This window comes from Mycobacterium sp. Panama NTM2, assembly GCF_054355555.1.
The window spans coordinates 113,171-160,416 of sequence record NZ_JBTHXC010000005.1; the positions used below are offsets into that span (position 1 = coordinate 113,171).

The 47,246-nt window shown below is 64.7% G+C and carries 44 protein-coding genes and 3 pseudogenes (1 of these 47 cut by a window edge); 20 read left to right on the plus strand and 27 right to left on the minus strand.

Annotated elements, in window-relative coordinates:
• The 4 genes from ACXYX3_RS28290 to ctaD all read right to left on the minus strand — a co-directional run.
• On the minus strand, window positions 1-1,685 hold the 5' portion of the coding sequence (locus ACXYX3_RS28290; protein WP_241204954.1) for an acyltransferase family protein. 502 nt of this gene lie to the left of the window's left edge; only the first 1,685 of its 2,187 coding nucleotides appear in the window; the start codon lies at window positions 1,683-1,685; the stop codon falls past the left edge of the window.
• Window positions 1,686-1,788: 103 nt separating this feature from the next.
• Complete coding sequence (ccsB, locus tag ACXYX3_RS28295) at window positions 1,789-2,769, minus strand: c-type cytochrome biogenesis protein CcsB (RefSeq protein ID WP_043416028.1); 981 nt, start codon at window positions 2,767-2,769, stop codon at window positions 1,789-1,791.
• Between the two features lie 169 nt (window positions 2,770-2,938).
• Complete coding sequence (locus ACXYX3_RS28300; protein WP_043416277.1) at window positions 2,939-3,433, minus strand: hypothetical protein; 495 nt, start codon at window positions 3,431-3,433, stop codon at window positions 2,939-2,941.
• Between the two features lie 148 nt (window positions 3,434-3,581).
• On the minus strand, window positions 3,582-5,327 hold the full coding sequence (ctaD, locus tag ACXYX3_RS28305; protein ID WP_011893698.1) for an aa3-type cytochrome oxidase subunit I: 1,746 nt from the start codon (window positions 5,325-5,327) through the stop codon (window positions 3,582-3,584).
• Between the two features lie 510 nt (window positions 5,328-5,837).
• On the opposite strand from ctaD, the gene ACXYX3_RS28310 reads away from it, so the two are divergent.
• From ACXYX3_RS28310 to ACXYX3_RS28320, 3 genes are all read left to right on the plus strand, one after another.
• Window positions 5,838-6,857: a M23 family metallopeptidase gene (locus tag ACXYX3_RS28310; RefSeq protein WP_043416029.1), complete on the plus strand. Its 1,020-nt coding sequence runs from the start codon at window positions 5,838-5,840 to the stop codon at window positions 6,855-6,857.
• 284 nt (window positions 6,858-7,141) lie between these two features.
• Window positions 7,142-7,528 carry a BlaI/MecI/CopY family transcriptional regulator gene (locus ACXYX3_RS28315; RefSeq protein WP_011893696.1) on the plus strand — a complete coding sequence of 129 codons (387 nt, stop codon included), beginning with the start codon at window positions 7,142-7,144 and terminating at the stop codon, window positions 7,526-7,528.
• Entirely contained in the window at window positions 7,525-8,469 is a 945-nt protein-coding gene (locus ACXYX3_RS28320) for a M56 family metallopeptidase (protein ID WP_043416033.1), read from the plus strand. The genes ACXYX3_RS28315 and ACXYX3_RS28320 overlap by 4 nt, the downstream gene beginning before the upstream one ends.
• A gap of 118 nt (window positions 8,470-8,587) precedes the next feature.
• On the opposite strand, the gene ACXYX3_RS28325 is transcribed toward ACXYX3_RS28320, so the two are convergent.
• Window positions 8,588-8,791, minus strand: coding sequence for a hypothetical protein (locus tag ACXYX3_RS28325; protein WP_131705500.1), 204 nt, complete (start codon window positions 8,789-8,791; stop codon window positions 8,588-8,590).
• Window positions 8,792-8,956: 165 nt separating this feature from the next.
• Here ACXYX3_RS28325 and ACXYX3_RS28330 point away from each other — a divergent pair, with 165 nt between their 5' ends.
• Window positions 8,957-9,595, plus strand: a complete 639-nt coding sequence (locus ACXYX3_RS28330) for a DUF305 domain-containing protein (protein ID WP_241204955.1) — start codon at window positions 8,957-8,959, stop codon at window positions 9,593-9,595.
• Window positions 9,596-9,657: 62 nt separating this feature from the next.
• Here ACXYX3_RS28330 and ACXYX3_RS28335 read toward each other — a convergent pair whose 3' ends face one another.
• Together ACXYX3_RS28335 and ACXYX3_RS28340 are read right to left on the minus strand one after the other, a co-directional pair.
• Window positions 9,658-10,653, minus strand: a complete 996-nt coding sequence (locus ACXYX3_RS28335) for a cytochrome c oxidase assembly protein (RefSeq protein ID WP_241204956.1) — start codon at window positions 10,651-10,653, stop codon at window positions 9,658-9,660.
• Window positions 10,654-10,723: 70 nt separating this feature from the next.
• Window positions 10,724-11,446, minus strand: coding sequence for a TlpA family protein disulfide reductase (locus tag ACXYX3_RS28340; RefSeq protein ID WP_239736386.1), 723 nt, complete (start codon window positions 11,444-11,446; stop codon window positions 10,724-10,726).
• A gap of 347 nt (window positions 11,447-11,793) precedes the next feature.
• Here ACXYX3_RS28340 and ACXYX3_RS28345 point away from each other — a divergent pair, with 347 nt between their 5' ends.
• The gene (locus ACXYX3_RS28345; RefSeq protein WP_241204957.1) at window positions 11,794-11,967 is read left to right on the plus strand and encodes a hypothetical protein; all 174 of its coding nucleotides are present in this window, start codon (window positions 11,794-11,796) and stop codon (window positions 11,965-11,967) included.
• A gap of 154 nt (window positions 11,968-12,121) precedes the next feature.
• On the opposite strand, the gene ACXYX3_RS28350 is transcribed toward ACXYX3_RS28345, so the two are convergent.
• Together ACXYX3_RS28350 and ctaE are read right to left on the minus strand one after the other, a co-directional pair.
• Window positions 12,122-12,481, minus strand: coding sequence for a hypothetical protein (locus ACXYX3_RS28350; RefSeq protein WP_239736384.1), 360 nt, complete (start codon window positions 12,479-12,481; stop codon window positions 12,122-12,124).
• The gene (gene ctaE, locus ACXYX3_RS28355) at window positions 12,478-13,071 is read right to left on the minus strand and encodes an aa3-type cytochrome oxidase subunit III (RefSeq protein WP_043416037.1); all 594 of its coding nucleotides are present in this window, start codon (window positions 13,069-13,071) and stop codon (window positions 12,478-12,480) included. The genes ACXYX3_RS28350 and ctaE overlap by 4 nt, the downstream gene beginning before the upstream one ends.
• Before the next feature lie 293 nt (window positions 13,072-13,364).
• On the opposite strand from ctaE, the gene ripC reads away from it, so the two are divergent.
• The 5 genes from ripC (at window position 13,365) to ACXYX3_RS28380 (ending at window position 18,797) form a co-directional block, all read left to right on the plus strand.
• Window positions 13,365-14,462, plus strand: a complete 1,098-nt coding sequence (ripC, locus tag ACXYX3_RS28360) for a peptidoglycan hydrolase RipC (RefSeq protein ID WP_239736383.1) — start codon at window positions 13,365-13,367, stop codon at window positions 14,460-14,462.
• A 256-nt stretch (window positions 14,463-14,718) separates the two neighbouring features.
• A complete protein-coding gene (locus ACXYX3_RS28365) occupies window positions 14,719-15,360 on the plus strand; it encodes a copper resistance CopC family protein (RefSeq protein ID WP_239736382.1) in 642 nt (213 codons plus the stop codon).
• A 367-nt stretch (window positions 15,361-15,727) separates the two neighbouring features.
• Entirely contained in the window at window positions 15,728-16,531 is an 804-nt protein-coding gene (locus tag ACXYX3_RS28370) for a CPBP family intramembrane glutamic endopeptidase (protein ID WP_239736380.1), read from the plus strand.
• 624 nt (window positions 16,532-17,155) lie between these two features.
• The gene (locus ACXYX3_RS28375; protein WP_255730384.1) at window positions 17,156-17,830 is read left to right on the plus strand and encodes a lytic transglycosylase domain-containing protein; all 675 of its coding nucleotides are present in this window, start codon (window positions 17,156-17,158) and stop codon (window positions 17,828-17,830) included.
• A gap of 205 nt (window positions 17,831-18,035) precedes the next feature.
• Window positions 18,036-18,797 carry a fused MFS/spermidine synthase gene (locus ACXYX3_RS28380; RefSeq protein ID WP_255730385.1) on the plus strand — a complete coding sequence of 254 codons (762 nt, stop codon included), beginning with the start codon at window positions 18,036-18,038 and terminating at the stop codon, window positions 18,795-18,797.
• A gap of 196 nt (window positions 18,798-18,993) precedes the next feature.
• Here the strand turns inward: ACXYX3_RS28380 and ACXYX3_RS28385 are convergent, their stop codons facing one another.
• From ACXYX3_RS28385 to ACXYX3_RS28450, 14 genes and pseudogenes are all read right to left on the minus strand, one after another.
• A complete protein-coding gene (locus ACXYX3_RS28385) occupies window positions 18,994-20,265 on the minus strand; it encodes a L,D-transpeptidase (protein WP_255730353.1) in 1,272 nt (423 codons plus the stop codon).
• 457 nt (window positions 20,266-20,722) lie between these two features.
• On the minus strand, window positions 20,723-22,084 hold the full coding sequence (locus ACXYX3_RS28390) for a hypothetical protein (protein ID WP_043416044.1): 1,362 nt from the start codon (window positions 22,082-22,084) through the stop codon (window positions 20,723-20,725).
• Window positions 22,081-22,530, minus strand: a complete 450-nt coding sequence (locus ACXYX3_RS28395) for a hypothetical protein (protein WP_043416046.1) — start codon at window positions 22,528-22,530, stop codon at window positions 22,081-22,083. The genes ACXYX3_RS28390 and ACXYX3_RS28395 overlap by 4 nt, the downstream gene beginning before the upstream one ends.
• Before the next feature lie 388 nt (window positions 22,531-22,918).
• Window positions 22,919-23,692, minus strand: a complete 774-nt coding sequence (locus ACXYX3_RS28400; RefSeq protein WP_046362071.1) for a helix-turn-helix transcriptional regulator — start codon at window positions 23,690-23,692, stop codon at window positions 22,919-22,921.
• Between the two features lie 16 nt (window positions 23,693-23,708).
• Entirely contained in the window at window positions 23,709-24,647 is a 939-nt protein-coding gene (locus ACXYX3_RS28405) for a sterol desaturase family protein (RefSeq protein ID WP_046362091.1), read from the minus strand.
• A gap of 53 nt (window positions 24,648-24,700) precedes the next feature.
• On the minus strand, window positions 24,701-25,408 hold the full coding sequence (locus tag ACXYX3_RS28410) for a PIN-like domain-containing protein (RefSeq protein ID WP_458612351.1): 708 nt from the start codon (window positions 25,406-25,408) through the stop codon (window positions 24,701-24,703).
• Entirely contained in the window at window positions 25,341-26,024 is a 684-nt protein-coding gene (locus tag ACXYX3_RS28415) for a DUF433 domain-containing protein (RefSeq protein ID WP_260753024.1), read from the minus strand. Before ACXYX3_RS28415 ends, ACXYX3_RS28410 begins: the two co-directional genes overlap by 68 nt.
• Before the next feature lie 313 nt (window positions 26,025-26,337).
• A pseudogene (locus ACXYX3_RS28420) lies at window positions 26,338-27,042 on the minus strand (FAD-dependent oxidoreductase); the annotation flags it as partial.
• Window positions 27,043-27,082: 40 nt separating this feature from the next.
• On the minus strand, window positions 27,083-28,366 hold the full coding sequence (locus tag ACXYX3_RS28425) for an IS256 family transposase (RefSeq protein ID WP_434085903.1): 1,284 nt from the start codon (window positions 28,364-28,366) through the stop codon (window positions 27,083-27,085).
• Between the two features lie 65 nt (window positions 28,367-28,431).
• Window positions 28,432-29,172 (minus strand): annotated as a pseudogene (locus ACXYX3_RS28430) (NAD(P)/FAD-dependent oxidoreductase); the annotation flags it as partial.
• 72 nt (window positions 29,173-29,244) lie between these two features.
• Complete coding sequence (locus ACXYX3_RS28435) at window positions 29,245-29,664, minus strand: arsenate-mycothiol transferase ArsC (protein WP_043416050.1); 420 nt, start codon at window positions 29,662-29,664, stop codon at window positions 29,245-29,247.
• A gap of 15 nt (window positions 29,665-29,679) precedes the next feature.
• Complete coding sequence (locus tag ACXYX3_RS28440; RefSeq protein ID WP_043416052.1) at window positions 29,680-30,351, minus strand: arsenate reductase ArsC; 672 nt, start codon at window positions 30,349-30,351, stop codon at window positions 29,680-29,682.
• 28 nt (window positions 30,352-30,379) lie between these two features.
• Window positions 30,380-31,474: pseudogene (gene arsB, locus ACXYX3_RS28445) on the minus strand (ACR3 family arsenite efflux transporter); the annotation flags it as partial.
• A complete protein-coding gene (locus tag ACXYX3_RS28450) occupies window positions 31,471-31,845 on the minus strand; it encodes an ArsR/SmtB family transcription factor (protein WP_043416056.1) in 375 nt (124 codons plus the stop codon). The pseudogene arsB and the gene ACXYX3_RS28450, both read right to left, overlap by 4 nt.
• A gap of 261 nt (window positions 31,846-32,106) precedes the next feature.
• Between ACXYX3_RS28450 and ACXYX3_RS28455 the strand changes: the two genes are divergently transcribed.
• The gene (locus tag ACXYX3_RS28455) at window positions 32,107-32,298 is read left to right on the plus strand and encodes a hypothetical protein (protein WP_043416057.1); all 192 of its coding nucleotides are present in this window, start codon (window positions 32,107-32,109) and stop codon (window positions 32,296-32,298) included.
• A 25-nt stretch (window positions 32,299-32,323) separates the two neighbouring features.
• Window positions 32,324-33,100, plus strand: a complete 777-nt coding sequence (locus ACXYX3_RS28460; RefSeq protein ID WP_241204961.1) for a hypothetical protein — start codon at window positions 32,324-32,326, stop codon at window positions 33,098-33,100.
• 127 nt (window positions 33,101-33,227) lie between these two features.
• On the opposite strand, the gene ACXYX3_RS28465 is transcribed toward ACXYX3_RS28460, so the two are convergent.
• Together ACXYX3_RS28465 and ACXYX3_RS28470 are read right to left on the minus strand one after the other, a co-directional pair.
• Window positions 33,228-33,425 carry a hypothetical protein gene (locus ACXYX3_RS28465; RefSeq protein ID WP_239736461.1) on the minus strand — a complete coding sequence of 66 codons (198 nt, stop codon included), beginning with the start codon at window positions 33,423-33,425 and terminating at the stop codon, window positions 33,228-33,230.
• Window positions 33,426-34,061: 636 nt separating this feature from the next.
• Window positions 34,062-34,532: a hypothetical protein gene (locus tag ACXYX3_RS28470; RefSeq protein WP_052429180.1), complete on the minus strand. Its 471-nt coding sequence runs from the start codon at window positions 34,530-34,532 to the stop codon at window positions 34,062-34,064.
• Between the two features lie 287 nt (window positions 34,533-34,819).
• Here ACXYX3_RS28470 and ACXYX3_RS28475 point away from each other — a divergent pair, with 287 nt between their 5' ends.
• The 8 genes from ACXYX3_RS28475 (at window position 34,820) to ACXYX3_RS28510 (ending at window position 44,031) form a co-directional block, all read left to right on the plus strand.
• Window positions 34,820-35,854, plus strand: coding sequence for a tyrosine-type recombinase/integrase (locus ACXYX3_RS28475; RefSeq protein WP_241204962.1), 1,035 nt, complete (start codon window positions 34,820-34,822; stop codon window positions 35,852-35,854).
• A 733-nt stretch (window positions 35,855-36,587) separates the two neighbouring features.
• A complete protein-coding gene (locus ACXYX3_RS28480; protein WP_255730354.1) occupies window positions 36,588-37,748 on the plus strand; it encodes a PIN domain-containing protein in 1,161 nt (386 codons plus the stop codon).
• Between the two features lie 154 nt (window positions 37,749-37,902).
• The gene (locus ACXYX3_RS28485) at window positions 37,903-38,565 is read left to right on the plus strand and encodes a hypothetical protein (RefSeq protein ID WP_241204964.1); all 663 of its coding nucleotides are present in this window, start codon (window positions 37,903-37,905) and stop codon (window positions 38,563-38,565) included.
• A gap of 76 nt (window positions 38,566-38,641) precedes the next feature.
• Window positions 38,642-39,058, plus strand: a complete 417-nt coding sequence (locus ACXYX3_RS28490; protein ID WP_241204965.1) for a hypothetical protein — start codon at window positions 38,642-38,644, stop codon at window positions 39,056-39,058.
• Window positions 39,059-39,382: 324 nt separating this feature from the next.
• Window positions 39,383-40,357: an AAA family ATPase gene (locus tag ACXYX3_RS28495; protein WP_241204966.1), complete on the plus strand. Its 975-nt coding sequence runs from the start codon at window positions 39,383-39,385 to the stop codon at window positions 40,355-40,357.
• 174 nt (window positions 40,358-40,531) lie between these two features.
• Window positions 40,532-42,700 carry a S8 family serine peptidase gene (locus ACXYX3_RS28500; protein ID WP_241204967.1) on the plus strand — a complete coding sequence of 723 codons (2,169 nt, stop codon included), beginning with the start codon at window positions 40,532-40,534 and terminating at the stop codon, window positions 42,698-42,700.
• A 456-nt stretch (window positions 42,701-43,156) separates the two neighbouring features.
• On the plus strand, window positions 43,157-43,474 hold the full coding sequence (locus ACXYX3_RS28505) for a hypothetical protein (protein WP_241204968.1): 318 nt from the start codon (window positions 43,157-43,159) through the stop codon (window positions 43,472-43,474).
• Window positions 43,471-44,031, plus strand: coding sequence for a thermonuclease family protein (locus ACXYX3_RS28510; protein WP_241204969.1), 561 nt, complete (start codon window positions 43,471-43,473; stop codon window positions 44,029-44,031). The genes ACXYX3_RS28505 and ACXYX3_RS28510 overlap by 4 nt, the downstream gene beginning before the upstream one ends.
• Before the next feature lie 40 nt (window positions 44,032-44,071).
• Here ACXYX3_RS28510 and ACXYX3_RS28515 read toward each other — a convergent pair whose 3' ends face one another.
• On the minus strand, window positions 44,072-45,454 hold the full coding sequence (locus ACXYX3_RS28515; protein ID WP_458612352.1) for a DUF4226 domain-containing protein: 1,383 nt from the start codon (window positions 45,452-45,454) through the stop codon (window positions 44,072-44,074).
• 106 nt (window positions 45,455-45,560) lie between these two features.
• Window positions 45,561-46,475 carry a DUF2637 domain-containing protein gene (locus tag ACXYX3_RS28520; protein WP_308192942.1) on the minus strand — a complete coding sequence of 305 codons (915 nt, stop codon included), beginning with the start codon at window positions 46,473-46,475 and terminating at the stop codon, window positions 45,561-45,563.
• Window positions 46,476-47,246: the final 771 nt, after the last annotated feature.

Sequence of the window (47,246 nt, forward strand, 5' to 3'; positions counted from 1 at the left end):
TACGGCTCTCCCGACCCCGGAATACGGGGCGCTCGCTCTCCTGATAGGGGGCAGCCCATCTTGAGATAGGTCACGACCTTGAAGCCGTACAGCCGGCCGAGCAGGTCCAGCGCAGTGATCCAGTGCTCGGCGTGCGAGCCGCCCGCCACCGCGATGGTGCGGGTCGCGGTTTTGGAACCAAAAGCGCACTCGCGCAGACTCGGGTCCGCGAAGTCGCTGATGCAGCTGTCGGCGGTGCTCTGCGGCAGGTCGTCCTTGGCCTCCAGGACCGTCGGCCGCATCGGCAGCTTGGGGACCTTGGCGTGGTCGATCAGCGCGCGTGCACCGGGGTAGTCGCGGGGCGACAGCCCGGCCAGCTCCTCGCCGTTGGCGCGCTGGACCGCCACGTGCTCGCGCCAGGTGAACGACGCCGCCGTCAGCGCCACGCCCAACAGCGTCACCACCGAGCCCAACACGATGGTGGGCCTAAGCAGGCGCGTGCGCAGCGGTACGGCGGCCTTCGCCTTTTTGGCCGAGCTGGTCGCACGCAGCCGCAGCGGCACCTCGATGTAGCGGGTCGTCAGCCAGGCCAGCACCCCGGAGACCAGCAGGACGCCCGCGCCCTCGGCCAGGTTGGCCTGTGCATGTCCGCTGTAGGCGAGCCAGAAGATCAGCAGCGGCCAGTGCCACAGGTACAGCGAGTAGGCCATCGCGCCGAGGGAGACGAACGGCTTGGTGGCCAGGAGGCGGTTCGGCAGGGGCATCCGGCCGTCGGCGCGGGCGAGGTGCGGGTCGGCGGCACGGTTGGCGGCGCTCAGGATGAGCAGGATGGTCGCCCCGACCGGGACCAGCGCCCACGGTCCGGGGAACTCCGCGACGCCGTCGATGAACGCGCCACACGACAGGATCGCGGCCAGTGCGAGCACCGAGACGAGGGTCCGCAGCCACATCGGCCACCGGACGTGCTGCACCAACGCCCCCGCCAGCGCCCCGAGCAATAACTCCCAGGCCCGGGCGAAGCTGTTGTAGTAGGCAGTGGTCTGGTCGGCCTGGTGCGCACCGATCGCGTACACGAATGAGGCGATGGTGAGCGCCGATAGCAGGACGACCAGAAGGACCCGCAGGTGCCTGCCCACGAGTAGGCGGCGCAGCAGGAAGCCGATGCCGAATACCAGCAGCAGGAATGCGAGGTAGAACTGCCCCTGCACCGACATCGACCAAATGTGCTGCAGCGGGCTGACCGCCTCGCTCGCGCGCAGGTAGTTCGCTGCCGTGCTCGACAGTTCCCAGTTCTGGTAATAGCCGAGGCTCGCGAGGCTCTGATCGGCGAACGTCTCCCACCGGGTCTCGGGCTGAACGAGGATCGTCAACCCCGCGGAGGCCGCGAGGACCACCACCAGCGCGGGAAGCAGGCGCCGGACCAGACGCCTGACCTCGGGCACGGGTGCCAGGGAGGCGGTCGACGTCAGGGCGGCGCGCAGCAGCCGGCCGCCGAAGAAGAAGCCGGACAACGCGAGGAACACGTCGACGCCACCGGAGACCCGGCCGAACCACACGTGGAACACCGCGACCAGCGCGATGGCGATGCCGCGCAGGCCGTCGAGGTCGTGGCGGTAGAACCCGGGAGCCCCAGTGCCCGTCAAGGCAGGGGCGGGGCGCCCGGAATCGGTACGCGGCGCCGTCCGGGGCGGGGCGGAGGTCAGCATGGTCGTCGAGACGACACCACGGGAGTCATGAGTTCAGCCGCGGTCATGACGCGGCCAGACGAAACTGGTGTGCCGAGTACGTCCGCACCCTCTGGCCTCGACGTCAGCCCACCCCGGCGTAGGAGTGCAACCCAGCAATCACCAGATTGATGAAAAACAGGTTGAAGACCATCGCCACGAAGCCGGCCACGTTGATCCAAGCAGCCTTCCTGTCACGCCACCCCGCGGTGGAGCGGGCATGCAAGTAGGCCGCGTAGGCAACCCATGCGATGAACGACACCGTCTCCTTGGGGTCCCAACCCCAGAAGCGTCCCCACGTCTCCTCGGCCCAGATCGCGCCGAAGATGACGCCAAACCCGAAAGTCGGGAACGCAAAGATCGTGGTGCGGTAGGCGATCCTGTCCAGAACTTGTGCATCGGGCAACCTGGACATGATGCCCGCGACGTACCCGTTCCCCCCGTCGCCCCGCAGCTCACCATGAGTCGACGTCTTGGCCAGGAACAGAATGCTTGCCACTCCGGCGACAAGGAACACACCGGAGCCGAGGCTCACCACCGACACATGAATAGGCAACCAATACGACTGCAGCGCAGGCATCACGGGCGCGGCGTCGGCATACAGCCACTTGCCCGACACCGCGAGCAGAATCAACACCGGGATCAGGACAAACACCCACAGCGCGCGAAACTGCGGGCGGCGCAACACGACTGCCGCGGCGACGAGGCCGCACAAGCAAGTCAAGTTGATGAACTCGTACATGTTGCCCCAGGGGGCACGCGAGGTCGCCAAGCCGCGCAGGACAATGCACATCAGGAGTAAGACGGCACCCACGAAGACCACGGCTATTCCAGCACGCTCCATACGTTCTGCCCGCGATCGCCGCGGCATCTCGGTGACGACACCCGGGCTTGCGCTGTCGAGCGAGACCCCTACAGGTGCCATAGACCTCTCGAGTGTCCTTGTCCGACCGATCGCGAAAGTCGCTGCAAGAAGCAACAATGCAAGCGTCAGCACGCCCACCGCTGATGCGTACGCCCAGTCCGAATACAGCGCCAGAGATTCCCGTGTGCCAACTACGTTCACGTCTGAGATCTCACGCTGCCGTTGAGGACTATCGGCGTAGCGTAGCCAGACCACAACCTCGCTCGTCTGCCTCCGCTCGTCTCGCCTCCCTGCGATCGTCTCTGCGAGCGCGACGTCTGTTTACGGTATTGGACCCAGTGTGCGGTCGGCTGCCGCGACCCGAAAACGTTCACGGCGTGCCCAGCCCGCCGCATGACGGAGGTTCGGGAGTGTCGAGAAGAAATCCGAATCCATTGAGCCGCATATCTGCTCGCAGCGATGGACTCGGTCGATTAGCTGATAGCCATGCCCTCAGCGCGTCGGCTTGTTGCTCCGGGGAGGCATCCGCCACGCCAGCGTCGTCGAGGATGAAGTAGCAGAGGGTTGCATCGCCGAAACAACCGTTGATCATGCTTACGTCGGCGGTTGCCTTCACGTCGGCTGCCATGACGCGGAGTTCGAGGAGCGACCACTCGGGGTTAGACCCTGCACCTGGACGCTGCCGCAACCACTCGTGGAATTCCTCGTGCAGCTCGGACGGCAGTGGATAACCGCTGCGGGACAGGGCTTTTACTACCACCAGAATGGCCATGCTCGGCTCACCAACGTGTAGCGCCGTGAGCGCCGTCACACGCTGCGCTTCCGTAAGGCAGGGTTCGGCGGCCTCCCACATCACCTCGGCCATCTCGAAGTCTCCCCGAATCATGTAGGCCTTTTAGGTGATTCACCGACCCGCTGCGGCCTCAACAGCGGCATGAGGCCGCCTCGGCAGTGACCGCGCATAAGGCTGGAATAGCGCGCGCCTTTGCATATCAGCATTGTGGCCGATCGGTTTAGGTGCGCACTTGAGCGTCGTCGAGCCGGGTAACGTCGCCGTCCTCGGGTCCGTGCGAACGACCCACGTGTGCCTCGCGGCGCATCCGGTCGATCATGTGCGGATAGTGCAGCTCGAACGCCGGGCGCTCGGAACGGATGCGGGGCAGCTCGGTGAAGTTGTGCCGCGGCGGCGGGCAGCTGGTGGCCCACTCCAGGGAGTTGCCGTAGCCCCAGGGGTCGTCGACGGTGACGACCTCGCCGTACCGCCAGCTCTTGAACACGTTCCACAGGAACGGCAGCGTCGACAGACCGAGGATGAACGCACCGATCGTCGAAATCACGTTCAGCGTCGTGAACCCGTCGCTAGGCAGGTAGTCCGCGTAGCGACGCGGCATACCCTCGTTGCCCAGCCAGTGCTGCACCAGGAACGTGGTGTGGAAACCGATGAAGGTCAGCCAGAAGTGCAGCTTGCCGAGGCGCTCGTCGAGCAGGCGGCCCGTCATCTTCGGGAACCAGAAGTAGATGCCCGCGTAGGTGGCGAACACGATCGTGCCGAACAACACGTAGTGGAAGTGCGCGATGACGAAGTAGCTGTCGGTGACCTGAAAGTCCAGCGGCGGGCTGGCCAGCAGCACACCAGACAGACCACCGAGAAGGAACGTGACGATGAAACCGATGGAGAACAGCATCGGTGTCTCGAACGTCAACTGCCCCTTCCACATCGTGCCTATCCAGTTGAAGAACTTGATGCCCGTCGGGACGGCGATCAGGAATGTCATGAACGAGAAGAAGGGCAGCAGCACCGCGCCGGTCGCGTACATGTGGTGCGCCCACACGGCCACCGACAGTGCGGCGATACCGAGCGTCGCGTAGATCAGCGTGGTGTACCCGAAGATGGGCTTGCGGCTGAACACCGGGAAGATCTCACTGACGATGCCGAAGAAGGGCAGCGCGATGATGTACACCTCGGGGTGACCGAAGAACCAGAACAGGTGCTGCCAGAGCAGCACACCGCCGTTGGCAGGGTCGTAGACGTGCGCGCCGAGGTGCCGGTCGGCGGCCAACGCAAACAGGGCCGCGGTCAGCAGCGGGAACGCCAGCAGCACCAGAATCGACGTCACCAAGATGTTCCAGGTGAAAATCGGCATCCGAAACATCGTCATGCCCGGCGCACGCATACACACCACGGTGGTGATCATGTTGACCGCGCCTAAGATCGTCCCCAGCCCGCCGACGATCAGGCCGAGAATCCAGAGGTCGGCGCCGGCGCCTGGCGAATAGATAGCACTAGACAAGGGCGTGTAGGCGGTCCAGCCGAAATCCGCGGCGCCACCGGGGGTGATGAACCCGGCAGTTGCGATCAGCGCACCGAACAGGAACAGCCAGAACGAGAACGCATTCAACCGAGGGAACGCCACGTCAGGGGCGCCGATCTGCAGCGGCAGCACCAGGTTCGCGAAGCCGAACACGATGGGTGTCGCGTAGAACAGCAGCATCACCGTGCCATGCATGGTGAACAACTGGTTGTACTGCTCATTAGACAGGAACTGCAGGCCGGGCACCGCCAATTCGGTGCGAATAAACAGCGCCATCAACCCGCCGATGAGGAAGAACGCGAAACACGCGACGCAATACATCATGCCGATCAACTTGTGATCAGTGGTCGTGATCAATCGGTAGATCAGATTGCCCTTCGGGCCCATCCGGGCGGGGAAGGGGCGGCGTGCCTCCAGTTCCCCGACCGGTGGCGCATCGGCGACCATAAGACTCCTCCCGCCACGGGCCCGGACCCCGTTTCGAATCTACGGACTACATACGTAGGATATCCTACTGCGTAGGTTAGTACTAGCTTGTGTAGTTGGAAGTGCTGGACCCATCAGTGAGCCACATCGCCCGGTGACGGGCGTCCTGCCGGGGCGGGTGCCGAGCCAGCACTCGCACCCGCTCCGGCCCAGCCCCTTCGAGCCGACCTCCGGTGCGTTAGGGAGGTGCCAGTCTCGCGGCGCGGGGAGCTGTATTGAGGTGTCACGAACGACGTCCGAGCCTGACGGTCGTCCTTAATCTGGTTCTACTACGTACGTACTTAGCAAAGTAGCTCCTCACGTTGTTGCGTGCGTTCCTGATTAAACCGATTGCGTCCCAACCCATTAAGTAACGTGTGATGTCAGGCGGGGGCGTTCATCGGCGGTTCGTGACTTGCCCAGTAGCCGGTGTTGGGTTAGCGTCTCGCCAACCAGATAACGAATCGGTAACGGCAAAGGATCGACTTCGAAGTGGTGCACCACCGACTCGCGCGACCAGACGCGCCGGCCGATCGTGGGGCCACTGACGTCACCGAGATCATCGCCTTCGGCGAGTTCGGCGCGTTGCTGGATATGGCCAATTGTCGCAGCGATCCGTTCGCTATGGACTTCGAGGTGTTGAGCGCACCGGAACTCGACGACCTCAACGATGTGGCCGATGAGTCGCCACGGCTGCTGCTCCCATCGAAAGGTGCCACGAAGGCAGCGTCACCGACCGTGCCGGCTCCCGTCGGCGGGGCACGTCTTAGGGAACGTCCACCGCCGTCTCGGGCGCAGTCGGGCGCTACCCTCCGCGCATCTGGCGGAGCGCATCGACGAACCCCCGCGGCCACCGGTGCGGTGCACAGCAGGTTGGTCATCACTGCTATCGCCGTCGGCGCGATCGCCGCCGCAGCGAACGCAGCGGTCGACGAAACCGAGGCGCAGCAGCCGGTTTTGGTCGCCGACTCTGCGGCGTCCCCGACTGCCCTCCCCGACGCCTCGGGGATGCAGATCATCCCTGTGGCAAACGGTTTCGATGCTGGGATCCATCGACAGGAATTGGCCAACGGCGCGGCCTTCGCTCAGGAGCGGGCGCAGCGGGAGGCGCGACTTCGGCGCCCCCAGTTCACCTTTCCTGCCCGAGGCATCCTGACATCGGGCTTCGGAGCCCGGTGGGGCACCCTGCACGCCGGACTCGACATCGCCAACGCCGTCGGCACTCCGATCTACGCCGCATCCGATGGCGACGTGATTGCCTCCGGTCCGACACCGGGTTTCGGCATGTGGGTCAAGATCCTTGCCGCGGACGGCACAGTTACGCTCTACGGTCACATCGACACCACGATGGTGCAAACGGGCCAGCGGGTGATGGCCGGCGACCAGATCGCCACCATGGGCAACCGAGGCAATTCGACGGGACCGCACCTGCACTTCGAGGTGCACCGCAACGGATCGGTCAAGACCGATCCGATGGCGTGGTTGGGGGAACGGGGAGTGCCTAACGGCTAGGGCAGCTGCCTGACCGTCTACACAATGCGAGCACAGCCGTCTCACGAAGACAACTCCCCAGGAGAGGCCGGGCGATCAGAGGCGGAAGGCCCGACCTGGAGTGCCGGCAGCATCGCTGATGCAGCCCGCCGCTGAAGGCTACCAGCCAGCTACTGACGTCAGTAGAATCACGTCGAGCCCGGCTGGCCGCCGCGCGATCACAGTCGGCGCCGTGCGCTCACTTCAGCGCCGGCACACCGATCGACACCGTAAGCTACCTACTGACCAATTCAGGAGGTTCGATCATGGCTCGGGTGCGTGGCTTCGGAGAGCTCGAAGCGTCGATCATGGATCGCCTCTGGAATCGTGACCCCGAGGCCGACACCACGGTCAGGGACATCTTCGACGAGTTGAGCACCGAACGCCACATCGCGTACACCACAGTGATGTCGACGATGGACAACTTGCATGGCAAGGGTTGGCTGTCGCGTGAACGCGACGGCAAGGCGTATCGCTACCGGCCGACCCTGACTCGCGAGGAGCACAGTGCACGACTCATGTTGGAGGCACTGAGCGGCGGCGGTCGGTCGGAGGCGGTCCTGAGTCATTTCGTGGCGCAGATCGATGCAGAGGAATCCGCTGACTTGCGTGCTGCGCTGCGGCGCCTGGCCCGCAAGTCAGGTCGCCGATGACCGTCGCGGCGGCTTTGCTGCTCTATGTCGCGGCGGTCCTGGCGATCGCACCGAAGCTGCTGGTCCATATCACCGCCGACGGCGGGGCTCCGCGCCTGGCGATAGCCGCGTGGATCACCGCTGTCGTGACGGTGCTCGGCTGCTCGGTTGCCGCCGTCGCGCTGCTGCTCATCGAGGCCGCTGGGCATTGGGACAGCCCCGACGCGCTGCTCGTCACGTGCCTAGAACGTCTGCGCGCCATTCTCGTCGGCCACGCCGGGTGGCCGGCGCGAATCGTCGCAACCGTCGCGGTGGCCATCGCGGTCGGAAGTCTGATCGCCGTCGTCATTCGAATAGGCCGCGCTCTGGGCCGGATGCGCACCCACACCTTCGCGCACGCCGACGCCGTGCGCCTGGTGGGCCGTTCACATGGCAGCGACGTCGTGGTCATCGAGGCAACCGAGCCTGCGGCGTATTGCGTGGCGGGACGCCCACCGGCGATCGTGGTGACCTCCGCAGCTCTGGCCGCGCTCGATGAAAACCAACTGGCGGCCGTCGTGGCCCACGAGCGTGCTCACCTCGACGGCCGGCACGCCTACATCGTCGCTGCGACGCGCGGCCTGACCGCCGCGCTGCCCACATGCGGGCTCTTCGCGAGCGCAGCCAGCCACGTCAGTTCTCTGTTGGAAATGTGCGCCGACGATGCGGCCGCTCGTCGCCACGGCCGTCAGCCGCTGCTCGCAGGCTTGTTGACCCTCTCTGGCGCCACCGCCCCGGCTCACGGTCTGGCCGCCGCCGGTATCGCCGTGCTCGCCCGTGCCGAGCGGTTGTCGAAGCCACCACGACGCTTCGCCCGCATCCAGACCCAAGTCACGCTCAGCGGTGCGGTGGCGGCGATGGCCGCCACACCGTTGGCGATCGTCACGCTGTCGCTATCGGGCGTACTGATCTGCTTCGCGTGAGCGGCTCACCGCGCTCAAGGACTTCACGACATTCTTGGCGCATCCAAATACCGTGCTGCACGGCGTCATTGCGCCGTAAATGCGGCTATGGCAGGGTTCGTGGCGCTTCTGCGGCTGGCTAGAAGTGCGGGAGGTCGGCCATGCCCGCAAGGTGAGCGGCGGCGGGGTCGGCCACAAGCATGGCCAACACCGCCAAACTCAGGGCCAACAGTAGCGCCGTCGCGATCCATCGGCGAGCCAGTCGGCCCGTCGGCCGCACGTGGCGCTGCTGAGGCCAACTCGACCGCGGTCCGTGGCAGGACACGGCCAGTGCACTCTTCACACCACCAATCTACTATGTGACTACGTATGTGGCCATTGCTTCGCATTCTTGCGTTACGAGGTTCGGCGATGGGGTCACCAACACGGTGTAGGCGGCCTTCTGACCGGGCTTCGGCGGGCAACGATGTCACCGTCGCTCCATGCAGGCGGCGATGAAAGGGACCGCGTGCGCGACGATCTGAGAACGGGCACCGGGCGACCGGTCCGCGCGGCGTGGGTGGCACTCGCAGGTGTGACGATGATCGTCGTCGCGGGCTGCGGCGACACGGGCCGTGTGTCGTCGCCGGGTCCTTCGAGCGCCGCGGGTGCCGTCGCCGACCAGCCGCACACTCGGTTCGACGTCTTGTTCGCCTTCGACATCATCGACCACAGCGGTCAAGCTGTTGCATTGAGCAATTCGACCACCGTCAAGCAAGGCATCGCACCCGAGATCCGGGACATCGCCAGACAAATCAGCGCGGGCAGCACCACCTACGTCAACGAGCTGCAGGCGCTCCTCGTCGATTGGGGATTCACCCCCATGACCGTCGGGCCCCGTCCTGCGGCGGGCAAGCCCAACGTCGCAGTTGCGCCGGGTGAACATCCGCTCGCCGTGGACGCCGACGTCCGTCGCGTCACCGGCGCGACCGGGACGGGTGCGGCGGGCCAATATCTGGAGTTGATGATCCGACAGCACCGTTTCACGATCTCGGCCGCGCGTGACCAGCTGGAAGCAGGGTCGAATCCTCGGGCGATGGCGATCGCGCGATCGCTCATCGAAAGCCAGCAAAGCGAGATCTCCGTCATGGAGACCCTGCACCCCTGACGATGTCGCTGGCGACCTGGGTCTGGCGTCGAATTGATGGCCGCCGCGTTGTCGTCACGGCGTCAGTCGTGCTCGTTGGCGGTGCTCGGCACGTCGGTCGGTGGTCGCCGCTGTTGGTGCAGTCCGCGCAGAAACGCGTTGTAGGCCGCCAGTTCCGCGTCGTCGCGTTCGACGTCGGCCTCTCTTTTCTTCGACTCCGACTCCTCATCACGGCGCCATCGGATGGCGAAGATCACTGTGGTCAGCAGCGCGACGGGCTCGCCGTAGGACCACGCCAAGGCGCCAGCAACCCCCTGGTCGGCGACGGGGTCGACGTTCCAGTCCGGCGGAGGTTGGGCGAAGGTCTCGGTGAGCGTCCGCGGTGCCATCATCAGGATGACGCCGATGAAGACGTGCAGCGGCATTTCGACGAAGATGTCGAAGAAGCGGCCCAGGTTGCTCTGCCGGACCGGCAAGGGACCGATCGACAGGATCGGCAGGATGAACAACATACCGCTGGTGAGGAAGAACACCTGCAGTGTGACGTGTCCGGCCACGCTGGACGCCGCCGCGTCGAAGAGGTCGGAAAGGTACAGGCCGTAGTAGCTCAACAGGAACACCGGAATGGTGAAGCCGGGGTGCAGCACGACCCTGCTCGCCCGGCAGCGCAGGCCGCCCAGCGCGGCGATCACGACGTAGCGTCCGAGTCCACGATGAGGCGTGGACCTGAGGAGCAGCCGGCCTGGCGCACCCAGCACGAGCAGCGGCGGAACGAGGATCGACAGCGTGAGGTGCTGGAACATGAAGGCACTGAACAGTCGGTAGCCGTAGCCGTCGATGGCCAGGCCCGTCACCGCCGCCAAGGCGATACAGCCGGCCAGGAAGCTCGCCGTGCGCGTCCACGCCCACTGGCGGCCCCGGGATCTGACGACTCGAACGGCAAGCAGGTACCACACCGCCAAAACAATTGCCATTACAGGCAGTATCGGAACCGGTGGCGGTAACCAACCGAGCATCGCCCAAAGCGACGGCGGTGAGGTGGGGAGCACCACCTGACCGATCACGGGGCAGCCCACCATCGAGTCGCGGCGTTGCGCCCGAGTGTCGGCCGCGCCCCGCGGCGACGTGCAGCCGGGGCGGGGTCGCCGTTCATCGCGGGGGCCCTGAGCCGGTTGTGGTCTCGGCAGCGAGGCGACGGACCACCGGTTCGAGATCCTCGGCGAGCAGCGCCCGCAGGAACACCGCGGCGACGCGATGCAACCGGTCCAAAACGATGGTGGACGGGATGACGGTGGTGGGATATCTCGCGCCCAAGGCGATCATCGTGCGCATCGGTGGGTCGTAGATCGACGGGAAGGTGACCTTGCGATCGACGATGAAGTCAACCGCAGCTTGGCGGTTGTTGTCGCGGACGTCGATGCCCAGGAAGACGACTCCCTCGTCCCGGGTCGCGTCGTACACCCTTTGCAGTTCCGGCATCTCGGTGCGACAGGGACCGCACCACTGACCCCACACGTTGATCACCACCACCTGCTCGGCGAAGTCATCGAGTGACAACGTGCGGTCGGGGTACATCAGGTCGGGTCCGCGTATCAGCCCCGGGCGACCACGACTCTGCGGCGGGTCGTAGAAAATGTCGACCTGCCCGCCCGGCGACACGAACTCGAACGTGCCACCCTGCGCGACGGCGTCGTCTCCGCTGGAGCATCCGGACACTGCGGCGCCGAGCAGTACCGCGCTCAAACCCGCGGCGATGCCACGCCGTACCACCAGTGACCAATGTGTCGGGGGTCGCCTCCGTCGCCGACGCTCAACGCCCACGTCCAGCCTTGACGGCGACGTTCGGGGTCCATCGGTGAATCGACGAGTCATTCAAGTGCCACTCACGCTGGGTTGCTCCGATACGGGCCCGCCGACTCGAAGCCGCGCGACGTGGTACGTGACCGGTGCATCGACACGACGACCTCCGTACTGGACGTTGGGCGCAGGCACCGCGGCCGCTCGGGCGAGCACCGGCGGCGCCCCTGCCGCCAGGGCCGGTCAGCCCGGCACCTTCTACGTAGAGACTACGTAAATGGTAGCGCAATGGCTCCACGGCGAATGACGGGACGACATTGATGAGGCGTATCGACCACGCGGGCGATCTATCGGCGCAGGAGCGTCTGGTGGCCGACGCCAACGCTGTTGGCAATCGTCGGCGGAGCCGCAATCATCAGAGCGTGCAGCGGTCTACCAACGCCGCGGCAGGCGCAGCGATCCGAAGGGTCGTCGATAAGGGCACCCCTTGCGATCTGCTCGTTCCGGACCTGCAGACGTCGGTCACCGAGGGCGACGTCGGGGATCGGTGGAGTCGCCGGTTACGGTCAGCGCTGCTGCCGGCGTGCTGGGCGTGACGGGGTGGTCTCGACCGCCGACGACACCACCGAGACGATGACCGTGGGCAACGGGCGTCAAGACGATGCCATCTCCACGGGCTAGGACAGACGCCGACCGAGAGGGGCACCTATTTGTTTTGTCCGACGGCTGATCATCCACTCGCCGTTCAGGTCACGGGCCTCGGGTGAGGTGATGGCGTACGGGTTTGCCCGCTCTCAGCATGATGACGGCAATCGCGACCAGTCCGGCGACGGCGCCCACCAGGATCCACAGCGCCGGGCTTGCGCCGTCGGGTTGTTGGCCGGGGTGCGTGTCGTCGTAGGAGTGTTTGGCGGGTGTTGGGACGCCGGGGCGTGGTGGGGCGATCGAGGAGGTCTGCGCCGACGACGGCTCCGCGGCGACGGACGGCGCGCCGGTCGAGGCGAGTCCGAGGAGTGTGGCGGCGACTACGACGACGAGGGCCGCTCGCGCGGGCCACCTCCCGGCCTGCGGGGGTCGTCTACAGCACCAGCGCGGAATGCCCTTGATCATCTCACGAAGTAGATGGTGGCAAAGAGCGCGATCCACACGATGTCGACGAAGTGCCAATAGTAGGACACCACAATGGCGGCCGTCGCTTGGGCGGGGGTGAACTTGCTCATGCGCGTGCGCACCAGCAGCAGGATGAAGGCGACGAGACCGCCGATCACGTGCAACCCGTGGAAACCCGTGGTGAGGTAGAAGACCGACCCGTACGCGCTGCCGGCGATCGTCGTTCCCTCACGCACCAGGCTGATGTATTCGTATCCCTGGCCGAGCACGAAGATCAATCCCATGAGCAAGGTGACGACGTACCACCGGCGCAGGCCGAACACGTCGCCGCGTTCAGCGGCGAAGACACCCATCTGACAGGTGAACGACGACGCGATGAGGATCAGGGTCACCGGCACCGCGAGCGCGAGGTTCAGCTCGGTGGGCGGGGGCGGCCACTCATCGGCCTGGGCGCGAGCGGTGAAGTACATCGCGAACAGACCGGCGAAGAACATCAACTCACTGGACAACCACACGATCGTCCCCACGGCAACCATGTTGGGCCGATTCAGCGAATGAACCCGTGCCGTGATGGCGGTGCCACTTGTCATGTCGTCCCTCGTCAAGCCAAGTCCGCAGACGGTCTACTGAGTCGCTACCTACTATTGCACACAGTAAATGTGCGATAGTTGCATCGTTGGATGCGTGGTGCGATTCGACCGGAACATTCAGCGGGAGTTCGCTTTTGAGCCGCGCCCGGCGCGACGGAGCATGCGCAATGGGCGCGTACGGCCGATGAGCATCGCTGTGGGCGTGGACATTGAACGCGGTTACTCGTAATCTTTCCGTGACCTACGTAGCTAGACCATAGATGTCCCTGCGGTGTAAGGACTGTGTTTTGAGAATGAACCGCCCTGCCGCGGTATGCCGCTCGGCGGGTGCTCTCGTCGTGGCGATCGTGCTGGCACTGACTCTCGGCGACTCTGCCGGCACTGGGTGGGCCGACCCGGCTGCCGACGCCCTGGCTCGATTGACGGAGTTCTCTCGAGAAGCCGAGCGGACCACGGAAGCGGTGTATGCGGCCGAACTGGAACTCGCGGGGAAACTCGGGGCGCAGCGCAGGGCTGAGGATCGTCAACGCACCGAACTCGAGGCGATGACCGCGGCGCGAGCCGACCTCGGTGAGTATCAGGCCGCCGTGAATCAGGTGGCGGCCGCGTCGTACATGGGTGGTTCGACCAGCACGATCAGCGCGGCGCTGACCGCGGAGTCTCCCCAACGCCTGCTCGACGAACTCTCCTCGAGCAGGGTGATGGCCACTCAGATGTCGGACCGCATCAGCGCCTTTCGCGCCGCATCAACCCGTGCCGACGAAGCCGCGCTCGCGGCGCAGTCATCAGCGCTGGCGGCTCGTACTGCCGCGGAGCAGGCGTCGGCCGTCCGCGCGGACCTGCAATCGAAGCAGAGCCGGCTGCGAACACAGATCGCCGAAGTAGAGGCGCTATACCGCGCACTGACCCCCGATCAACGTGCAGCGCTCGCCGGCCCTGGGCCGATGCCGCCCGCGCCGCCGGTGCCGGTGCCGGTGCCGGCCAATCCGGCCATCATGGCGATGCCCGAGGCGATACCGCCGGTGGGTCCGGGTCCGTCCAGCTCACCCGAGGGGACCGGGGTCGCGCAGGCGGCGTTGACCCGTGTGGGTGCGCCCTATTCGTGGGGTGCAACAGGACCAGATGCCTTCGACTGCTCGGGGCTCATCAAGTGGGCGTTTCTGCAGAACGGTAAGTCGCTCCCGCGGTCGAGTCAGGCGCTCGCGGCGGGCGGACAACCCGTGGCGACGACCGACGTACAGCCCGGCGACATAGTCACCTTCTACTCGGACGCCTCACACGCGGGCATCTACATCGGCGATGGGAACATGGTGCACGCCTCGACGTACGGCACTCCGGTGAAGGTGGCGCCGATCTCGTCGGCGCCGATCTACAACGTGCGCCGCTACTAGCCAGCTACCGCAGCGTTGCCTGCTCCCGCGGTTCCCAGGAATGTTCCAGTCGCCGAGCCCGTCGGTACCGAACACGGTGGGTCCCGCCGTGTTTACGACTTGACGACATCGCGGCGTTTGGTGGTGTCGTAGCACTTGTTATTCAAGGGTGCTGGCGTGAGGCATGCGTGACTGACGTTGGCGTTGCCAGACGGGAACATACACTCATGTGCGCGGACCGCGTGTTGGCACGACGGACGCAAGCTCAAGGAGGATCGTGAACCTGGCCACGCGCGCCGTCATGACCACACTGGTGGCGCTGGCCTTCTGGCTGTCCGGAGTCGGAGTTGCTGCCGCGCACACCTCACTCGTTGGTTCTGACCCGGCCAAGGACGCGAGCGTAGCGTCCCCATTGACCGCCGTCGTGCTGACCTTCTCCGAGGAAATCAATCCAGCGTTCGCTGACGTCGCCGTCACCAGCGCCGATGGTCGCAACTGGGTGTCGGGCTCGGCAAACGTCGAAGGGCCGCGCCTCACGGTCGCCGTCGGGCCCGACCGACTCACAAACGGCCTGTTCACCGTCAGCTACCGCGTGGTCTCAGCAGATGGCCACCCCGTCTCCGGCTCGTACACCTTCACCATCGCCGGCGTCCCAGAACAACCGTCACCCACAACCACGCCAGCCCGTGCAGCACCCAGCACCGCTGAGCCGTCTCCTCCGGCGCCCGCGGCGACCGCAGGTTCGGACACCAAGGCGTCTGTACTCACAGCAGCCGGCGCCGGTCTGGCGCTTGGCGGTGTGATCGCGTTCTGGCAAAATAGGCGACACCGCCGGAAGAACGCAGCAGAACACCCCAGATCTGAACCCGGGCGCTCTGGAGTGCAAAACACATCACCTCCTTTCGAACGAAGAGATTGACCTCAAGCTCAATCATCACCCCCTCGCGCGTGTCATCGTCGCGGACAGCAGCGATCGCCTGACCGCACGGGCGAAGGTTCGACTGGGGTCGAGGTTTCCGATACCCCGAGCGATTATTTGATCGTCCTGGCCTGCACGCTGGCGATGATCGCCGGAATTACCTGGGGCGGTGGCCGCCTAACAACAGCGAGCCCAGGAGGAGCCCACGGGCCTATGAACCGTCGGCACAGGCCTGACGCCGCGCCAGTGATGTCCTGATACGGGAATCCGCAATCAAGAAGTGAGGCGCCCCAAGCGATCCGGGCGCTGACGGCTGCCCTTCCTCGACGGGTTGTGCGAGAAGCAGGTGTGGACCCGGCAGGCTACCGTGGCTTCAGTGAACGCCCCCGATGCCCTAACGGACGACCAGCGGCGACCGCTGCGGATCGAGATCGTCGTTGTGTTGATGGTGACGTTCGCTCTGAGCGCCTATACCGCGATCCTGGATCTGATCGAGGCGGTGCTGCTCGGCCTGGCGGGGCAGACCGTAGCGCTCAACCCGCGCCGCTCCTCGTTCGACCTCATCGATCTCGGCCTTAATCTGGCGACCGTGTTCCAACTGGTCGCTTGGGGCTTTCTCGCCGTATACCTATTGTGGCGCAGCGGTTTTGGCCCGGCAGCAATCGGGTTGGGCCGACCGCGGTACCGGCTCGACCTGCTCGGTGGCATCGGGCTCGCCGCCCTTATCGGGCTGCCCGGCCTGGCGCTGTATGTTACCGCCCGCGCATTGGGTCTCAGCGCATCGGTAGTGCCCTCGGAACTGAACGACACGTGGTGGCGCATCCCCGTCCTCATTTTGGTGTCGTTCGCCAACGCCTGGGCCGAAGAGATCATCGTGGTGGGCTTTCTGCTCACCCGGCTGCACCAACTGCGGGTCCGCCCGTCCACCGCGCTGGTGCTGTCAAGCCTTTTACGCGGCACATACCACCTGTATCAAGGCTTCAGCGCCGGGCTGGGCAACGTCGTGATGGGTCTGGTGTTCGGCTACGCGTGGCGGCGCACCGGTCGGCTGTGGCCACTCATCATCGCCCACGGGGTGATCAACACGGTGGCCTACGTCGGCTATGCCCTGGTCGCGGATCGACTCAACTGGCTGTCTAAGTTCACCTGCAACACCCTCCTGGGCCTCTAGCCCAGACCGACCACCGGCAGCGTGGGCCTCGAGCCCCCGGCCCAGGGCAGGCAATCACAAACGCCATAGTGAAAACCCCACGGCACCATCACCGCCGGAAGTGATGGAGCGCACCGGCGATGCCTCCACCGTCACGCTGCCGCAACCTAGACGGGCCGAGGTGACCATCGATACCGATCCGAGCCGCCGACTCATTGCCTACGTAACCGTTGTGGCTCAACAACATTGGCGTCCTGATGCGGACACCAGCTCGGAAGGCCGCGTCGGCTCAGAGGCCTGCAGGAAGGCCTGGCATGGTCGTGATCTCCCGCTGCTGGGTCGCCCGGGTGATCGGGCCAGCGCGACCGCTGCTGCTCATGACGTCGAATCGCGCGGTCAGGCGACACTAGCCATCGCACCGTCGAGCCGCGGGCTCTAGCACGCGAAGGATCCGGCATACCCACTTGAGGTCGAGCGGTCGATGGGCTCTGACACCGCTCTGACGTCTGCGCCAACGTCGCGCCAAGTTGAACCCAAGGCTTCAAGCCCTGTGGCACAATGACTTCGACCAGAATGGCTTGAGGGAGTCCAGTGTCGTTGGTGCGTGTGCGGGCTGTCGCCGTTGTGGGCGCGACCGCGGTGCTGATGACGTCCAGCTGTTCGTGCCAGACCGACACCTCCGTTCCCGAAGGCGTTCCGCCGCCCGCGGGAGCCCCGGTGCCCTACATTGACTATCCTGCCCGCGGCCGACCCGCCGACCAGTTGCGCGTCTGGGCTGCACAACGGGCTCCGGCGCTGGACATACCGGCCACCGCGCTGGAGGCATATGCCTATGCGGCCAGAGTCGCCCACGTCGAGAACCCCGACTGCCAGCTGGCCTGGACGACGCTGGCGGGAATCGGCATGGTCGAGAGCCGCAACGGCACCTTTCGCGGCGCCACCATCGCCCCGAACGGGGATGTCACTCCGCCGATTCGTGGTGTGCGTCTTGATGGCTCGAACGGCAATATGCGCATCACCGACAGCGGCGGCGGCTCGCCCGACGGTGAGCCCGGATTCGCCCAGGCAATGGGTCCGATGCAATTCATCCCGGAGACCTGGCGGCTCTATGGGGTTGACGCCAACAATGACGGCATCGTCAGTCCCGACAACGTCGACGACGCTGCGCTGTCGGCTGCCGGCTACCTATGCAACCGCGGCGGCGACCTGGCGACCCCAAAGGGGTGGATGACAGCGCTGTGGGCTTACAACCAGTCCGATCCGTACGCCCGCAGCGTGCGCGACTGGGCTACCGCCTATGCCGCCGGCGACTCTCAATAGCAGCCCGAGGTCGCCGGATCCACGGGCGCGCGCATTCTGGACGCAGATGTGTAGCGACAACGGGTCGCGCATAGGATCGAACTGCCATCTGATGAGCTTCGTAAGGTCCAGCCGATGGACTCGACCGCCAGTCTGATCCACTCTGCTGATGTTTCCTTGTTATGCCGAAACCGAAAGGGACTAACGAGATGGAGAAGCAAATCATCTGGCGCGGGCGCAATGGTACTTCCAAGATCCGGCCGTCCTGCAGTTCAAGTATGTGCGCGCCTTTGCGTCGGCCGTCGACGCATCCTTCCCGACCGAAGAGACACTGGAGGCCTACCACCTTGGTGGAGGCGGCCTCACCTTCCCGCGATACCTCGCTGCTACTCGGCCAGGAACCCATAACGTGGTGTCCGAAATCGACGGCGGCGTGGTGCGCATAGACCGAGACCAACTCGGATCAGCTTCCGAGGCCGGGCTTGAGGTGCGCGTCGAGGACGGCAGACTGGGCCTTGCGCGGCTCGATGACGACAGCCGTGATCTGATCGTCGGCGACGCCTTCGGCGGCGTGAGCGTGCCTTGGCACCTGACGACTGTGGAAGCGCTGACAGACATACGTCGAGTCCTCAAAGAGGACGGTGTGTACATTGCGAATCTCATCGATTACGGAGAGCTGGCGTTTGCACGTGCCGAAGTCGCAACACTCACAGAGGTTTTCAAGTACGTCATAGTCACCGCCGAGGCCGGCGACGTCGGCGTCGATTCCGCGACGACACCCGATGGCGGCAACCTGGTCGTGCTCGCCTCCGATCGACCGGTTGACCATGACGCCCTTCAGAGGGTTCTGAATACTCGCAACACCGGGTGGACGACCGCTACCGGCAACGACCTCAGATTGTGGATCCGCGACGCCCAAGTGCTGACCGACGACTACGCTCCCGTTGATCAACTTCTCGATCCCTACCGTCAACAGAGCGGGGAGTAAATTGTCGAGGTCGGCCTTCATCGCCGACCCGTCGCCAGCTTTGCAGCGTTCCCGGTCAGACTCCTTCGCGTGTAAGGCCAGCAGGCAGCGAATTTGTCATCTGCCCGAAACCCGCTCTCTGATGCTCAGGTCCGAGTCGCACCCGGTGAGAACCAGCGGGATCGCGTCGCATGTCGCGTGACTTATCGAATACTGATCAGGGGCGCAACGCGCTGCCACCCATCCATCCGTCCCAAGGCACAGACCAATCTCCGTTCTGCCACTGTTCCAGCGGTGCGCCGCCGGTATTTCGGATCTCGACAACATCGCCTGGATTGGCAAAGTTGTAGTACCACTCGGCGTTCTCTGCGCTCAGATTCAAACAGCCTGCCGAAACGTTGGTGTTTCCCTGCGCCCACACGGTCGCTTCGCGCTCATGGAGGTAGATGCCGTCGGGACTGATCCGCACCGCGTGCGGGACGCTGATCTTGTACCCCGATGCCGAATCGACGGGCAATCCGTAGGTTGACGAGTCCATCAAGACGGGATTCTGTTTCTCCATCACCGTATAAACGCCAGGTTGCGTCCAGAACGCGATTGTCTTGCCCCCGACAGTCTGCGTCCCTCCCCGGCCCATCGATGTCGGCATCGTACGGATCAAATTGCCGTTCTCGTAAACACTGACCTGTTTGGTCGTGTCATCGGCGATCGCGACACGAGACGGCCCAATCCGGAAGCTGACCTGCCTGTCCTGTTCTCCGAATAGTCCACTACCCAGATCAGTACCGTAGAGATCGGCTTTGACCGTGACCTCAGTGCCGGAAGGATAATACTCACGGGGCCGCCAGTGCGCCTTGCGATCGTTGATCCACATCCAGGAGCCCGCCAACTGCGGCGTCGTTATGACCTGGAGGCGAGATTCGGCCGCAGCCCGGTCAGGGATATCCGCGTCGAAGGTTGCCACGATCACGGTTCCGACACCGTACACACCACCCTCCGACAGCGACGCTCCGTTGGTCATGCCCAGCCGAACTCCGACCTGGGATTGCGGTGCGACAGTAGAGAACTCCGAAACCGTCGTGACGGTGCTGGCGTCAGCGCCCCGGCCGGTCGCGCTGAGCGTATAGGACCGTCCGTATCCGAGTGGCTCGGCGGGCTCCCAGGCACGTCCGCCCTCCACCAAGCGACCCGCGACGACCCGGCCCTGTTCGTTCTGCATCCGCACATCAGTCAGGGTGCCAACTGTCGCGGTCACCTTCACTGCGCCGACGGGGACCACATCGCTGGCGCCTGTGCGGGGAAGAATCTCGATTACGGGAGGCTCGGGCGCGGCCTGCGGCGTCTGCTCAACCTCCAGGGCACCGGGCGCAACCACCGTATTCGTCAACCGAGACTTGAGAGCACTTGTCTGCGATGCCGTCACGAGCACCGCGACAGCCGAGATCACACTCAGCGCAACTACCTTTCGGCGTCCAGCCAACACTTTCATCACAACTATCCGTCGGGTCGCACTCCTGCTATTACGTATCCACATAGTAATTGGTGGCGCGACCAGGTGCCGATTCGGCGCGGCGAGCTAGTAAAAAGGCCGCCGCGAGCTGAGCGCCGGCTTACGTTGTACATCGATGCCATCGCGATCGGAGCGACTCGACGGGCCTTCCGCAGGTGGGCGGGTGCACCACCTGCCGTCGCCGATGCAGATACAGCATGGGAGGCATCGCTGCAAAAGCCAGGCTTCCTACTCTATCGGCTCGCCGCCGCCGTCCAATTCTTGACGGGAGCGTTGGAGGGCGCTTCGCCAGCTCGACTCGAAATACACTGTGGCGGAATCCCCGACAGAATTCCGCCACAGCGGTTTGTCGGGATCCGTCCCGCCTCTCCTGACGGCCTCCACAATCTACTATGCACCTCAGTAGGACGCATATAAATTCCGAAGGAGGCGGCTATCAGCCTCCGAACAGAAGGTAGAGACCGGTGAACGTGTAGCCGACCATCGTCAGCATCATCGCCACTTGACCGGTGATCTGATGCTGTTGCGGCAGCAACCGCAGAGCGCGATCGTGCGCGGAGACGACCGCCACCATGTGCCCCACAACCACGCACGCGACCTTGATCGTCCAGAGCACTGACGGGTGTTGAGACAGGATGTAACTGACATCATTCGGTGCCAATCCGAACAATTGCCAACCCAGGCCAAACGGGTCAGCCAAGCGCACGACAGTTTCCTGTCCGCGTTCGACGAGGTAAGACAAGTAGTGGGCGAAAATGTAACCGACAACGATGGGAACCAACGAATGCGCCAACTGGCCGGGAAGTTCTTGGCGCTTCTGGGGACTGATGCCGCCGGTTGATCGTGCAGCACCCCAGAAGGTCACACCAACAATGGCGACGAAGAGGATCAATACCGTTGTCCGCAGCACTGTCGCACCGCCGGCCTCGCCGAAGAGCGGAACCCCCGTAGCGGTGCGATCAACGAAGTTTCGGAATGCCGGAGCTTGGGAGAAACTGTCGAACGCGGTAGAGCCCAGCAGCACCGCCAGAACTGCGACGGTTCCGGGACGCACTGGCAACGTCGGCAGATGATCGAGGGGATTGACGAGTTCCACTCGTCCCGATGCCGGCGAACGCCGAAAGGGTGATAGCCGCGAGACCGCCATGCTGTAGACCTCGAACGGGTCTGCCCGTGCGAACCACCGAGCACCGAAGACCCAAGCACCGACCCCCATCGCCCCTACGTAGATCAGTAGCCACGTTTTGATGGCAGTCAGGGAACCTGGGTCAGGGCTTGCCAATTCAAGCCAGACAAAGGCGAAAAGCCCCAAAGCGGCAGGCCAGTAACCCCATGCTCGCGGATAGGAGCGGCCCGAGGCATCGGCTCCCCTCCGTCGAGCGAGACCGCAAATGCGGTAGATGGTGCGCAGCGGCGACAGCAGGCGCCAGACCGGACCCACGCAGACCGAAACGGCGACCAGCCCGACCCAGAGTAAGACGTAGAACGCGCCCGGCAGAGCATTGTCGCCTCCCGCGGGGCCCCATATGGCGGCCGCCAGAACCCAAAGCGCGAACAACAGTGCCAGACTCGCGATAATCCAGCGTGACGTCGGAGAGTCGACGGCACGGGTGACCCAGGCAGGTAGTTCGCGGCCCGGCTTCGCCGGGTCGAAGCGCGGGCGCTTCCACGCGAGAGCAACGATCGCGAAAGTCGCAGTCAGCGCCCATGCCGCACCGATGAGGGCGAACGACAGCGGTACAGGAAGGTCAGTGGAACCGCCTACGCCGTGCGCGAGGATGTCGACTCGCGGGGTCACGGCCGAACTTGGATGGTGACGACAGTGCGGTTGAGGTCGTGGAGCTCGACATCGACTTGGCCGGGCACGTCCACGGTGAACTCGAAGGTCTGATCTGGACGCGGTTCAATGTTGAACGTGTGCTCAGGTACTGAGTGAACGTGCAGTTGGTCGGCGACGTCGCTGGTCACCTTCAGCACAATCGGCTTTCCGACGGTGGCCCGCGCTTGGCCGTTCGTCGGCGTGACCGTGCCCCCGGCGATCGAGACCTCGACAACGGTGCCGTCAGCAGCCGGTGGCACCTGTTCGGTAGAAGGCGGCTGCGTGGAGATCGTCGTGGCTGCCGTCGACGCCGCCTGGCTGGTCGACGACGTCGAATCCGTCGTCGTGGATCCGCAACCCACTAGGGCAGACAACGTCGCTGCAGCGGCGATGACGACGCCACACCGGGCGCTCCGAGCGCTCACGGGTTCTCGTTCCTCTCGACGGCGGGACTCTGCGTGGGACCTGCGTCGCCTCCAGACTCACGACGTCGGTTGCGACGAGCAATGTAGAAAACGACACCGATGATGACTAGCGCGGGCGCGAAAGCTGGAAGCGACATCCACAGCCCAACGTCAGTAGCGAGGTAGGAGATACTCGGCAGATCGGCATCGCGACCCGCTTCACTCACCGGGACGTCGATCAACACGGTTCGGTACCGACCGTCATGACCATCAGCGACACCCCCATCGACGCCAGCCCATCCGACAGTACGCGCGTGATCCGCAGAGCAGCCGCGATTCTCCGGCACTTACGCACTGTCTCCGTAATTCGTGTGAATGAACATACCGGAACCGCCGGTACCGAGTTTTCTCAGGTGAGTCGTACACCTCGCCGGGCATCGATAGGTGCCAGCCCGAACATCTCATGGAAGACGCGGTTGGCGTGTGCACTGTCGCTGAACCCGGCAGCATGCGCAGCGTCGGTGATGGTTCCGCCATCCCGCACCACCTCCATCGCGCGGATGAGGCGGCACCACCGCACGTAAGCCGTGAACGACATTCCAACCTCGTGCGCGAACAGCCGCCCAAGACGGTCAGCAGAGAGGTGCACTGTGCGTGCGACATCAGAGAGCTTCACCGGACCTTCGATGATTCCGGGCAGCAAGTCCACGGCAGCCTCCACACCCGGATGCACGGCACATCGAGGTTGGCCCTCGGCTCCGACCAGGTAAGCGATGACCTCGTGTGCCGCGAACGAAAGATGCCGCTGCTTAACAACATCGACATTGACGAGCCTCTTTCCGAGCCGCACCCACTCTCGGACATCGTTGCGATTCGTGTTGCGAAAAAGGGCCGTGACTGCACTACCGATGACACTTGTGGGCTCCAGGTACAGCATCATTCCCTGACAGGCCTGAGCCTCGATAGAATGCTCCGCACCTGCGGGGATGATCGCGGCGGGCGCCGACAGGCCCCGCCCATCGGCGTCGACGAGGAAGGCAGCGCCATCGTCGATGGTCACAATCTGCAAGGCGGCGTGCCCGTGCGCGTGTGCAGAACCGAGCTGTCCACGGAAGACGAGCTTTCCCGGCTCGATTAGCGCTTCGCCCAACCACGTCACGTCACGAGTATGCCGAGTGCGCATTAACCGCGGGCAAGTTTCACGTGCCGACCCGATCCGACCGGGTTACCGCACGACCTCCTCTGAAAGAGGCTGTGTCGCCGATATCGGTCTCCTTACCGAATTTGCATGCGCCCCTTGCACGAAAGGGTTCAGCCAGCTGTGCGAGGTACCGCGTCGGGTAGTGAGGTTTGGCGGCCATGCCGAGGTCGTCCGAACTAAACCGGCGTTGGGAGTCGAAGGAGAATGTCCGGAGGGCGTGATCCAATCCCAGGGTGAAAAGTCCGAAGTTGACGTCACCAATCCCAGCCCACTTGAGATGGTGGAAGCGGTGACCTTCGTTGAGCGCGAGTACTTTACGTAGCGGTCCGACGCGGTAGTCGGCATTGGAGTGCTGCAACAGCAATTGAACGGCAATAGCCACCGTGAGAACCTCCGCGATCGCTTTCGGCAGGCCCAGGATGAGCAGCGGCAAAATGCCGGCTGCGAGTTCCAGCGCCCCGTGCAGTGGATGCTTCATAAGACCGTTGAAGCCGTAGAAGCGTTTCACGCTGTGGTGGACTGCGTGAAAACGCCACAGCCACCCCACCCTGTGACTGGCCACATGTACCGCCGTCACACCGACATCGGTCACCACGATTGCGATAAGAACCTGAAGCACGAACGGCAGCGAGGAGGGCCACCACGAGCTAAAGGGATTGAGCATCGCCAGCAAAGGCACGACGAGAACTGTCAATAGCAGCGAGGTTTCATTGATGAACGCGTGGGCGAAGTCACGGCCTCCGTCGCCGATCGGTTCGTTCCACTCTGCGCTATAGGGCAACGTTCGCTCCGCAGCGAAGGATAAGCCGACCGCGATCAGTATGAGGGCCGCCATCCAGACCTCCGCCCACGGCGCGTGCGCCAGAGCAATTGCCGCACCGTTGACACCGAACAACATCACCGGCACATAGCCGTACCGGACGAACGAAGTAACCATGCCCCCAGCGTGGGACATACTCCGGGTCTGGCACTTGAACAGATCCGGCGACTTCACGAGGCGGGACACGTGACGTCCGGTTGCCCCCACTGCTTTGCTTTCGCCCGCGTGATAATCCAGACGGTCACGCCGACCCCGGTGGCTACGGCCAATTGGAGGCGAGGTCTAGAACCAACGGTCGCACAAGAGCAAGAGCCTCGCGGGCGAATTGACACTGAGAGCAGCGTCCTCTTTACCGTTGTCGGGCCGGCGCCAAGGATAGCGTCGCCCGACGGATGAGCTTCACATGCTTCGACGTTGACGCGTGTCCTACAGGCGCTCGAGGCGAGGTGTCTTGCCACCATGGACCCGCACACACCCGGCGTACCGCTCATGGCTTCTGTGCAGATATCGCGCAGCGTTGCAGCCACCGCCTCCACCAACGCGGCCCGCGTCGCCTCGCCCGGAAACAGGAACATGTGAATCTTGGCGGCCTTCAGCGCAGCCAGTTCGCTCGGAGTCTTCAAAATCGTTGTATCGCGGCCGATTGCGACCCACTGCCTACGACCGACATCTCGCAGCCACACAGCATCGTCAGTGCCCTGGGCCGCCGCGCGTGAACCGTACAACTCTGGTGGAGTGTGGACTTTGTACCCAAACGCCTCGATGGAGCGGCGCAGGGTCTTACCGGCGAGATTCTCGTCGAGGTAAAACTCAGGCGGCGCGGCCCAGGAGGACGCGTGCGGCGGTTCGGACTTCTTCGCGGGAGATTCCGAACTCATCAGCAACCACCTCCCCCGGCTCCCCCGCCCTCAGCATCGCCGCGACGTCCGCCACACGCGGGCCCGCAGTACCAAAGCGCGGCTGGCCGAACCCATAGCGGGGATCGACGACCACCTTCGCGGGTGCCCATTGCCTCAGTTCAAGCTGATATGGGACATCTCCACCGTCCCAGGAGATGTACTGGATGTAGTCCTGGACAATCTCGCGGATCACATTCTGGCCTGAACGCGCCTCGATGAGGCCAGCGCCTGCCCTCGACTTGGAAAAATCCCAAAGGACGTCGATACCGTCTGTTGCAAGATTGGGAGCGGTGAGGACGTACTCCCTGCCGAACTCTTTCTGAAGCGCGTCAAGCGCCGGCCGAATCCGCCGAATGTGCACTCCGGCATCACGCAGCGCCTCTAGGACGTAAGCCTCGGTGAGCGCAATAAACGACACGTTCGCTTTCCGGGCCGGTGCTGCGACCACGTGAATCAGCGCGTCACCACGCTCGTAACCCTTTGCCCAACGGTGAAAAGTTTGTCGCTTGATCGCCAGGAAACGCGCTGCGTCAGCCATGTTTAGGATGCCCAGAGTGAACCGATCATCGTCATGAGTGGCGTTGCTCTTCATCATCCCCTTCCAATGCTTTCCGGCCTTGAATCTAGCCCCGATTGCCGACAACTTACCCAAACGTAACCCCCAAGAACTTCAACTGCGCGCCGCACCGTCACGTTGGTCAGACGCTCAGCGGTTGCAACCAAGACGGCGTCCTTCAGGCGCGCGGCGTAGCGGCGGAAACGATCTCGCCCCCAGATAAAAGCGGTTTCGCCTCAGCATCGCGGCAGTCGCTTGTTTGAGCGCGACCTCGCAACATGGGGCCGGTGTGGCCACCAGGCCGCGGGTTCAGACCCCCGCCCCGATCGTCGGGGTGTAGCCGATTGCACGGCTACACCCGTGTTGGGTGATCCTCCGAGGTCAGCTGAACGCCTTTCGCCCGGAGTTGGCGCGCCCAGGTCTGGGTGGCCATTTGCGTGGCATCCCAGGGTGATCCCAGCGGCGGGGTGTAGGACAGGTCCAGCTCGGAGAAGCCCTCGACGCTCATCTCGTGGAACAGCGCGGCGGCGTAGGTGTCGACCCGCTTGGACACCTCTGCACTGCGGTGACCGACGAGTTGGGCCCCCAGCAGTCGACCGGTGCGTTCATCGCCAGTGATCCGGATGTGAATCGGGGTCGCACCCGGGTAGTACGCCTTGTGGTCATCGGGTGTGGCAGCGATGGTGGCTGGTGTCCATCCGCGGTCTGCGGCCAGCACTTCGTGGTCACGCAGCCCGGTGCGGGCGGCCACCAGGTCGAATACCTTGACCACCTGGGTGCCGAGGCTGCCGGCGAAGCGGGCGTCGCCGCCGAGGGCGTTCTCCCCGGCGACGCGGCCCTGCTTGTGGGCAGTGGTGCCCAGCGGCAGCCAGGTCACGCCGAGGAGGCGGTGGTGGGTGTGCACGCAATCCCCGGCGGCGAACACATCCGACAGGGTGGTGCGCATCGCCTCATCCACGGCGATCGCGCCCTTGATCCCGAGTTCGGCGCCGGCATCGGCGGCCAGCTCCACATCAGCCTTCACGCCGACCACGACGAGAACGAAATCAACTGTCTGATGGGGACTATCTCGCTAACGGTGTTTCCGGCGGTTTTCATCAGTAGGTTTCGGCTGCCGGGAATCGATCGGCGAAGGTGATCGCGAACGCATTCAGGGCAGGTTTCCACCGCATCGTCCATCGTGCCCTGCCTGCACCGGTCGGGTCCAGTGATCGGGTGACCAGATAGAGGCACTTGAGGGCGGCCTGCTCGGAGGGGAAGTGGCCGCGGGCCTTGATCGCGCGGCGGTAGCGGGCGTTGAGCGACTCGATGGCATTGGTGCTACAGATGACACGGCGGATCTCCACGTCGTAGTCCAGGAACGGGATGAACTCCGCCCAGGCGTTGTCCCACAGGCGGATCACCGCCGGGTAGCGTTGCCCCCATTTCTCGGCCAGATCGTCGAACGCTGCGCGGGCCGCGGTCGCGTTGACTGCGGTGTAGATCGGTTTCACATCACGCTTGATCTCATCCCAGTACTTGCGGGACGTGAGCCGAAAGGTGTTGCGCAGCAAGTGAATGATGCACGTCTGCACGATCGCCTGCGGCCACACGTTGCCCACCACCTCGGGCAGTCCCTTCAGCCCATCGCAGACGACGAAGAAGCTGTCCTTGACGCCGCGGTTGCGCAGATCGGTGAGCACGCTCATCCAGAACTTCGCGCCCTCCCCGCCGGTGCCGGCCCACAATCCGAGGATGTCGCGTTCCCCGGCCAGGGTCACTCCGATCGCGGCGTAGAACGGGCGGTTGGCGACCTGGCCGTCGCGGACCTTCACCACGATCGCGTCGATGAAGATCGCGGCGTAGGTTTCATCGAGTGGCCGCACCGACCAATCGTTCATCTCCTCGATGACCTTGTCGGTGATGCGGCTGATCGTCTCCTTCGAGACCGACGCGCCGTAGATCTCAGCGAAATGCGCTGAAATCTCCCCAGTGGTAAGCCCTTTGGCGTACAACGACAAGACCACCTCATCGACCCCGGACAATCGGCGTTGACGTTTCTTGACGATCTGGGGCTCGAACGTGGATGCCCGATCGCGCGGCACGTCGAGTTCGACCGGGCCGGTGGTGTCGGTCAGCACCGTCTTGGTGCGGGTCCCGTTGCGGATGTTGCCCGACCCCGCCTCCGGCGGGTCGTGTTTCTCGTAACCGAGGTGCTCGGTCATCTCCTCATTGAGTGCGATCTCCAGGACCGTCTTGGTCAGCTGTTTGAGCAGCCCGTCGGGCCCAGTCAGCGACAGGCCCTGTTCCTGTGCCAGTCGGACCAGCTCGACGGCAGCCTTCTGCTCTGCGGACTGCTCAGCCGCCTTCTTCTTCGCCACATCTTCCAGTGTCGTCATCACGGCACCTTTCTCGCCGAGCATCGCTCAGCGTGTCAGTACCGGAAACACCGTTATTTCCACAGTCCCGTCTGATGCAGGGTTTCGCCATCACGATGAGCGGTCACGGTGAGCGCGCCGTTGGCGGTGCGGGTGACGGCGGAGACGGTGGTGTTGGTGAGGACCTGCACGCCGTGGCGTTCCAGTTCGTCATGGACCAGGGCGCCCAGCTCGGGATCGACGGTCGGCAGTACTTCGGGTAGCGCCTCGATCTGCGTGACGGCGATACCGCGGGTGGTGAGTCCTTCGGCCATCTCCAGACCGATGTAGCCGGCGCCGATGATGACCGCGGTGGCCGGTTGGCGTTGCTCCAGGGACTCCATGACGGCGAAGGTGTCGCCCATCGAATGCAGCAGGTGCACGCCATCTTTGGGGCCGAGGGCGTCCGGTCCGGTCAAACCGGTGATCGGTGGGCGGGCACTGACGGCGCCGGTGCCCACGATCAGGGCGTCATAGGACAGTTCAGTGGGCGCCCCGGTGGGGTCGAGGACGTCGAGGGTGTGCTCGCCGACGTTAATTCTGGTGGCGCGGGTGTCGGTGAGGACCCGCATGCCGGTGGCGGCTAGGTCATCAGCGGTGCGGTGGGCCAGGTTGGTCCAGTGCGTGACCTCCCCAGAGACGTAGTAGGGGATGCCGCAGATGGAAAAATTGGGGTAGGCGTCGGCGACGACGACGGTGACCTCGGTGCTGGGGTCGAGTTCACAGATGCGCAGAGCGGCGCTTATTCCGGCGTCGCTGCCGCCGATGGCGACGATATGGCGTGCGGGCATGACGAAGTCTCCTCGGTGTATCGAGTGGGAAGGGTTGTGCTGCTGCGCTGCAGCGTGAGAGCGGGGTTGGTGTCAGGCGTCGGTGAGCGTGGTGTGCAGGCGTTGCACGCGGACGGCGATGTCGTCGCGGACCAGGCGCATACGTTCGAGGCCGTCGATACCGCGTTCGGAGGGTTCGTCGGTGTCCCAGTTCTCCACCCGGGTGCCCGGCAGCGGATCGAGTTGGGCTTCCCGACCGAGCGTGACCACCAGGTCGACGTCGCGGGCCAGCTCGTAGTCCACCGGCTTGGGCTGCTCACCGCTGATGTCGATGCCGACCTCGAGCAGGGCTTGGGCGGACAGGTCGTTGACCGCGCCACCGGGTTTGGTGCCGGCGGAGTAGACGGTCACGGTGTCGCCGGCGAGGTGGCGCATGAGCCCGGCGGCCATCTGCGATTTGCCGCCGTTCTTGACGCACACGAACAGCACCGACGGTGTCGACGAGGTAGTCATCGTTGTACTGGCTCCTTAGTTCTGGCGTGCGGTGACGTGGAGTTCCGCGAGCAGCCGACGGACGCGTTCTTCGAGGTCGTCGCGGATCGGCCGTACCGCGGTAACGTCCTGACCTTCCGGGTCGGGCAGGTCCCAGTTCTCGTAACGCTTGCCGGGGAAAATGGGGCAGGCATCGCCGCAGCCCATGGTGACCACCACGTCAGCGGCCTGGACGATTTCATCGGTCCAGGGCTTGGGGAACTCGCCGGTGATGTCGATGCCGACCTCGGCCATCGCCGCGACCGCGGACGGGTTGATGCGGTCGCCGGGTTCGGAGCCGCCCGACCACGCGACGGCGTCGTCGCCGGCGAAGTGGGTGAAGAAGCCCAAGGCCATCTGGGAGCGTCCGGCGTTGTGGGTGCACAGGAACAGCACCGTGGGCTTGCCGTCGCTGATCTTGCCTTCCACCCGGGCCAAGGCGTGCAGGCGTTGGCGGGCGAACCGTTCGGCGAGCAGCGGAAGGAAATTGGGGACCGACGCGCGGCCGGCGAACTGGTCGTAGGACGTGTGCAGGAACCGTTCGATCGTCTCGACACCGAAACTGTCGCCGAAGTCGCGCTCCAACCGGGTAGCGGCAGTCTTGAGCGCGTGCTGCTGATCGATGGACAGGTCGCGGTGCGGGCGTAAGGCGGCGGGGCTATCAGACATTGACATGGTGTTACGACTCCTTTGTCGTGGACGGGTTGACAGCGACGGGCACAGTGCCCTGGTCGCGGAAGCGTCGGCGCAAGGCCAGTGACACGTACACCAGCCCGACCAGGACCGGGACTTCGATCAGTGGGCCGACCACCCCGGCCAGGGCTTGTCCGGAGGTGGCGCCGTAGGTGGCGATCGCCACGGCGATGGCGAGTTCGAAGTTGTTGCCCGCCGCGGTGAACGCCAAGGTGGTGGTGCGTTGGTAACCGAGGCCGATCGCTGCGCCGAGCAGATAGCCGCCGCCCCACATGATTGCGAAGTACACCAGCAGGGGCAGCGCGATCCGCACCACGTCGAGCGGGCGGCTGGTGATCTGTTCGCCTTGCAGCGCAAAGAGAATGACGATGGTGAACAGCAGCCCGTAGAGCGCCCACGGCCCGATCCGCGGCAGGAATTGCGACTCGTACCAGTCGCGGCCCTTGGCCTTCTCGCCCACTCGCCGTGACAGGTAGCCAGCCAACAGTGGGATGCCCAGGAAGATCAGCACCGACTTTGCGATCTGCCACGGCGAGGTGTCGATGGTGGTCTGCTCCAGGCCGAGCCAGCCCGGTAGCACCGACAGGTAAAACCAGCCCAACACCGCGAACATGATGACCTGGAATATCGAATTCAACGCCACCAGGACGGCGGCGGCCTCGCGGTCCCCGCAGGCCAGGTCGTTCCAGATGATGACCATGGCGATGCAGCGGGCCAGGCCGACGATGATCAGCCCGGTCCGGTACTCGGGCAGGTCCGGCAGCATCAGCCAGGCGAGAGCGAACATCAATGCCGGCCCAAACACCCAGTTCAAGAACAGTGAGCTGAGCAGCAGCTTGCGGTCGCCGGTCACGGTGTCGAGGCGGTCGTAGCGCACCTTGGCCAGCACCGGATACATCATGATCAGCAGGCCGAGCGCGATCGGCAACGAAATGCCATCGATCTGCACGCCGTCCAGCGCCGCGTTCATGCCCGGCACCCACCGCCCCAGCAGCAGCCCGGCGGCCATCGCGACACCAATCCACACCGGCAGGAACCGGTCCAGGGTGGACAGCTTGCCCACCACCGGCGCTGAGGTACTCGCCACCGTGTCGGTCATGCCGTCGCCCCTGCCAGCGCTGCCGCGTCGAGATCCAGCAGCGCCGCGATCTCGCGCAGCGCCTCCGGGACTACGGCGTAGTACACCCACGACGCCCGACGCTCGGAGGTCAACAAACCGGCGGCGCGCAACACCTTGAGGTGATGCGACACCGTGGGTTGGGAGACGTCGATGCCGCCCGAGATGTCACAGACGCACGCCTCCCCACCGGAATGACTGGCGATCGCACTGAACAACCGCAGCCGCACCGGATCGGCGAGCGCCTTCAACTTCTTGGCCATCTCGGCGGCTGCAGGTTTAGTGAGCGGCTCCCGCAGCAGCGGCGGCGTCACGCAGCAGGCGTCGGCCGGCCCGTCCTGTTGATTCGACATTCATCGATATTGACACTCATCGAATCACCGGGCAAGTGAACGACAGATGAACACTGCCGCGACACCCCCGGCCGGCCCCCAGCCGACACCGCCACCACCGCCGGTGATTGCCCAGCACTACCTGACCGTTAGCCCAGTCGCGCCAGTAGAGCTGCGCAGCAGAGTAGGCACTGGCTGCTGCCGCCGCGTAACTCAGCCCGGTCCGCACACCGCTATCACTCATCCAGGGAGCACCCATGTACACGCCTGCACACCTACCTGGTGTTGTCGGACAACTACCACCGGCCCACTCAGCTCAACGCCGCTCACACAGCGTTCGAGTTGATCTCCCTGGACGAGGCCAGGCCGCGCGTCGTCGGCGTGGCCACCATCGAGCCCTACTCCGAACTCGACGCCCGCCGCGACCTCCACGCCGTATTCGCCGCCAGCCCCGTTCACGCGCTCGCGTCTTAAAGAGACCTGACATACAACCGTGTTCGTGGCCACCGTCCGGACCCCAGTCGAGGCGACGGCCGTCGCGCACACCGCCGACCAAGCCGCCAGGCTGGCATGCGAGCTGGGCATGGAGTCCCTGCAGCGCGTGCACGGCGACTTGGGCTACGACGATCCCATGTTGGCCGGGAAGTACTTCGAGTCGACGTGCTCCCGTTCGAGGTCGGCGGCCCCGCGCAAGTCACGCGCCGCTCCAGGCTGCTGGCGTCGTAACTCCACCACCCGCGTCATGCCTTACTACCTGACCCCCGTCGCCGAGCTGCCCTACCCCCACACGATGGGTGAGCGGCCCCTCCAAGACGGCACACGCTCCAACTGTCCCCTTGCCCTTGAGGCTGTGCTCCGCACACGCGGTCAGCACCCCGGGCAAGACGGCTACCGCGAACTGTTCACCAACGACGCGATCTCCGCGCGCCGCCAAGCCTGCGACGTCCACGCCGGAAACTGGACCGTGGTACTGCCCGCAGTCACGACCTTCCTCGAGCCCTCCCCGGCCAATGCCGACACCGCCACCATCGCCCACGCCGCGCACGACCATCCGCCGTTCGCCGATCTCGCTGCGGCCGACCCCCGACTGACGCTGGCGCTGCTGAGCTACAGCGACTCGCTACGCGTCTACACCAACGGTCACGGCCAGCGCGAAACGATTGGCCAGCACCGCATCTGGCGGGCCCGCACAGCCGGCGTCTGCGCGCTGCCCGTGTGGTTCGACGCCACAACGGTGCGCCCGCCGCGCGACGCGGTGCTCCTGCAGCGCGGCTAAGGCGCCCTCTCGGCCGCTCCCCTGGCCCGTTCAGCTCGACGCTGCGACACCGCCCGCCAGGGCGACGAACCCGCCGTCCAAGGGTCTCTGGCGCAACACAGCCACCGCCGCTCCGCCCGCGCCAGGATCACCACAGCGTGGGCTGATCACCAAGCAGCGCCGCCTGCACCGCGGCGGCGTCCCAGCCGTGCCGCACCGCATCGCGCAGCGCCACCGAGCGCTCCCGCCGCACACCCCGACTGTCGAAGCGTCGCACCGCATGGCGCCCACCGCCGCGACGCATCCGCGCCATCCCCTCCATGTTGTCGCCCTGGGAGCCCGACACCACGTGCTATTGAACGTCTGTCGCGGCCGCGATTTTTACGACACCGGGTTGTCGCATTCGTGCAAACCCAGCACGCCCGCCGCCACGCTTCCGCCTGCGATCGCCAACGCGTAGCGATGCGGACGCACACAGAACCCCACACCGTCGCGCGTGAGATAGAAACGGCCGTAACCATCGGCACCGATCGCCCCGGTCCAGATGTTGCAATCCGAAGGCGTTGGCCCACAGACGACGTGGCTATGAAACCGGGCAATCTCAGCGGCGTGCAACAGCCGATCAACAACCAGCTGTCCCGCGCTTCTCAAGGCCGCTGACCCTACGTCCGTGCACAGACACTGGGCCTGTCCAGAGCCGCCTGCGGCGTCCCGACTGACAGGGCCGCAGCGGCGTTCAAGGAGCTACCGCTGCGCTGTGCCATCTGAGACACGGCCGAACAACGCCCTGCGCCGCTGCAAATCCCCCTGAGTCGCGACCCCCTGCGCTCAACAGTCCCGGGTCCGTGCGCAGCTCCCGCAGCGCATCGTCGCGATGCGCGAGGGCCGGCGGATTCCCGGCGCCGAGGCCGCCGGAGTTCTGCTGCCCTCGCAACACGATGTTCGTCTCATCCACCGTGACGCGCACCTGTCGTCCCCTGCATCAGGCCGAGGCCGCGTCGGGCTCGTCGGCCCCCGGGTAGGCGACACCGCCAGGCTCGCCACCAACCTCACCGCCACCGCCTACTGCGTGCGAACCGTTGCTGGGCGTGGACTTCTCGGCTTTCGGAGCGTGCCGCAGCATGGTCCGAACAATGCCGATCCCGACGTCTGTCCGTGCGGCAATGGTCGTCAGCGTCTCATCACGGCCCTGCATGCGCGCGACCACCGCGCCGGCCTTCGCCCGGTGCGTGGCCACGCGCTTGGCCGCTTCGGCGTCCACCTGCTCGCGCAGCTGCGCCAGGCGCTCCGTCTTCCAGACCTCGACCTCGGCGACCTTGCCGACCTCGTACAAAAAGTTCGTGGCGTCGTCGATGTTCGCCTTATCCCGCGCAGCACGCGCTTCGTTGGCGCGCCGGGTCGCTTCCACAGCCCGTCGCCGGGCTTCCAACTTGGACGTTCCTGCTGCTGTCATGACCGGGACACTAAAACCGGCCGGGCCGGACGTGCCACCACCACAGCCACATTCGCCACCCACCAATTTTTTCGTCGCCGCCCCTGCCGCACCACCGCACCTCACTCACCCACCGTGCGCCCCGTCCCCTCACCACCGCCGCACCGGCCACTCAGCTCACCCCTCACAGGCACCTTCCACGGCCCAACGACAGACCACACACCTCTTGCCTGCAGGCGGCATCTAACGGGTATGCAGAACGTCGTGGATAACTACTGTTATCCATGTCCATCTGACATGCTGAGTCGGTGCCTGGATCCGTTCCGCCGAAGCCGCCCGCAGTCATCCTTCCTGGATGGTTCGCCGACTTTCTCGCCGATCGTGCCATCCGCAAGCCCTCGCCCCACACCTCCAAAGCCTATCGCCAGGACTTCGAGGTAATCGCCGTGTTGATGGCGGGGTCCGCCGACGCCGTCTCCGACCTCCAGATCCACGAATTAACAAAGGACAGAATGCGTTCGGCGTTCGCCGCCTATGCTGACACCCACTCGGCGGCGTCGATCCGACGCTGCTGGTCGACGTGGAACACCCTGTGCACATTCCTCTTCACCGCCGAGCTGCTCGACGCCAACCCCATGCCGCTCATCGGCCGCCCCAAGGTGCCAAAATCCCTACCCAAGAGCTACCCCGCCAGCGCCGTCACTGATTTGGTCGCAGCGATCGACGCCGATCACGGTTCCACCCGCGCCAGTGACTGGTCCGAGCGTGACCGCGCCATCGTCTTCACCTCATTACTGGCCGGACTCAGAGCCGACGAGCTACTGAACGCCAACGTCGGCGACATTCGCCGAACCGACGACGGCGCCGTACTGCACGTCCGAGGCAAGGGCAACAAGGACCGTCGACTCCCCATTGGCCCAGAGCTGCTCGACGTTCTCGACGACTACCTTCGGACACGAGCCAACCGATTCCCCCAGACCCGCCGACGAACATCGGGCACCAAGGCGCTCAGCAACTTCTCCCCGACCGCTCCCCTCTTCGTCGGCGCCGACGGGGACCGCATCACCCGCGGAACGCTGCAATACCGGATCCTGCGGGCTTTCAAGAAGGCCGGCATCAACGGTGAACGAGCCTCCGGCGCACTGGTTCACGGCCTGCGCCACACCTTCGCCACTGAACTCGCCAACGCCAACGTCAGCGTCTACACCCTGATGAAGCTCATGGGCCACGAATCCATGGTCACGTCACAACGCTACGTCGATGGCGCTGGCACCGAGACCCGCTCCGCCGCTGAAACCAATCCCCTCTACGGGCTTCTAAGCGACGAGAAGCAAGCCCGGTAACGTGCTTTTCGACCGCCCACGCAGAACCGATTGCCAGATAACGACCGTTATGTCGGGTTGGGGTGACAGCAGTTGTAAGACAACACAATTCACCTGCCCGGTCTCAATCATGGTGCCGACTTTCGCAGTGAAGTTGCCTTTTTGCGGTTTGACGCGTGTGTCTCAGGGCTGTTGTCCTCTCCGTTTCGGGTTAGACGAAGGAGCGCCTGTGCCATCTTGATCCAATGGTTGTCGACGGGTTCCGCGTACCCACCGCGAGGCGTCAGCGATTTGGCGCCTGATCAGACCTCGTGGCCGCCGTCCTGGAGCGCAGTCTTGCGCTTATGGCCGCTACCTCGATGACGTGCTGGTCAGCAGCGGTGAGCGTCGCGGATGCCACGCCGTGTCGAAGCTGTCGGGCACGTTGCGCATCGTTTCGTTCACAAGACCATTCACACGAGCGCAGCGGCACGGCTGCACGGAGGCAGGTGCCCGCGCGCCTTCGCCTAATTCAGCGTCCCGGTCACATGGTTGCACTGCATTACCCAAACCGAGACTGCATCACATACTGGAGTAGGCGCACACCGATGAGCGCAGGCGAGGAAAGGGTCGCAATCTTCCCATCCCACCGCATATTAGTGCGAGTGATTCGATCGCCGTTTCCCGCCGGTTCACCGCCGTTAAGGTGACTACCCAGAACGCGGTCCCGTCTGCAATCGCAGACGCGGCGGGAGGACTTTGAAGGGGGGCGGACATGAGGGTGCGCCATATCGGCCTCAGCGACGGAACCGCGCCGATCACCGCTATCTTCGTCGTCGATACGAATATCGCTGTGGCCGACCCGAGTCTTTCCGGAGTCTCCTGGATGCGACTACGCCTGCTGGCCTCGCTCGGCCCGGTCTCGGTGGTCGTGCCCGAAGTCGTCGTGCTCGAGGTCGCGAGGCAGCGTCATCGCGACCTTAAACGGCATCTCTCCGAGGGAGCAAAGGCGTGGGGACAAGCAACGGGCTCCCTCGAGTCGGCGGGCGTGACGCTGCCGGCCGACCTACCCGACGTTCGCACACTTCGGGCGCACAAACTCCCCCCACCCGCCGAAATCGCCGACCGGCTGCGCAAACACCTCGACGATCTCGGCGCCACCGTTCACCCGATCCCCTCAAGCCTCGACCACAACACACTGGTCACGTGGTCACTGGAGGAACATCCGCCGTTCGACGCCACCGATAAGGGATACCGCGACGCACTCATCTGGGCCACCGTCCGAGAGGTCGCCGCGGCAGCTCCTCAGGCATGCTCCGTCGCCTTCCTGTCGAACGACAACGACTTCTGCGACGGGAGGTCCTCCATCCTCCACCCGCAGCTCGCCGCCAACCTGTCCGAGGTGACCGCGAACAGTGTCCTCATCGCCAGAACAGTTGGAGACGCCGTGCTGATCACCGGCGTCGCCGGAATCGAAGACGAACTCGTCCGTCCCCCGTGGGATGCTCCTGACCTCAACGCTGATCTAGCAGCATCGATAAGATCCCTGTGCGACAACCTGTTCGGAGTCGACCTACACGACGGATATCGATCCGTGCCCTTCGATGTCGAGCTGCCCCTACCCGTTGACGAACCCACCGTCGACGACATCGACCCGGACCTCGATCGGCTCGATATCGTCATCCACGAGGTCTTCGATGGCGGGACGGTGATCGGCGACGTCAGCGTCCCAGCTGGCATGCGTGTCACGGCCTATGTGCTCAAGGCGGAACTCGCGGAAATCGATACCCCCTGGCGCGTAGACGATGGCGACTACAATGACCACACGGCGCTTGTAAGCGCAGATCTACCCGTCGTCCTCGAGTTCAGCTTCGCAGCGGACGCCGGCGCCGTACAGATCATCGAGCTCACTTCCGTTCAGGCCGAACCAGCATGATCGTCATGCAGTGTCACTGGAAGCCGGTCAGTCGATCACCGGAAAGGCGCGGTAACGGCCCAAATCCGTCGGTAACTACGGAAGCCTGAAGTGCATCGGCGGGTTCCGCGCGAACCTCCCGCCATTCCACAAACCGAGCTGTGACAATCGAGTGGTGCCCACGCGAGCCGCGAAGCGTCGAACGTCAACGATCAGGCGAAACGCCGATGGCACGGAATGGCACTTCGGTTCGACCGTTCGCGGCACCACCGGTTATCTCGACCAGGTCGTAGCTCACCTAGACGATATCGAGCCGCACACCGCCTCCGAACTGCAGACCGTCATGCGGTCCGCGGTTCGCGCCGGCAGCGTTGATCCCGAACTGCTTGTGAGTTCGGTTGAGCGCCAATACTTCGACGACGAAGACAGTCCCGTCGGGCCGATCTCCTTCGGCGTCGCTGACAGCCAACTGACCCTTCGTTTCACATTCGACATGAACCGATGGATCGAGGACGGGGATCACACGGAGCAGTCGCGACTCGCAGGCGCACTCGAGCCGTTCTTGCGTCGGAACCGGATGTCGTTGCGGAGTTTCGAGCCTGACTACAACTACCAGGGTCCGCCGTGGCTATGGCGAGGCGAGATCGCACTGAAGCCGAGAGGCAAGTCGCTGAGCTGGTTGTACGAGATCGGCTGTCAGGCAATTGCTTTGCTGAATGCATTCGAGTCCGGCCAACTCTCTCGCGAGAGTACAGGCGATCTGATCCGAGCAGGCCATGCTGAGCTGCTCCTCGGCCAGGCTGAGTCCCATTGGCTCGACGTCAAGAGTCAGCACTGACTACGCCACCGCAGCGGGCCAAATCACTCTCGCCCAGTCCGTCGGACGATTCGCGAACGCCGAGTACGGAGGGATTGTGGTGATCGGCATGGACACCAAACGAGTCCCCGGCGGAGAGATCATCAGGAAAATCTGCCCCGTGGCGATCGACGGACGAACCCTCCAGCGTTGTCAACGCGTCATCGAGCACCGCCTCTATCCCCCGCCCGACATGCTTCGAATCGAATCCGTACCGGTGCAAGACGGTGGACTCATGCTCATTGACGTACCGCCGCAACCCGAGGAACTGAAACCGTTCCTCGTCCACGGCGCCGTAATCGACGGCCGCACGGAGACGACGTTCATCAGCGTTGTGCGTCGCCGCGGAGAGTCCTCGATTCCGATGACTCCCCAAATGATCCACTCCACGTTGGCGGCTGGCCGAGCACTTCTGCGTCGGGGCCAGCTTCCCCATGCTGACCCTTCAACCGGATCAAACAACCCTCCGGGCTGAACCAGCGCGCTATGCGTCGCGAAACCGTCACGTGCAATCTAGTCGCTCGTTGACTCCCGTTCCTTCAGAGGTTGCCGCCGCTACTAGGCGCCGCCGGAGACGGTGGTAGTTTTCGCTCAGCGATCAGGCGATGTGCGCGCCTTGGTGTCGTCGATCGCCCAGCCAAGCTCGGGTGGCCCGCTTCGCCAAACTGCGCCGGCTCGGGTTCGTCCCCCTCGTGCCCCATGGGGGGCCGACCGGTGCGCCGGGGCCCGCTACGACTGACTCACTGCGACAACAGCGGGAGATGACCGTCTGCACGGCTAACACCCCTAGGATGAATCCGTGGCCGGACGACAGCTCAAAGAGATCTTTCGGGCGTTCCACACGCGCGATGAGCTGGCTTTTCGTCGCGCAGCTGCAGAAATTATCGAGGAAGAGCAGGCAAAGCACCATAATGCGTTAGCTCGCGACCTCCAGAAGCTGCTGATAGCGGGTAGCGGCTCCGTCGATACTGGGCCGACAGTTCTTGTTCCTCCTCCACCGAAGGACCGGGAAGGTGAATGGGACCTCGGTGAGGTGCGAGAACCTGAACGTCTGTTGGAAGACCTCGTCCTACGTCAGAGCGTATCGGCGGTCCTCGAGAGTGTGATCGAGGAGGTCCGTCAGTGGTCGTTGCTGGACGCTGCTGGTCTCCCGCGGCGGCAACGTCTCTTGCTGCAAGGGCCACCCGGTTGCGGCAAGACGACTGCGGCCGAGGCCGTCGCAGCCGAGCTGGGGCGACCCTTGGTGATCGTGAGGCTGGACGCGGTCGTCTCCTCCTACCTCGGGGAGACGGCAAGCAACCTCCGTCGCATCCTGGAATATGCCGATCAGGCTCCCTTCGTCGTGCTGTTCGACGAGTTCGATGCGCTGGGCCGATCACGCGACGACAGCTCCGAGCACGGCGAAATGAAGCGTGTCGTTACCGCCTTCCTCCAGATGACGGAACGCTACCGCGGGCCAAGCCTCTTGTTGGCGGCAACGAACCACCCGACCCTGCTGGACGAGGCGCTGTGGCGCCGGTTCGACGAAGTCGTGACGTTCGACCTCCCCACCGTGCACCAAATTCGGCAGCTCATACGACTCCGGTTCAAGAGCGTGACCCATTCCGGTCTCGAGGTCGACAGCTACGCCAGCGCCCTCAAGGGGCTGCCACACGCCGCAGCCGAAAAGCTCGTCGTTGATGCACGCCGCACCGCTCTGCTGCGTCGTGCAGAGTCCGTGAACGACAGCGACGTCCGAAAGGCACTGTCGAGTATTACGTCTCGGCCGTGGTGAGTGATGCCCGAACACCTACTACTTCCGAACCCGCGGCCTGTCCGCTCTCGGCGTGCCAGTGGAGCCGGCGGGGGCACGCCGCAGCGGCAACGTGGTGAACACGGTCGGCATCTCCGCCGGCAACTCGATGTCTCCCGCGCGCCACGCCAGCTCAACGCCGGGGTCGACCCCGACATGGTGTTCAAGATCATCGCGGGGTCGCGGCCGGAGGACTCGTCGTTCGAAGGTCGAGGACTACAGATTCTCGGTGAGACTGTCGACTACACGTACTTCGTGCTGTCCAGCGATCGCGGCGCGTCGCTGGAGAATGCGATACAGCGATACGTGCGCACGGGTGAACTCCGCAGTTTCTTCAATCAGATCGACGACATCGAGCCCTACGGTCCGCAAGATCGCAGCGGCCCAGGTATCGGCGAGATCGAAGCGGACTTCAGCGGCACGACGGTCGTCGACGTCATCATCTGGCCCTCGGGTGCCTACAGCGAAGCCGTCAGACGAGCGGCTGTCGTCGAATCGGTCATCACGCAGAACGGTGGCCAGGTATTGCTTCGTTCCGTCTCGGCGCGGCGCAGTTATTTGCGGGCCGATGTGACCGCTGCCGGGTTGTCCGATCTGCTCAACACCAGCGTCGTTGAGGTGGTTCGCACACCGCCCGTACCGTTTCTCGACTTCCGCGACTGGCGCAACATCGACATCTCGTCTGTTACGCGAAGTCGACGGGTGAGCGAAGTGGTCGGCGTCCTCGACGATTCCCCGGCATCGTCGCACCCGTTACTGGCCGGACTCATCGCATCCGATGAATCGCTGTCACCCCCCGGCTACCAATGGCAACGCCGTGGTACCCACGGCACCGAGGTGGTGGGTCGCCTCCTCTACCCCTCGCTGCACGAAGAGTTGCGTGACGGCTTGCCGCTGACCGCGGTGGGCAGTGTTCGGATCGTGCGAATCCTCGAACCCGACCCCTCTCGCCCCGACGGTCCGCCGCGTTTCGCCACCTATGCCGCGCCCCACGACCTCGTCGAAGCTGCGGTTCGCCACCTCCACGGTGAGCACGGTGTCCGGATCTTCAATCTCTCGATCGGTTACTCGGAGCCGTTCAACGACCTACATCTCGGACCGCTCACCGAGATCATCGACGATCTTGTACGGGAGCTCGACATCGTGATCGTCGTGCCGACTGGCAACGCCGCGGCCGACTTGACCGCTCGCACTGCGAGTGGTCACCACATCATCGACGACAAGCCGGAGTTCTTCTTCTCGCCCGAACACCGCCTATCGGAGCCCGGCCCAGCTGCTCTCGCGATCACTGTTGGGGCACTGGCCCTTAGTGGAGCGCCCGCCGAAATTCCCGGGCGCTTCGGATGGCGAGCCGCCGCCGATGCACGGGAAGCGGCACCCTTCAGTCGCAGCGGACCAGGGCTCGGAACGAACACGCGCCGCGCAAACAAGCCCGACGTCACCCACTTCGGTGGGAACGTGGTCATCAACGATGTGGGCAACACCGTGCCCAACGACCCCGGCGCGTCCCTGGTCAGCACATCGACACGCGGCACCGAAGGTCAACTTTTCGCCGCCGTAAACGGCACGAGCTACGCCGCACCCGCTGTCGCACGCGTCGCAGCCGACATCGCCTACGCCTACCCCGACGCCTCGGCGAATCTGATTCGCGCCCTGGTTGCGACAGGCGCGTCACAAACCCAGCCGGCGACGAGCATTCCCGAACCGCACCGTAGAAACCGCGTCTACGGGCACGGTCTCCCCCAGGCAGACAGAGCGACATCAAGCGACGGCCACCGCGTCACGATGACCTACGACGGTTCCATGCCTGTCGACACAGTACAGATCCACCCGCTGCCCGTCCCCGAGCAGTTCCGACGCGGTAGCCGGCGTGACCGCGTCATCAGCGTCGCTCTCGCGTTCGACCCGCCCGTACGGCGCCAACGCCGGGAATACCTCGCCGGCACAATGAAATACGAGATATATAGGGACATAAGCGCAGAGGACTTGGCCGACATCTTGCAGCGGCAAGACCCCGACGATCGCGCCGAACTCATCACCGACCGTCGCAAGCTTGATCTGCAGCCCGGCGTTAATACCTTCACCCATGGCACGCTGCAACTCCGTACCTGGACCGGACGGAACTCCTTCGCAAACGACGACGAGACATTCCTCATCGCGGTCACCCACAAAGCTCAGACCTGGGCCCGCAACGATCCGGCCTACGACAGTCAGGCGTACGCGTTGGCCGCAACGTTAGAGGATCGCGAACTGGAAACGGCCAATCTCCACGAGACCCTGCGACAACGACTGAGCATCCCCAACCGCGTGCGGCTGCGCACCTAAACAAGCCAGCCGACACCTACAGTTAGCGGGCTTGCCTAACCGGGTGCTCCCGTGACACCGCGCCCTCGGGACATGCCGCGCGCGAAGACCTGGGACCGCGGCACCGTCATCGACAGATTCGCTGCCGGCAGGAGACCCCAGGGGAAGGACGACAGCGCGCGCCCTTCTTCTCGGGTGAGTCCGCGTAGACGCACCGACAAGGCATCGTCGGTGCGCGGCGTGTCGCATTACGCTCGTCGGTATGGCGCGGGCTCCATCTCGGGCGCCCGCCCGGAGCCAATCCCATCGTGGATCTCGCGCGCAGCCTGGAGTGCGATCCCGAGGACGTCACCGACATCCTCTGCCGGCGCGGCGACGACGCCCTGCTTGACATCGTGCAAACCGTCAGCTTGGCGCGTGGCTCAGTGCACAACCCCGGGCATACCGTGTATTCATGCAGAGCCGAGGGCCATCGCGATGACCACCCCGACGACGAACCGTCCTTACGTCTTCGAGCTCGCGGCGCTCGCGCTCGACCCCGAGGTGGGCCAGGACAACGCTCGCAAGACCGCTCGCGAAAACGGTATCGACGACGCGGTGTTCGACCGTGCGATCGGCGTTCTCCACCGGATCAACGACGGCGGAGAAGACATCGACGACTTCGTCCTGCGCGAATACATACTCGACGGCTGGCTCCAGGGGTACCTCCCGCTCGGCGCGCACGCGAGCAACGCGATGCTGACCACCTGGCGGTTGGCGCAACTGGCCCAAGACCACTACCAGAAGCTCCAATGAGGACCTCAGCCGCTGGGCAGGTGACCGCCATCCTTGCTGCGGCCGGGCTGACGGTCACCGCCTGCTCGGCCTCCCTCGGTCCGATTGCGGTAAGCCGTGCCGACGACCCTGCCCTGACTGCCACCGTTCTGCGGGTAGTCGACGGCGATACGGTCGACGTGGTCGACGATTCCCGAGGGCGATTGCGTATCAGGCTAATTGGAGTCGACAGCCCCGAGGTGCACAAGCCCGGCTACGGTATCGGCTGTTGGGGTCCCGAGGCAAGCGAGTTCGCCCGTTCCGCACTCACCGGCCAGCGCGTCGCGATCGTCACCGATCCCAGCCAGGACACCCACGACCGCTACGGACGGACGCTGGCTTACGTGGAAAGGGCGGGAGGCTGGGACTTCTCGGTCGAGGCGGCCCGAGCGGGTGCGGCAAAGTCTTACGTATACGGCCGGCGCCCAGCCACTCTGACACCGCAGATCCAGGCCGCGGAGGCCGAAGCGCAACGAACGCAGCGCGGCCTCTGGGGACCTCCCTGCTACGGCCACACCGATTCAACGCCCGTGAAGTAGTTTCGACGACGCCGACGGGACCGCCGAACTGGGCAGGCGGTCACTGCCCGCACGCGGCGCACCACAGCAGCGCCCCACCTAGGTGGACACGCCTCCGGCGTGGCTGATAACGCCGTTGTTTTGCCTCCATGTACATCACTGCAGGCTTGGCCTCGAACTGGGCGTAGTCCCCCGGCCGTAGACTGTTGCGGTCGACCGGATTCATCACCGGCGACCCTGCCGGCGGGATCTGATCGCCATAAGCCGCGCTCACCGAGGAACCGTTGAGCACTGCCTTCAACGCACGCTCACGTTGCGCATCCGCAGCGGTCACCGACGTGCCATCGGGCAAGGGGACCGTGTGCGGCGCGACCGCCGGGGCCGCCGCCGGGGCCGCGGCCTCGGGCGAGGTGTTCACCGCGGGCTGCACAGTTGGCTCAGTGGGAACGGGGCTGCCCGGCTCTGTTTTCTTTACTGACGAGTCATCGGTCTTGCTCGGCTCGTCAGTGAACTGATCGTCGGACTTTTCGGTCTTCGAATCGCCCTTCGTGTCGGAGAACTTCTCACCGTCGCCGCCCTGGTCCGGGGCGCTCTTGTCCGAGAACTGCGACGCCAAGCCCGGAAGGGCCGTTCCCAGGCCGCCGAGGCCGCTTAGGGCGTCCAGCGGTGAACCGCCGGCGCCGAGACCGCCAAGCATCCCCGGTAGCGCCGATCCCATCCCGGCCAACGACGACAGCGGGTCCATCCCCATCCCGCCCATGCCCAGGGGGCCCATCCCGGCCATGGGATCGGTCAAGCCGCTGTCGCCGGCAGGCGTCGTCGAGGGGACTGAATCATCGGCGGGAGGGGGCGCCGCATCCCCGCCGCCACCCCCGGCTCCCCCGCCTGCGGACTCTCCCGAACCGGACCCCGTTCCCGACCCCGTGCCGCCACCTTCGCCGGGCGCAGGGCCGGACGTGAAGTATTCCTGGCCGAGCGCGTTCATAATCGCCGCCTGCGTCTTCGCGTCAACCTGGGCGTCGCCGAGCACTTTCTGGATCTCGGCGAACTTGCCGTCCATGAACTTTTGAAACGCCATGACCGATGCCGGGTCGGCCATCTCCGGCGCAATCTGCTTTGACTTGGATTGGACGTCGGCCAAGATCGCGTTGATCTTGTCGCGGGCCTGTTGGTTGGACGCAAAGATTTGCTTGAGCAGTGCGGCGAGCTTCTCGTCGGTCAGCGACGCGCCCGTGGTGTCCTGCGTGTGTTGATCTCCCGCGCTGGTGGCGCCATCGTTGAGCCCCCCGGCGCTGTCGGCGGGCGGTGCCGGCGCCGGGGGCGGTGCAGATGGCGCGCCGCCAGGGCCGTAGAGCGCAGTGTTGGTGCGCTGCAACGGGGTCTGAGACGGCGGCTGATCGTCGTCGCCGAACACACGGCCGACCGCGCCCACCACCTTGGCCACGTTGACCACCGCAGGCTCCAGCAGATCCGAGACGAGGTCGGGAACACTGGGAAGACCGAAAGTCACGAGCGAAGTCCTTTCCTCAGCACCGCCGCGCGGTCGCTCTCTACGACGCTAAGCCCGGCGGACCCTCGATAGCTACGGCCATAGGAGCCAATTCGGGGCGATCTCGGACCACCTCCAGCGCGGTCTGCCGGATGCGGGCAATGACGTCGTGATGGCTCACCCCGACCTCCTCGCCGATCGCGCGCAACGACATCGCCGGTCGCACCTCGAACAACCGCCACAGCGCCTGCGTCAACGTGTCCTCGGAGTGTGTCGTCAACCTGCCGCGCTGATGAATCTCGCGGGCGATCCCCAACCAGCGCTCTCCGCGATCGAGGTGCCTTGGCGTCATGGGCGCCCAGGCGGCGTGGGGGCTGGCGGCGTGCTCCGGCGCCTGTGTCGGGTTGAACCGCCAGAGGATCTGCACGGCGTGGGTGGACCCAAGAATTCCTGCGGGTGGGACGCAGGCCACCGCGAAGGCCAGCCATGTCGGCAGAGGCGCCGACGCCGGGAGAATGGCATGCAGCGCGTTGCCGCCGATGCTTACCAGGGAACCCAGGGCGAGCATCGACCAGAAGAATTGTCGATTCTTGCGCTGATCGGGATAGGCCGCTGTGGTCAGGATGCCCATGGTCGCCAAAACGATTGCGCCATCGACGATTCCAGGCCACAGGTATGGTAACCAGTCCGCCCAACTTCCGGTCCGCCGAGCGAGGTCGCTCAGCGCCGCAAAAGACAGGACGAAACTCGACACGGCGATGCCTGCGGTGATAGTCACTGCCACCGCGCGACTCGCTCGTACCAGAGTCGGTACCCCGCGAAGTCGCACGCCGCCCTCCGACCCGAGCCCCCGTACGTCAATCTGCTCCCCAGGCGGTGGGCTGACTCCTCGATCGTCATCGGCGATGACGGTTCCCACATCGTCTAGTGCGGTCATCGATCGCTTCCTCCAAGACAGGTGTCCACCACAGCACATCGATGTGGATGCTTGACCTCCATCCAACAGCGCCTGTGGTGCAACAGCTATGCGCCAAAGAATCCAGTGCGAGTCAAGGCAGCGGTGCACATGAACACACTGAGGACCTAGGGGCGGTGCACAGCGTGTCACCGCGTGCCAGCCTGATTGGCGTGCTTCCCGATGCAGCCCACGCAAGTGGTGTTCCGGCCGTACGCCGGCATCTTCCACGACAGGACCGCGGCCGCGCCGCCGGATCGATCCGACACCTCGCGTTCAGGAGTACTCCCGCTTCGACGACCAATGTTGGGGCGCAGTGTCACTCGCTCGGTCACAAAATGCCGACTCCGGACGGTGGCTCTCCGTGCCACACATGATGCCGGGGGCAACATTGACGCGCACGCATCTGCATGTGGGGCCGCGAGGACCCGCGACCGCTGTTACCTGTGTGAAAGATGGTGCGGCGTGTCTTCCCCGCCACCGGCTGCTTCGTGCGGCATGCTCACACCCAAGCGCGGATATCCGCGGTGCCGGCTCAACGTTCGATGTCTGTGGGCGGCGTACGTCCAAGCGCGGATATCCGCGCCGGAAACGGCTCAACCCAGGAGAGGAGACCCGACCAACAGGAACCCAGGCTGACCGCTGAAATCGTCAGCCACACAACTACATAACTTCTCGGAAAGCACCTAAACGACGAAACCCCCGGCCCGAAGGACCGAGGGTCGTCAAGTTCGAGTTGCCGCTCGAACCCAGTTGCTTTCACGCCACTCCCCCTTGCTGAAGGGAATCGTC

Coding starts and splice junctions, on each gene's coding strand:
- ACXYX3_RS28300 (WP_043416277.1), bottom strand. CDS start 3,433: ATGGCCGAGGTGATGTGGGAGGCCGCCGAACCCTGCCTTACGGAAGCG.
- ctaD (WP_011893698.1), bottom strand. CDS start 5,327: ATGGTCGCCGATGCGCCACCGGTCGGGGAACTGGAGGCACGCCGCCCC.
- ACXYX3_RS28315 (WP_011893696.1), top strand. CDS start 7,142: ATGGCTCGGGTGCGTGGCTTCGGAGAGCTCGAAGCGTCGATCATGGAT.
- ACXYX3_RS28320 (WP_043416033.1), top strand. CDS start 7,525: ATGACCGTCGCGGCGGCTTTGCTGCTCTATGTCGCGGCGGTCCTGGCG.
- ACXYX3_RS28335 (WP_241204956.1), bottom strand. CDS start 10,653: ATGGTGGGCTGCCCCGTGATCGGTCAGGTGGTGCTCCCCACCTCACCG.
- ACXYX3_RS28340 (WP_239736386.1), bottom strand. CDS start 11,446: ATGACTCGTCGATTCACCGATGGACCCCGAACGTCGCCGTCAAGGCTG.
- ACXYX3_RS28350 (WP_239736384.1), bottom strand. CDS start 12,481: ATGATCAAGGGCATTCCGCGCTGGTGCTGTAGACGACCCCCGCAGGCC.
- ctaE (WP_043416037.1), bottom strand. CDS start 13,071: ATGACAAGTGGCACCGCCATCACGGCACGGGTTCATTCGCTGAATCGG.
- ripC (WP_239736383.1), top strand. CDS start 13,365: ATGAACCGCCCTGCCGCGGTATGCCGCTCGGCGGGTGCTCTCGTCGTG.
- ACXYX3_RS28375 (WP_255730384.1), top strand. CDS start 17,156: ATGACGTCCAGCTGTTCGTGCCAGACCGACACCTCCGTTCCCGAAGGC.
- ACXYX3_RS28385 (WP_255730353.1), bottom strand. CDS start 20,265: ATGAAAGTGTTGGCTGGACGCCGAAAGGTAGTTGCGCTGAGTGTGATC.
- ACXYX3_RS28400 (WP_046362071.1), bottom strand. CDS start 23,692: ATGCGCACTCGGCATACTCGTGACGTGACGTGGTTGGGCGAAGCGCTA.
- ACXYX3_RS28405 (WP_046362091.1), bottom strand. CDS start 24,647: ATGGTTACTTCGTTCGTCCGGTACGGCTATGTGCCGGTGATGTTGTTC.
- ACXYX3_RS28410 (WP_458612351.1), bottom strand. CDS start 25,408: ATGAGTTCGGAATCTCCCGCGAAGAAGTCCGAACCGCCGCACGCGTCC.
- ACXYX3_RS28415 (WP_260753024.1), bottom strand. CDS start 26,024: ATGATGAAGAGCAACGCCACTCATGACGATGATCGGTTCACTCTGGGC.
- ACXYX3_RS28435 (WP_043416050.1), bottom strand. CDS start 29,664: ATGACTACCTCGTCGACACCGTCGGTGCTGTTCGTGTGCGTCAAGAAC.
- ACXYX3_RS28440 (WP_043416052.1), bottom strand. CDS start 30,351: ATGTCTGATAGCCCCGCCGCCTTACGCCCGCACCGCGACCTGTCCATC.
- ACXYX3_RS28450 (WP_043416056.1), bottom strand. CDS start 31,845: ATGTCGAATCAACAGGACGGGCCGGCCGACGCCTGCTGCGTGACGCCG.
- ACXYX3_RS28470 (WP_052429180.1), bottom strand. CDS start 34,532: ATGACAGCAGCAGGAACGTCCAAGTTGGAAGCCCGGCGACGGGCTGTG.
- ACXYX3_RS28480 (WP_255730354.1), top strand. CDS start 36,588: ATGAGGGTGCGCCATATCGGCCTCAGCGACGGAACCGCGCCGATCACC.
- ACXYX3_RS28500 (WP_241204967.1), top strand. CDS start 40,532: ATGGTGTTCAAGATCATCGCGGGGTCGCGGCCGGAGGACTCGTCGTTC.
- ACXYX3_RS28505 (WP_241204968.1), top strand. CDS start 43,157: ATGACCACCCCGACGACGAACCGTCCTTACGTCTTCGAGCTCGCGGCG.
- ACXYX3_RS28510 (WP_241204969.1), top strand. CDS start 43,471: ATGAGGACCTCAGCCGCTGGGCAGGTGACCGCCATCCTTGCTGCGGCC.
- ACXYX3_RS28520 (WP_308192942.1), bottom strand. CDS start 46,475: ATGTGCTGTGGTGGACACCTGTCTTGGAGGAAGCGATCGATGACCGCA.